Here is a 51,210-nt window from a genome sequence, read left to right on the forward strand (position 1 = left end):
GCCCGTGGGAGTCAAGGGCCGCTGACCGGCGGCGCCCCGGGATCGGGGGCCGGGCGGGGGGGGGGGGGGGCCCACACCCCCCCCACCCCCCCCCCCCGCCCGCCGGCCGACGGGGACGCCCCCCCCCGCCGGGCCCCCCCCCGCGCGCGGGGGGGGCGGCCGTCGGCCGTTGTCACCAGCGGCTGCTTGGATGACGCCATGACCACCGAGAACGCCACCCTCCCCCTGCCCGGCATCTCTGTCCTGCGCGACCTCGGGCGCTCCGCGGCCCTGCTGGAGTTCCTCGTCGCTCCCGACAACCGCTTCCCCACCCACGGCTTCCAGGCCGGCGGGCTGCCCGGATGGGACCTGATGACCTTCGACAACGGGGGAGGGGACGGCTACGCCATCGCACTGTCGCCGACCGCGGCCCTGATCCGCTGCTTCGACCACGAGTCGGCCATGAGCCCCTACGCCAACGACGGTGAGATCTGGCCGGGGGTGGCCGACCCGGTGCCCGCCGAGTTCGTGCCGCTCCTGTCCGCACCGGAGTTCGTGGGCCCGGACGAACCGGAGGTCACCGCGCTCCTCTGGCGCGGCGCGGGCGACGATTCCTGGCGTACCGGGGCCGTCGAGTTCCCGGACGAAGACCCGGACGCCGACGGCGCGGGGTGGCTGCTGGACAGGCTGTACGCCGAGGATCCCGCGCTGGAGTTCTGCCACCACTTCAACCGCGACTACCGGCGGGACCTCGACCTGGCCGCCGTGCGGCGGGTCTTCGCGGGCGGGCCGCTCACGGCGGAGGTGGTCGCCGGGATCAACACGGACCAGGACCCGGAGACCCTGTTGCGCAGGGCCTCCGAGCTCTGACCTCGTCACGGTTCACAGGAGGGGCGTCCGGCCCCGGACGCAGGTCAGCCCTTGAGGGCGGCGGCGAAGAAGTCGAGCGAGCGGTCGACCTCGCCCAGGGAGGGGCCCCGGTTCAGGTGGCCGTGCGGCATCCCCGCCGCGACGAAGGTCCGGTGGGGGACCCCTGCCTCCTCCAACTGCCTGGCGAGGAGTTCGCCGGAGGGGCGCAGGTCGTCGTACTCGGACAGCACGAAGCTGGTCGTGGGGAGGCCGGTCAGGTCCGCCGCCCCGGGCATCGCGTCGGACGGGAGCCCGCCCACGCGCCCCACGTAGTTGCGCACCATGCCCTCGATCGACTCGGGGGTGAACCGCAGGAGCGGCGGCAGGGTGTCCATGCGGGCTGCGCTGTCCGCGTCCAGCGCCGGGTTCGGGAAGTGGAGGAACGGGTAGGCGAGCAGGACGGAGTGCGGCAGGGGCCGGCCCCGGTCGCGCAGACGCAGCGCCGTGGACAGGGCCAGGGCGGAGCCCGCGCTCGCACCGCCGATGGCGACGGCGCCCTCCTCCGCCCAGCCGGTCCCGGCCAGCCACGTCCACGCGGCGTACGCGTCGTCGACGGGAACCGGGTAGCGGACGCCGTCCACGGCGAGGCGGTAGTCGACGGAGACGACCAGTGCCCGCGCGCGGACGGCCAGTTCGGCGCTGACCGTGTGCGCCTCCGGCATGTCCAGGTCGCCGTGCACGAAGCCGCCACCGTGCAGCCACATCAGGGCGCGGCCGTCGGTCTCCTGCGGGCGGTAGATCCGCACGGGGACCCCTCCGTGTGGGCCGGGGACGGTGCGGTCCTCGACCGAGACGTCCGGCAGCACCCACTCGGCGGGATCGCGCTGGTACTCGGCGAACCGGCTCAGAGCCTCCGGATCGGCCCGGAGGGCGTCCCGGTCGCCGAGGCCCGTGAGGAGGTGGAGCCTGTCGGCCAGGTAGGGGTCGAGGGTCATGCCGTCTCCGAGCTCTCGGGTCAGTGGGTCAGGGGCGTGCTCCGCGCAACCGGTGGGGGAGTGCTCGGGACGCGCGCGGGAGGAGCGTGTCCGCGGCACACACGGCCGCGCGGTGGGTCGCGGTGATCCTGTCATACCTGGTGCGTGGGTCCACGAACCACTCGGTGGTTCGTGGACCGGGCCATGCGCCCCCGGGGGAGCCGGGCGGGGACACTCGTACCCATCGGCGCCCCGGCGCTGCCGGGCCCCGTCACCGCTGTCCGAACTCCTCCGCGTGCGTGGCCGCGAGTCCCAACAGATCGTTGACCCGAACCAGTTGGTGGTCTCGGGCCAACAGGGTCTCGATGATGGCGGGCAAGGCGTCGACGGTCTGTGACCGCACCCCTCCACGTCGGGAGTGATGGTGCGCGGTCCGCCCGGGCCCAGGGTGGCCAGTGCCCTCGACAGGCCCGGGGAAGGATGGGAGGTCGGGCCCTGGCGGGGGAAGGGCGCGAACACCGCGAGGGCGGCGGCCACCGTCCACAGCTCGTGGAGCAGACCGTAGCCCGGCGCCCCCTCCAGGATGCGGCCCGTGGGCGAGTCCGCCCATCGGTCGAGTGACCCGCACAGGGTCCGCGTACTCGACGCCCGCCTGTCGTAGTTCGGCTCTGATCAGGGCCACGTGGTTCTCGTAGCGGTGTTCCCCGCTGTTCCAGCGGATTCCCGCGGCACGGGCACGGCGTCAACTCATGAACGGCACCAGTCCGGGCGCGTGCAGGAGGTCCCCGGACACGGCCTCTCCGGGACAACCGAGTCGAGCAGCCGGGCGAGCGCGGCCTCGCCCGCGTGCTTCCACGTGGGCTTGCCACCTGGAAGGCCCAGTTCTCCGGCGCGACCGATGTCGATGAGCACGAGGCAGCGCAGCAGCGCCCATCCCCGAGCCCGGCGGACCGCGGCCTCGTCGGCGCGGGCGTACGCGTCGAAGAACCGCTCGGCCGCGCCCGAGGGCAACAGGAGCCACGCCGCTGCGAGGTCGATCGCCGGATCACCGCAGGACAGGTCACCGAAGTCGATCACACCCGCCAGGGTCCCTTCGGAGACGACGACGTTCGCCGGGTGCAGGTCACTGTGGAGCCACACCGGCGGCCGGTTCCACACCGGGGCCGCGACCGCGTCGCTCCACACCTCTCGCATTCGGGAGATGTCGCGGCGGGTGGCCACGGCCCGCAGGTGCCCTTCGGCCGCCTCGGTGATGTCCGCCAGGGGGACACCGCGCCCCGGGCTGACAGGAGCGTCGTCGGGAGCCTCCTGATGGAGGGCGGTCAGGAAGCCCGCCAGGGCTTCGGCCGCGTGGGGTCCGCGGCCGACCGGGGCCCGGTCGGCCGGTTCACCGGCAACCCAGGTCGTGACGAGCCAGGTCTCGGGGAAGCTCGCGGACGGCGTCCCCAAACGCACGGGGACCGGGACGGGCAGCGGGAGGCGCGACGCCAGGCCCGGCAACCATCGGTGCTCGGTACGGAGCAGGGCGGGGGCACGCGGAGTGCGCGGCAGACGAACCGCCAGGTCCTCACCGAGGCGCCACATCCGGTTGTCCCAGCCGCCGTCCACAGGCCGCAGCTCCAGTTCTGCGAGATCCGGGTGTTGCGCGTCCAGCAGGGACCGCACCAGGGTCTCGTCGACCGTCGGGTCCTCCACGCGAAAGCCCTTCGCCTCGGTACCGAAGGCCGCCGCCGGCCACCCCTGCGCCGACGACGGACCAGTGACGCGGCCCAGCGTACCGAGGCCGCCCCGCCGTATGCGTCCGCCACCGCGTCGCACGACGTCCCCCGTGGGCCGGTTCGCCCCCGTCGGCGACGCCGACCACCTCGACGAGGTCTCCCTCGCCCCTGGCCGCCGGCTGGTGCAGGTTGCCCTCGATCCCCACCTCCAGGACGAGGCCGGGCGAGTGATCGTCCATCTGCCCCAGCACGTCCCGTCCAGGGGCCTGGCGCCGCGTAGGGATCGCGTCGCGCCCGTGGCGCTTGTGTTCCTGCGCCGACGGGGAGGACCGCGGGGCTCTCACGTGATGCCGAGCGCGGCCAGTGACACGACGGCCGATGTGGTGAGCAGCCCGAGGACGATGTGTTCGTACCGGGCGTGGCCGAAGCGGTGGAACGCCTGTGTTCCCGCGACCTGTCCCAACAGCGCTGCGCCGACGAGCGGCAACCAGAGGGGGTAGACCTCCCAGGCGCCCGTGACCAGGAGCGCTATGACACTGAGTGGCAGGCGCACCAGGGAGAGGGTGACGAGCGTGTCGCGCATGGTGTGCGGACTCAGGCCGCGGTGGACGAGGTAGTAGACGCTGGGCGGCCCTGCCAGGGACGTCGAGGTGCTCAACGCCCCTGACAGGAGCCCGGCCGGAGCCGCCCAGGCCGGCTTCAGGACGGTGCCGTCGTCACGGGAGAGGACCCTCAGGACCACTGCGGCGATCACGACGCACGCGACGAACACCTGGAGTCCGAGCACGGGTAGCGCCGTGAGCAGCCAGGCTCCCGCCAGCATCCCGGGGGCGGACCACAGCCCGAGGGCGAAGGTCTCCCGCATCGCGGGCTGTGGCAGGCTCCGTCGCATCGCCAGGATGGCGATGTCGCAGGCGGTGCCGGTGATCATGATGGTCGAGACGGCCTGGGGGCCACCGAGCGTCGCCGTGAGCAGCGGTGCGCTGAGCAGCGCGTAGCCGAACCCCGACAGGGACTGGACGGCGGCACTGAACAGGATCAGCGCGAACAGGCCCACGAACAGGGTGGTGTCATCGAGGTGGAGCAACTGCGCTCCGCTCGTATCCGCAGTCGGTCAGCAGATCCCCCGCGATGCTCTCGTACTGTGTCGTCCTCGCGTGTCCGAGTTCGTGTCGGAAGCGGCCCACGGAGCCCTGGGTGAGTTGCGCCTTTGTCTGTTCCGAGGCGGGGTGGGACCACGGGTTCCGGTGGAGGGGGTGCTCCAGTTCGTGGTGGCGGATCATGTTCGCCGACCATGGGATGTCGAGGAAGTCGCACATCCGGCGTGTGGCCGCCTCGGGGGAGCCGACCAGGTCCTCGTAGCGGACCTCAAGGTAGCGGCCGTCCGGGGCCCGGTGGCGTGCGAAGGTGATGATCTCCACCCAGTCCCGGGCCGCGATCTCGATGTTCTTGTGCCCCCAGTCGGGCACCGTGTTGAGGTGGGACGTGATGACGTCCCTGCCGTCCCGGACGATGTGGATGAAGCGCGCCCGCTGCCAGATCCTGGCGAACTCGTCCACGTCCTTGATCTTGCGCTGCAGCTTGATGCCCCACATCGTCGCTCCCTGCGCGCGGGCACGGGCCTCGCACAGGGCTCTGATCAGCTCACACCGCTGTGGGAGCGTGACAAGGTTGCCCCCGTCGTGGCCGAGCCGGTCGCGGATCGTGTCGGCCAGCTCGCCGTATCCGATTCCGAACCGTTCGCACTGCTTGACGAAGTGGGCGGAGTCGTACCAGTACGGATCCCCGCTGGAGGTGCCGGGGCCGACGGCTCGCGGGTCACGCGACCGCACCAGCTCGATCGCCTCCAGGACGTGTGTGCCGAGGTTCGGGGGTTCGACGAAGTCGAGTTCCGGGCCGACGCACAGGTCGGGGTGGGAGTTGAGGACGAGGCTGAGCAGTGTGGTGCCGGATCGGTTCTCTCCGCCGAGCAGTACCGGGTTCATCGTGCTCCCCCCTTCTTGTGGGCAGGTGTCACCTGCGCGGCGACCTTGGTGGTCCACCACATGTCCGCCACGGCGGGCGTCGCGTGGAAGTTGTCGGTGCAGAAGTCGGTGAACGGTTGCCGGAGCAAGTTGTCGCCGAGGGCGTCGGCGGGTGTCGTGAGGCCGGTCCCCGTCGTCCTCTCCGCAATCCTGCGGGCCGTCCGGACGGCGAGGCCCACGTGCTCCTCCGTCACCCCGACCCCGGGCAGGAGGGTGCCTCCGGTCCCCAGGAAGAGACCGGAACCGAGCATCGCCGGGTAGAAGTCGTCGGCGAGGTCGGTGTGGGCGAAGACCAGGTGGAGGATTCCGTCGTCCCACACCGCACACGCCGGGTACCCGGTGGTGGCGAACACGTCGTTGAGCCCGGACCCCAGGGTCGCGGTGGTGCGGTGCAGCCGTTCCGTCTCCTCGATGAGGAGGTCCATGGTCTCCAGCGCCACGACGAAGGGCGTTGTCTCACGGAGATAGGTGTTTCCGAGGTCGCTGGCCTCGTGGGCGTCGGCGACCCGTGGGCCGAGCAGCACGGCGGAGAGGGCGCTGCCGTTCGCGAGCCCCTTGCTGAGAACCGTGACGTCGGGCTTGGGGTCCAGGCGCGCCGTCAGCCCGCCCGGGCCGACGCGGAACCCCGTCATCACCTCGTCCAGGACGGCGACGGCGCCGAAGTCGTGCGTGATCGCGATCAACTGCTCCAGGTGCTCCGTCGGCATGACGTCGTGCTCGGGAGAGATGATGACGGCCGCGAGGTCGCCCGCGAACCTTCGGCAGAGTGCGAGCAGCTGGTCGGCGTCGTAGCCGAAGTGGTGGACGCGGGGATCGGACGCACGCTGTCGGGTGTCGCCCTGGTACTGCAGCTGCCAGTCGTGCCACCCGTGGTATCCGCTGGTGAGGACGGCGTCCTTGCCGGTCGCCACCCTGGACAGGCGCACCGCTGCGGTGGTCGCGCAGGAGCCGGTCCGCATGAAGGCGACCCTCTCGCTGTGCGGGAACAGGTCCAGGAGCCGTCGCGCAAGGTCGACACGGACCCTGCTCATGGTCCCCGGGAGGACGCCGCCTCCCTCGGTGAGGTGCCGGGTGACGGCTTCCACGATCCCGGGGTGTCCCATACCGAGGGGCGCGGCGCCGGTACAGGAGGTGAAGTCGACGTACGACCTGCCCTGGACGTCGACGAACGTCGCGCCCCGGCCCCGTTCCAGGAGCAACGGGTTCTTGCGGTCCGCGTCCCGTGTTCGCGTACAGGTGGTGTCGAGTGCTTCTCGTATTCCTTCCACAGGGTTCCCCTAGGTTTGCTGCGCGAGCTGCCTGCTGATGCGCAGTGCGTTGGCGATCAAGGTCATCGTCGGGTTGGCGGAGGCGGCGTACGGGAAATAGGCGGAGTCGGCGACATGGACGTTGTCGCATTGGTGCAGCCGTCCGTCGGGGTCGACCACCGAGGTTCTGGAATCCGTGCCGGCACGGCACCCGCCAGCCAGGTGCGCCATGCCCGTGGCGTTGAACTCCTCGTGGACCCGGACGCCGCGATCGATGTGTGAGAGCACGCCGGCCGCGACGGACCGAAGGGACCGCAGTCGGCGCCGGTCGACCTCGTGGGTCGTGTGTCTGATCACGACGTTGGGTCTCGTGGCGGAAGCCGGCCCCGGTGCCACGAAGTTCTCCGACATCGGTGCCTCCGATATGACGAAGTGCAGTCGAAGCGTGTCGGGCCGACCGGGGGCGGACGCGTCGTAGATGAAGCCGCCGGATCCGCCGTCGGGGAGCTGGTGGTAGAAGTCGGTGGTCGCGGTGGTGCTGAACAGGGTCGGGCTCTCACCCGTCAACGCCTGGGCCGGGGCGCGCACGTCGGCGTATCCGGTGAGCTTGAACTGGATGCCTCTCCCCACCTGGTCGTTCCCGTTGGCCAGTCCGCGTGGGTGGAGTCGGCTGGTGGAGCGCAGGAGCAGGGCGCAGCTGTTGAGCGCACCGGCCGCGATGACGAAGTGCCGCGCTCCGACGGTCGCTGGTCGGCCTTCGGCGGTGTCCATGCACTCGACTGAGCCGACCCGGCCCGTGGAGTCGATCCGGAGGGCCTCGGCGGTGACCGCGTGCGCCAGCCGCAGGCGGCGGTTCGGGCCGGATCCGAGCACGAGGGGGAGCAGTGATGCCTTCGCGCCGGTCTGGCAGTGGGTCTCGTTGCAGTGTCCGCAGTGTGTGCAGGCGGGACGCCGGGCGAAGGGACGGGAGTTGACGCCGAGGGGGGTGGGGAAGTGTCCGACTCCGAGTTCGTCGAAGGCCTCGTTGATGAGCGCGGCCCGCGCGCTGGTCCGGTGCGGGGGCAGGAACGGTGCGCACGAGGGCGGTTCGGTGGGGTCGAGGCCGGGGGCGCGTGCGACTCCGAGCCGCTGCTCGACCTCGTCGTAGTACGGCCGCAGGTCCTCGTATTCGATCGGCCAGCGCGGATCTGCCGAGGCGTGCGCGAACGCTGAGGACCTGTCGAAGTCCTGGAGCCGGTACCGGACGAGAATCCCGGCGTACCGCTCCATGCCGCCGCCGGGGCCGCGCAGGGTCCAGGGGTTCGCCGGATGGGTGCCGTGGTCGCTGACGAGTACGCTGTCGGTCGTTTCGGCGCGCAGGTCCGTGTAGGGGCGTTCGGACGCGGCGACCCCCGCTTCCAGCAGTAGTGTCTCGCCGTGCCTGGAGAGCTCGTACGCAGCCATGAGGCCTGCGGGCCCTCCACCGATGACGCAGTAGTCGTAGTCGGTCTTGCGTGAGATCTGACTGAGCTGGACGAATCGCTTCACTGGCTCGGTGCCTCCCGGGAGGGCTGGTGTTGTCATCGGCCCCACCCCGGGTCAGCCTCCCCGGTACATCACACCCGGGCCAAAGAAACGATGTCGGGCTCTATGGACTTTCCCTGTGAAATGTCGCTGGTTGTTTATCTCGTTCATGGCTGATGACATTTCTAGTCGATGCCCTAACTGTCAGTCCAATGCGACATTATGGTCATAGCGCTTCAAATGCCTCCTCGTGCTGCAAAGGTGGCGTGCGTGACAAACGACTCTTGCGCGTGGAAATCAGACGACGTTGACCTGGCAAGTGTTGCGGAGTGTAATGAATATGAATCGGAGGGTCATGATGCCGTGGGGGCCTCGGTCATATTGCTGACCTGGCGCTTCCTCGGGAAATGGTGGCCGCTGATAAAAGTCTCAGTATTTGGACTGAACGTCGGCCTTCGGTGAGATGAACGCCGTGATGCTGTTTATCGATTCGAGGCGGGTCGGCGCCAATGTCGCCCTGGTCGTGGTCGGCCGGATCACCCGCGGAAGCGGCGGGCAGGTCCTGGAGGCCACCCGTCCGGATGCCCGGACCGGCAGGCAGGTCTTCGTCCACGAGCCGTAGGACCTGGCCCGGTCCCGGTCGCCCCGGACTTTCCGTGGCTTCGGGCTCGGCCGCCGGGAGGGGGCGCCCTGCGGTCGAGGCCGCGCAGGTTCCGACCGGGATGCCCGACCTTGACATGCAAGTATCTACTTGCCTAATATGCGTGAACATGGGAGACGTCTTCAAGGCCCTGGCCGACCCCACACGGCGCACCATCCTCGACGAGCTGACCGACCGGAACGGACAGACGCTCTTCGAGCTCTGCGCCCGCCTGACGACCAGGCACCGGCTCAGCTCGTCACGGCAGGCGATCTCGCAGCACCTGGACGTTCTCGAAGCCGCAGAACTGGTCGAGACCAGACGCGAGGGCCGGTACAAGTTCCACTACATCAACACCGGGCCGCTCGAACCGATCGTCGCGCGGTGGCTCGGCAAGTCCGACGACGCAGCCGGAGGCGGCCCCGACAGCGGTGCCGCCACGGAGGAGACAAGGGGATCGGCATGAGAATCAACCTGGCGAGCGTGCTCGTCGACGACCAGGAGAAGGCGCTGCGGTTCTACACCGAGGTGTTGGGCTTCGTGAGGAAACACGACGTTCCGATGGGCGGGGACCGGTGGCTGACCGTGGTGTCCCCGCAGGACCCGGACGGCACCGAGCTGGTGCTCGAACCCAGTGGGCACCCGGCGGCGAAGCCGTTCAAGGACGCCCTGGTCGCCGACGGCATCCCGTTCACCTCCTTCGCGGTCGACGACGTCAGGATCGAGTACGAGCGGATGCGCGGTCTCGGTGTGCGCTTCACCCAGGAGCCCGTCGACATGGGTCCGGTGACCACCGCCGTTCTCGACGACACCTGCGGCAACCTCATCCAGATCGCCCACCAGGCCGGCTGACCGCTCGCCTCCCTCCCAGCCAGGCCCAGGCGTTGCCCGAAGGAGCATCCGGGGGCAGCGCCCGGGTCTGCTGCGTGCGGCGGCACGCCAGGGCGGCCCCTGTCGCCGGCGACCGAGCCGTGTCAGGAGTCCGGCGGCTCGTGCCGGTCGATGTGGTCGCGGAACCAGTCGAGCATGAAGCGGTGCGAGGCGATGCCGTAGTCGAGCGTCGCGCGCTGGTGGGTGACCAGGTCGCGACGCTCCTCGGGGAAGTCCACCGCATCGAGGTTGCTGTCGAGTCTCAGGAACGCCGCGAGGTCGGACTCGATGCGCGCCGTGACGCGGCGGAGCACCGGAACGCGTTCGTCCGGCTCCAGTAGGCCGAGGAAGTAGAGCCTGGACAGCGCCGCGGTCTCCAGGTCGGACCCGGCCGGGTCCCCGGTCATCCACGCACGGAACTCCTCGCGACCGGCGTCGGTCACGCGGTACACCTTCCGGCCGCGCCCGCCGGCCTCGACGCTGTCGACATCGATGAGCTCCCTGGCGAGCAGGGTGTCGAGCGCGCGTTTGATGCTGCCGGAGCTGGCGCTGTAGAACAACGCGACACCGGCCTCGAACCCCTTGATGAGGTCGTAGAGGCTCTGCGGGGCGATCAGGAGCAGACCGAGGATGACATGGGCCATGGGTCGAGTCTAGCCCGTTGACTCTCATAGATATGTCTACTAGACATATGAGAATCAAGGAGCCCCCGCCCTGTCCATCGACGCCGCCCTGTCCCGTGGAAGGCGTGGCGACGGGTCGCATCGAAGGACCTGAGTCGAGGAGTATCCACGTGAGGCCACCGCTCGCCACCACCCTCGCCCGCGACAACCACGTTCCCGCCGGCGTCGAAGCACGGCTGACGAGTCTGCTGGAGAACCTCGTCGCACAACGCGGCGTGCACCACGCCAACATCGCCCTCGCCGGCGGTGACGGAAAACAGCGCTGGTCCGCCGCGTCCGGCCCCGCCGTGGCCGACGATCAGCCCCTGCGGCCCAGCACCCCTTTCTTCATCGCGAGCGTCACCAAACGCTTCGTCATCACGCTGGTGCTACAGGCGCACGAGCGCGGTGAGCTCGACCTGGCCGCGCCGATCGGCACCTACCTGCCCGCGGAGACGATCGCCGGGCTCCACGTGCTCGGGGGCATCGACCGCACGACCGCGATCACGGTGCGCCACCTGGCGAGCCACACGTCCGGGCTGCCGGACCACTTCGAGAAGCGCCGCGGGGAACCCAGCCTGTACGAGCGCCTCGCCACCGGCCAGGATGTGGCCTGGACCTTCGAGGACACGGTGAGGGTCACGCGTGAACAGCAGCGCCCGCACTTCGCGCCGCAGGACCTCACAACCGCCCGGCAGAAGGCCCGCTACTCCGACACCGGCTTCCAGCTGCTCATCCGTATCGTGGAGACGGTGACCGGCCGGTCGTTCGCCGATCTGCTGACCGAACGGATCCTCGCTCCGCTCGGACTGGCGCACACCTGGCTCCCAGGGCACTGCCCGCCGGATCCGGCGACCCCGGCGCCCTCGCCGCTTCATGCGAGACGGCGCCGCGTGGACCTGCCCCGGATGATCGAGTCCTGCAACGACTTGTTCAGCACCACCGGCGATCTCCTCGCCTTCCAAGGGGCGCTGCTCGGCGGCGCACTCTTCGAGGACGTTCGCTCGTCGGAGCTGCTCACCGGGAGGCGCAACCGACTGCGCAACATCCCCGTCCTCCGGTACGGACTGGGCACCATGTCCTTCAGGGTCGGCCGGCTCGTGGCGCCGGGAGGCCGCCCTGCCACGTTCGTCGGCCACTCGGGAGCCACCGGGACCTGGCTCTTCCACTGCCCGGAGCTCGACCTGCACCTGGCCGGCACCGTCGACCAGGCCAAGGGGCAGGCCATCCCCTTCCGCTTCATGGTGCGGTGCCTGGGAGCCTGGCGAACGTAAGGGGGAGCGCCCCCTGCGAACGGGATGCCGGAACTCCGGCCAGGTCCACCTCCCCGAAAGGGTTCCCCACCGTCATATTCTAGTACTAGAATAAATCCGTGGAACTAACACCCGCCGAACTGACCGTCCTGGGTCTGATCATCGAACGTCCTCAGCACGGCTACGACCTCGAACAGGTCATAGAGCAGCGCGGTGTCCGGCAGTGGACGGACATCGGGTTCTCCTCGATCTACTACCTGCTCGCCAAGTTGGAGAAGCGGGGCCTGGCACACGTCCCCGAGGCCCCCGTCGCGGCGAAGTCCCGCCGCGTCTTCCACGCCACCGCCACCGGAAGGCAGGCCGCGGGTCGCGGCGCGCTCGCCCTCGTCCGGGAACTGCGGCCGGTGCCGCACACGCTGCTGGTGGGCATCGCCAACCTGCCGCTGTTCACCGAGCGGGAGTACGCCGAGGCGCTGCGCGCCAGGTTGGCCCAGGTGGAGGCGCGCATCGCCGCGGTCCGGGGGGCCGAGCAGGCCCAGGCCCCCTCCGCGCGGGCGGCACGCGAGGTGTTCTCGTACTCACTGAGCCTCCTGGAGGCAGAAAGGTCGTGGCTCGCCATCCGAGCCCAGGTGCCCGATGACGGACAAGACTGACTTCAAGAAGACCCTCGATGCCTACCAGGCGAAACGGGACCGGTTCCGGATCGCGGAGATACCGGACCTGCAGTACCTCATGGTCGACGGCCACGGGGACCCGAACACCTCGACCGCCTTCACCGAAGCGGTCGAAGCCCTCTACCCGGTCGCCTACAAGCTGAAGTTCGCCAGCAAGCAGGATCTCGGGCGCGACTACGTCGTCATGCCCCTGGAGGGCCTGTGGTGGGCCCAGGACATGGACGCCTTCACCGCGACGCGTGACAAGTCGCGGTGGGACTGGACGCTGATGATCATGACCCCGGACTGGATCGACCAGGACATGTTCGCCACAGCCGTCGAGCGCGCCGCGGCCAAGAGCAGGCCCGCGAGGCTCGGAGACGTCCGACTGGAGACGCTGTCCGAGGGCCGGTGCGTGCAGACGCTGCACGTGGGCCCCTTCGACCACGAGGCGGACGTGCTCACGCGGATGCATCGCGGGTTCATCCCTGACAACGGGCTGCGCATGGTCGGCAAGCACCACGAGATCTACCTGAGCGACTTCCGCAAGGTCGCACCGGAGAGGCTGCGCACCATCCTGCGGCAACCGGTCGCCACCGCGACCTCGGGAAAGTAGCACCCGCCCGCCTGGTGCGCAGGCGGGCGGAGCGGCGGCTTCCAAAGCCTTCGCCGGTGATCTCGCCATGGGCGCCTGTGAACCTGGAATGCCAGGAGCACTCCGACTGACCGGGTCCGGCCGTTCCTCCTGACAGTCTGTACACGGTGGGTTACCGTCACCCTGTCTCGTCTCTCCGAGCGACAGGACGGTGCCATGAAGGCCAAGCACCAAGGTGCACCCAAGCCCAGTAAGCCGTACGAACCGCCGCCGCCGTCCCCGGACACCCCGCCTCCGGGCGGCGGCACCCGCGAGAAACCGAAGTAATGGCCGAGCCCGCCGATCTGGTCGTCGCGCTGGCGCGATCGGGGTATCTGACCGAACCGCGGTGGCGCGACGCGTTCCTCGCCGTACCGCGTGAGGAGTTCGTCCCGCCCGTGGCGTGGGCGGTGCCCACCGACGGCACCCCGCCCCACCCGATCGACAGGCAGACCGGCCCCGCCCGCTGGCGTGCGGCGGTCTACACCGACACGGCCGTCGTCACCCAGACCGACGACGGCGAGGGCGACCCGGCCACCGGGACCGGGACCGGCACCAGTTCCGCGTCCGCGCCCGGGATGGTGGCGGCGTTCCTCGAACTGCTCGACCCCTACCCGGGCGACCGTGTCCTGGAGATCGGCACCGGGACCGGGTGGACGGCCGCGCTGCTGTCCACCGTGCTCGGCTCCGACGCCGTGACCTCGATCGAGGTGGACGACCAGGTCGCCGGACAGGCATCGGTGAACCTGGGACGGATCGGTCTCTTCCCGACCCTCATCACGGGCGACGGGGCACTCGGCTGGAAGAGGGGAGCCCCCTACGACGGGATCCACGTCACGTGCGGGGTGCGCGAAGTCCCGTTGCCGTGGGTGGAGCAGACCCGGCCGGGCGGGAGCATCGTGCTGCCGTGGGTGCCCGGGTTCAACCACGGGCACCAGGTGAAGCTCACCGCTCTCGGCGACGGCCGGGCGGTCGGCCGGTTCGCGGGCGGCAGCACGTACATGCTGATGCGGGCCCAACGACCGGCCGGCCCCGACTTCGACGGCGGCGGCTGGCGCGAGGGGGCGACGCCGCTCGACCCCCGCCGGGTGACGCACGCCGCGCCGGGCGCCCACGTCACCATCAGCGGGATGGTGCCGGACGTCCAGGCACACGGCGCCGCCGGGGCGGACGGCACCTTCCAGATGTGGGTGTGGGACGGTTCGTCGCAGGCCCGGGTCGCCTACGATCCCGGGTTCGAAAGGTCGGGTGTGGAGCAGCGGGGTCCGCGTGACCTGTGGAACGAGGTGGAGGCGGCCTACCTCGCGTGGGCGGGATGGGGGAGGCCGGGCCGAGACCGGTTCGGCCTCACCGTGACAGCGGCCGGGCACCAGGTGTGGCTCGACGCACCTGACAACCAGGTGGCCCCGACCCCTTAGGGAGTGTTTTTTTGCAGGTTTTCGGGTCGGTGAGCGGCCGTCCGGGCGATCTCTCGCAAGGCGATGTGCGACGTTCGGCCCGGTTGTGCCGCACGAGCGCAGAGGCGCAGCGAGAGGAGGCCTGGTGGACGCGAGGCCCGGCAAGGACGCAGAAAACACGATCTGAGCTCATCGCATCCGGATGGCCCGCAGAGACGGATCAGAGTGCAGGAGGCGCCGTCGGAGGCAGAGCTGCCGGTAGCCGCTGCCGGCGACCCGGACCCGGGGCGGAGCGCACTGACCAGGACCCCACGATTGCGGACACGCCGCCCCCGCGCCCTTGTCCGCGTACTGCCGCGGACCCGAGACTGGCCGCATGACCAAGACCATCGCCTACGCCCTCTACCCCGGTCTCACCTCCCTGGATCTGGTGGGACCCCTGACCGTGACCGCAGCCCTCGGGCCGGAGTTCGAGACCGTCGTCGTGGCGCGCGACCTGGAGCCCCTCGACTCCGACACGGCCCTGCGGCTGGCCGCCACATCGACCTTCGCCGACGTGACCGACCCGTACTGCGTGGTGGTGCCGGGAGGCACGATCGGTACCTTCGCCGCCTGCGCCGACGAGGAGCTCCTCGACTGGCTGCGCTCTGTTTCGGCGACCGCCGAGGTCATGGCCTCGGTGTGCACGGGCTCGCTGATCCTGGGCGCGGCGGGGCTGCTGGAAGGGCGGCCCGCCACCACCCACTGGGGGTTTCGCGACCTGCTGCCGCGGTTCGGGGCGGTCCCCTCGACGGAGCGCTGGGTGGACGACGGGGACGTCGTGACCGCCGCGGGTGTGTCGGCGGGCATCGACATGGCCCTGCACCTGGCCCGCAGGTTCGCCGGGGAGGACGCGGCCCGTGCCGCGCAGCTGGTGATCGAGTACGACCCCGAGCCGCCGCTGGGACCCATCGACTGGGAGGCCGCCGACCTCTCCTCCTACCAGCCGATCATGCGGGAGGTCGTGCGCACCGCGCTGGCGGACCACCCCGACCTGCTGGCACGCCTCACCGGCTGAGCGGTGGGATCGACGGGCCCGGAGTGACACCACGGCTCACCGGCCGAGCCGTGGTCCGGGGCGACGGGCCCGCCGTGCGGTCCGGGGCTGTGTCGGCTGGCACACGCCGCCGCCGGTGACGGCGGCGGCGGATCACCCCCGCTCTTCCATGAGGGAGATCTGCTCGCTCACGGCCCGGAAGCCCTGTTCGAGTGCGCGCAGGTCCTCCATGCGCAGGTTCATGAGGATGTCGTCGCGGAACGGTCGGGCCACCATCAGGCGCTGTACGACCGATGTGCCCAGGGGCGTGGCGCGGACACGGCGGACCCGTTGGTCGTGGGGGTCCGGTGAACGCGCGGCGACGCCCTGGGCCACGAGCCGGTCGAGCAGGCCGGACATCGACGCCATGGAGACACCGAACGACGTGGACAGGCTTCGTCCCGTCGCGCCCTCCTCCGTGGTGACCAGGATGATCAGGACCCTGAGCTGCTGGATCGTCAGATCCATCGAGAGCAGGTGCTGGAAGAGGGCGTTCAGTACGGAATCCTCCATCGCTCCGTTCAGGGTCTGGATCTCGTGCACGATGCGTTCGCGTTCGTGTTCGCCCTGTTCAGTCACCTCGTGCCGCATGTCGCCATGATAGGGCGCTTCGCGGAGGCCACCCCCCGCACCAAATACTTAGGGCGATGCTAACCTTTTTCGCGCACGGTTCATAGACACCGCCGTCGCAGCGGGTGACGAACGCCCGGGTCTCGCGCGGTGCCCCGGTGGCGGCACGGCCGCCCCTCCCGGGGACCCCGCCCCCGCCGACCCGCCGCGACACGGCGGCAACGAAGTGAGGACGGCACATGACCACAGCCTCCGGCGCGACCTCGAACATCGACGACCAGGGCGAGGAGATCGACCTCGACGCACTGCGGGCCCGCTACGCGCACGAGCGCGAGCGCCGCATCCGCCCCGACGGCGCCACCCAGTACCGCTCGACCACCGGCGAGTTCGGCTACTACGCCAAGGACCCGTACACCCCGCGGGCCGAGCGCGCCGCCCTCACCGACACCGTCGAGGTGCTCGTGATCGGCGGGGGGTTCGGAGGCCTCACCACCGGGGCGCGGCTCCGGCAGGCGGGCGTCGAGTCGATCCGGATGATGGACGAGGCAGGCGACTTCGGCGGGACCTGGTACTGGAACCGCTACCCGGGCATCCACTGCGACATCGAGTCGTACTCGTACATGCCCCTCCTGGAGGAGGTCGGCTACGTACCCAAGTGGCGCTACGCCCCCGGCGAGGAGATCCGTCAGCACGCCGTGGCGATCGCCGAGACCTTCGGCCTGTACCGCGACGCCCTGTTCCACACACGCGTCACCGCTCTGGAGTGGGACGGGGAAGCGGACGAGTGGGTGGTCGAGACCGACCGCGGCGACCGGATGCGCGCCCGGTTCGTCATCACCTCCTCCGGCACGCTGACCCAGCCCAAGCTGCCGGGTATCCCCGGCATCGACACCTTCAGAGGCCACACCTTCCACACGAGCCGCTGGGACTACGGCTACACCGGCGGCGACTCAGGCGGCGGACTCGACGGCCTCGCGGACAAGAAGGTCGCGGTCATCGGTACCGGGGCGACCGGTGTCCAGGTCATCCCGCACCTGGGGCGCGACGCGGAGCACCTGTACGTGTTCCAGCGGACACCGTCCTCGGTGGACGTCCGTGACAACTGGCCCACGGACCAGGCCTGGGCGGACTCCCTCGAACCCGGCTGGCAGCGCGAGCGCATGGAGAACTTCCTCGCGATCGTCTCCGGAGAGGAGGTCGAGACCGACCTGACCCGGGACGGATGGACGTCGACGGCGCGGCTCCAGCGCAAGATGATCTCCGGCGCGCTGGACACCAGCGTCCCCGCGGAGGAGCGCGAACGGATCGACGAACTCGTCGACGCCCAGAAGATGAACCAGATCCGGGCACGCGTGGACGAGGTCGTCGACGACCCGGAGACCGCGGAGCTGCTGAAGCCGTGGTACCGCTACATGTGCAAGCGGCCCTGCTTCAGCGACCACTACCTCCAGACGTTCAACCGTCCCGACGTCACCCTCGTCGACACCGCCGACCACGGCGGCATCACGCGCATGACCGAGGACTCGATCGTCGTCGGCGACACCGAGTACCCCGTCGACTGCGTCGTCTTCGCCACCGGGTTCGACGTCGGCATCTCCGGCGTCATGTCCGGCACGATGCCGGTCCGCGGTCGCGGCGGGCGCCCGCTGCTCGAATCGTGGAGCCGCGGGCCCAGGACGCTGCACGGCTTCTACAGCAACGGGTTCCCGAACCTGTTCCACCTGGGTGCGCTCCAGAACGCCAACTCCGTGAACTTCGCGCACATCCTGCTGGAGCAGGCCGAGCACATCGCCGCCGTCATCGGCGAAGCCCGCAAGAGCGCGGTCCCCGTGGTCGAACCCTCACAGGAGGCGGCCGACGCGTGGGGCCGAACCGTCCAGGAGACGGCGCACGACAACTCCGCGTTCCGGCAGGAGTGCACACCCGGTTACTACAACCGCGAGGGCGCCGGTATCCACGGCGGGTTCTCGTACAGCCCCGGCCCCGTGGCCTTCCACCGGGTGCTCAAGGAGTGGCGCGGCAGTCGCATGCACGACGTCCTCGGATCGAACTCGTAGCCCGACCGTCGGCGATCACGGGCGCAGACCGGAAGTCCCGCCCCGCTCGAAAGGCAGAACCGTATGGAACAGCATTGCCCCAGGCCGCCACGGATGGTGACCGCCCGCGCACTCGCGCTGCTCGTCGTGGTGGGTGCGGTGGCGGGCTGCTCGAACGCCGCCGCCTCCGGCCCGGACCAGGACACCGGCCAGACCGCCGAGCTGCTGGTCCAGGTGACCTCCGTCCACGAGGAGACGGGGATGACCCTGCTCGAAGGGCCGACCTTCGCCCCGGACGGCGGCCTGCTCGTCGTCGACGTCACCGCCCCCGCGGGCGATCCCAAGGTGCTGAGGGTGGACACCGGCTCCGGTGAGGTGGCGCCGGTGTTCACGAACGAGGACAGTGCGTACACGTCCGCGCAGTTCAGCCCCTTGGACGACCGGTTGTACCTGACGGACTTCGCCGGCGGCAGGATCGACAGCATCACCCCGGAGGGGGACGACCACACCACGTTCTTCTCCGGTGACGTCGACGGAGTGCCGATGCACCCCGACGACCTCGCGTTCGACGAGGCGGGGAACATGTACGTCAGCGACTCCACCGGCTTCTCCGACCCCGCCTGGGAGACCAGCGGCCGGATCGTCAGGGTCGACGGGGAAACAGCCGAGGCGACCGTCCTGGCGGAGGAACTGCCGGCGCCGAACGGCATCTCGTTCACCGAGGACTACGAGGGCCTCTGGGTCGGCCAGTACGCCGCGAACCGTGTCGACCACTACGCGCTCGACGAGGACGGGACCGGGGTGGCCACCTCCCACGCCGCGATCCACTTCGACGGCGGCACCAGCCGGATCGACTCCATCGCGGTCGACGCGGAGGGAAACCTGTACCAGGCCGTCCACGGTCAGCCGAGCATCTTCGTGTACAGCTCGACGGGGGAGCACCTCACCACGGTCGGTGTCCCCGACGACGCCGCCGAGGGGCTGGAGTCGGCGACGAACGTCGCCATCGCACCGGGAACGACCGACGCCTTCATGACCGTCAGCGGGGACGACGGGGGGTTCGTCTACTCGTTCGACGCGCTCGGCGAGGGGATCCGGCAGTCCAACGGCGGCTGACCCACCCCTCACGGTCCCGGGCAGGTGTCTGCTCCCTCAGGCCCCCGTCGTGTCGACCGGGTGGGTCCGCGGACCCACCCGGGGCCGGCGCGGCGGGGGCCTTGCCGTTGCACGGGGCGGGGCGGGCGCCGGGCGGGACGTCCGGTCGGTGGTGGAGGTGTCCGGAGGGGGCGTGATCCCGGGCGTCGGGGCGGGACGGCGACGTGGGCCGCTGCTGGTTCACACGCCGACGGAGGGGTCCAGGAGCACGGCCCGGCCCTCCATCCAGTTCTGTCCCGTGAGGCGGCGAAACGCCTGGACGAGGTGGTCGCCGAAGTCGAAGGACGGGTCGAGGAGCCACTGGGCCTGGAGCCCGTCCCAGGTCGCGAGGAACTGACGGGCGACCCCGACCGCGTCGAGGCCGGGGTGGGCCGTGCCCGCCCGCTGGCGGTGGCGCACCGACCGGGCGACGTGGGCGACGGCCTCCCGGTTGTGGCGGGCGAGGAACTCCTGGGCCGGGTGGTCGGGGGAGGTGGCGCGGCCCAGGAGCGCGGTGTGCAGGCGCATGATGTGCGCCCGCTCCGTCGTGGTGTCCACGAACGCGCGCAGGTCGTCCAGGCCCATACCGGGGTCGGTGCTGAAGGGCCGCAGCGCGGCCTCCTCGTCGGACAGCTCCAGGGCGGCGACCAGCAGGTGCTCCTTGGTGGGGTAGTGGTACAGGGCGGTGGCCTCGCTGGTCCCGGCCCGCCGGGCGGTCTCGGCCGTGGTGACCCCGTCGTGGCCCTTCTCGAGCACGGTGTCGAGCACCGCACGGGCGATGCTTCTGCGACGCTCGGCCGAACGGGCGTAGGGGCCGCGCGACCCGGTGGAGGTGGTGCTCATGGTGATCACTCTAGGCTTCCGTCAAAACCAAGTCAGACTCGAATTTCCTTGGGGCATCACCCTTGTGGCGGCTTTCACCGGGCCTGTATGCTGCGACACTCTCATAAAAACTCATCTCGACTCAGTTTTCAGGGATCGTCTCGCACCAACCGGCGCGTCGCCCCGGCGCCGTACCGCGTGGGATCCCACCGCCGACACGAAGGAGTTCGCGCCTTGACCGCACACCCCGGATCCGTCCCCGACCTGAGCGGGCTCACCCTCGCGGAGCAGGCCTCGCTGAGCGGCGGCGCCGACTTCTGGACCACCAAGGCCGTGGGAGAGGTCCCCTCCCTGGTGCTCACCGACGGGCCGCACGGGGTGCGCCGCCAGGCCGGGGCCACCGACCACCTCGGCCTCGCCGAGAGCCTGCCCGCCACCTGCTTCCCCCCGGCCGTCGGCCTCGCCCAGAGCTGGGACCCCGACCTGGTCGGACGGGTGGGCACCGCCCTCGGGGCCGAGGCCGGCGCGCTGGGCGTCGACGTGCTCCTGGGCCCGGGGATCAACATCAAGCGCGACCCGCGCGGCGGGCGCAACTTCGAGTACTACTCCGAGGACCCCTTCCTCACCGGTGTTCTCGGCGGCGCCTGGGTGAGCGGGCTGCAGAGCACCGGGGTGGGCGCCTCGCTCAAGCACTTCGCCGCCAACAACGCCGAGCACGACCGGATGCGCTCCAGCTCCGACATCGACCCGCGCACGCTGCGCGAGATCTACCTGCGCGCCTTCCAGAGGGTCGTGCGCACGTCCGCCCCGTGGACCGTGATGTGCTCCTACAACCGCATCAACGGCGTCTACGCCTCCGAGGACCACTGGCTGCTCACCACGGTGCTGCGCGAGGAGTGGGGGTTCGACGGCGTGGTCGTGAGCGACTGGGGTGCGGTGCGGGAGCGCTCCGCCTCGGTCCCCGCGGGGCTGGACCTGGAGATGCCCGGCGACGGCGGTGCGAGCGACACGCGGCTCGTCGCCGCCGTGGAGAGCGGTGACTGCTCCCCGGAGGACGTCCGCACGGCCGCCTCCCGTGTGGCCGCGCTGGCCGCGAAGGCGGCGAACGCCCGCCGGGACGGTGCGGCAGGCGACGCGGGAACCCATGAGGTCGCGGCGGACGATGTCGAGGCGCACCACGCACTCGCCCGCGAGGTGGCGGCGCGGTGCGTCGTCCTGCTCAAAAACGAGGAAGGCCTCCTGCCTCTGGAGCCGGGCGGGTCCGTCGCCGTCATCGGCGGCTTCGCCCAGGACCCGCGCTACCAGGGAGGCGGCAGCTCCCACGTCACACCCACGCGCGTGGACGTGCCCCTGGAGGAGATCCGCGTCCTGGCCGGGCCCGGCACGGTCACCTTCGCCCACGGGTACACCGCGGAGGAGGGTGACGGTGCGGGTCTGCGCGAGCAGGCGGTGCAGGACGCCGGGAGCGCGGACGCCGCTGTCGTCTTCCTCGGACTGGCCGAGCACCAGGAGTCCGAGGGCTTCGACCGGGAGCACATCGAACTCCCCGCCGAACAGCTCGAACTGCTCGCCGCCGTCGTGCGTGCGCAGCCCCGCACGGTCGTCGTGCTCTCCCACGGCGGCGTGCTGCGCCTGGCCCCGGTCGCCGAGCTCGCGCCCGCGATCCTCGACGGGGCCCTACTCGGCCAGGCGGGCGGCGGCGCGATCGCCGACGTGCTGTTCGGCCGGGTCAACCCGTCCGGTCGGCTGGCCGAGACGGTGCCGGTCCGGTTGCAGGACACCCCCGCGTACCTGAACTTCCCCGGCGAGAACTCGGCGGTGCTCTACGGCGAGGGCCTGTACGTGGGCTACCGCTGGTACGACGCCCGCGAGACGGACGTGGCCTTCCCCTTCGGCCACGGGCTGTCCTACACGAGCTTCGACTACTCCGACCTGCGGTTGGAGCAGGACACCGCCGGTGTCACCGCGAGTGTGACCGTGACCAACACGGGTGACCGGGCCGGGCGCGAGGTCGTCCAGTTCTACGTCTCCAAGCCCGACTCGGCCGTGTCGAGGGCTCCCCGGGAACTGAAGGGCTTCACCGGTGTGACCCTGGAGCCCGGCGGGAGCGAGCGGGTCTCCGTGCTGCTGGCGCGCGAGGACCTGGCGTACTGGGAGGTCCGGGTCGACCGCTGGGTGGTCGAGGGCGGCGGGTACACGGTGTCGGCGGGTGCTTCGAGCCGTGACCTGAGGGCGGAGGCCGCGGTCACCGTCGAGGGGGACGAACTGCGGCTGCCCGTGACGCTCGACTCGACGCTGGGCGAGGTGATGGCCGACCCGAAGGCGGTGGCCGTGCTCGCCGAGGTCCTCTCCCCGCCGGCGGCGATGGGCGACGCCTCCGCCCTGGGGACGGACATGGCGCGCATGATGGCCTCGATCCCTCTGGGACGCCTCACGGCCTTCGGCCCGGTGGGGCGGGAGGAGCTCGAAGCCCTCATCGCACGCATCAACCAGGAGTGAGGAAGGGGGCCGCCGCCTCCGGTCGCGGAACGGCGGCCCCGGCCCGGTGCCCGTGAGTGCTGCGCCCGTGCGGGGCGGTCGGGACGGTGGTGCCGGGCCGGTACCTCCGACGGACCCGGGGCCGCGGCGCGCGCCGGGACCGCCTCCCGTCATCCCTCGGGCCCGTGCTGAGGCCGACCTGTTCAGCGGTCGCCGTCCCTGCCCGGCGTCCCGGTGCCGCCGACCTCCGCGGAGTGGAGGTGGAGCCGGCCTATGTGCCCGGCCTGGATGACGGTGCCCCGGTTGTGGCCGTGGAACTCGTTCCGGCTGCTTGTCGGTTCCGGAGCGGGCCCCTCGGAGCCTGCTGCGTTGCGGTGGGGTCTCCCCGACCCCAGACCGGGCCATCGCCGTGCGGCCCCGTGGCTCAGGACTCTCACGAGCAGATCAGCGGTTCCCAGGGCGACCCTGCAGGCGAACAGGCCCGCGGCGATGACCAGGAGGAACTGGAGGAGCGTGGCCGGGCTGAGCTGCAGCGCGAGTTTTCGGGCAGGCTCCGCCAGATGTAACGGCTCCGGAAAGACGGGGCCAGAGCGCTCAGAGCCAGTGCCTCGATCTTCGCGTGTACCTTCCCGCTCGTTGGAAGAGGGACCACGGCGACGCTACAGGACGTGGACGACGGCGCGCGAGGGTACGCCGTGTCCGGCTCCGGCCATGTTGGGGGCCGCCCGGTCGAAGGCGTGGGTTTTTGGCCCCGGGCACCGCGCAGGGAGCGGTGGACCGTGCTCGCCAGGTCCCTCCGGGCGACGGCACCGGCGAGACCCCGGTGGGGCCTCGCCGAGGACCGGCAGGTCGAACATGCGCTGTTCGGGGGCGGCCCCGCGCCGGACGACGCGGAGGTCGGCCCCGTCAGAGGCCCACCATCGACATCCCGGCGGCGTTGTACCGGTCGCCCTGGACACCCACCCGCGCCGCGAGTGTGTCCAGGTCGGCGACCTCGTCGGCGGAGAGCGCCACCCGTGCGGCACCGGCGTTCTCCGCGATCCGGCCGCGACGGCGCGTGCCGGGGATCGGAACGATCCACGGCTGCTGGGCGAGCAGCCAGGCGAGCGAGATCTGGCCCGGCGTGGCCCCCTTCGCCTCGGCGAGGGCGCGGACGTGCCCCACCAGTGCCTCGTTGGCGTCGATGTTGTCGGCGGCGAACCGCGGGATGGTGGACCGGATGTCGCCCGAGGCGAACTCGGTCGAGGAGCCCACGGTGCCGGTCAGAAAGCCCTTGCCGAGTGGACTGAACGGGACGAACCCGATGCCGAGCTCACCGCAGGTCGGCAGTACCTCCGGCTCGGGATCGCGGGTCCACAGCGAGTACTCGCTCTGCACCGCGGTGACGGGGTGGACCGCGTGGGCCCGCCGGATCGTCCCGGCACCCGCCTCGGAGAGCCCGAAGTGGCGCACCTTCCCGGCCTCGACCAGTTCACCGACGGCTCCCGCGACATCCTCGACCGGCACGTCGGGATCGACCCGGTGCTGGTAGAAGAGGTCGATCACGTCGATGCCCAGACGCTGCAGCGACGCGTCCGCGACCCGCCTGATCTGCTCGGGCCGGGAGTCGGTCCCGGCCATCTTCCCGTCCTGGATGTTCCAGCCGAACTTGGTGGCGATCACGACCTCGTCGCGCAGGGGCGCCAGCGCCTCGCCGACGAGCTCCTCGTTGACGTGGGGCCCGTAGACCTCGGCGGTGTCGAAGAAGGTGACGCCCTCCTCCTCCACGGCGTACCGGATCACGCCGAGCATCTCGTCGCGGTTCCCGGGGTTGGGGCCGTAACTCTGCGACATGCCCATACAGCCGAGGCCGACAGCGGAGACCTCTAGGCCCTGTCCGAGTGTGCGTGTGTGCATGGTGCCTCCTCAGGCTTCGGGGATCTCCGCCCCGAAGTTCTCGCGGGTGATGGCGGCGGGTTCGGGCCCGCCGCGGACGCCGGTGTCCAGGGCGTCGATCGCGGCGAGTTCCTCGGTGGTGAGTTCGAAGCCGAACACGTCGAAGTTCTCCGTGATCCGGGACGGCGTCACCGACTTCGGGATCGCCTGGCGGCCCTGCTGGAGGTGCCAGCGCAGCATCACCTGTGCGGGTGTCCTGCCGTGCGCGGACGCGATCCCGCGGATCACCGGGTCCTCCAGGGTGGAGCCCTCGGACCCGTCACGGTAGAACGTGATGCCCCCGATCGGGGACCAGGCCTGGTTGAGGATGCCGTTCGCACTGTCGTACTGCAGCACCTCGGGCTGTCGGAAGTACGGGTGGACCTCGATCTGGTTGACCGCCGGCACGATCTCGGTCCGGGCGAACAACCGGTCGAGGTGGCCGGGCATGAAGTTGGAGACGCCGATCGCCCGTACCCTGCCGTCGGCGAGGAGCTTCTCCAGCGCCTTGTAGGCCTGGGTGGTCAGCTCGAACTCGCCGGGCAGCGCCTGGTGCAGGATCAGCAGGTCGATCTGCTCGACGCCGAGCTTCCCGGCGGACTTGTCGAACGCGTGCAGGGTCTCGTCGTAGCCGTAGTCCGTGATCCAGACCTTGGTCTCCAGGAACACCTCGTCGCGGGCCAGACCGGACCGGCGGACAGCCTCACCGACCTCCCGCTCGTTCCCGTAGGCCGCGGCGGTGTCGATGTGCCGGTACCCGGTGGACAGCGCGGCCCCGACCGCGGTGATCGTCTGCTCCGGCGGGGTCTGGAAGACGCCGAACCCGAGGGCCGGCATCTGCACGCCGTTGTTCAGGGTGACGTTCGGAATGCTCATGCCCTCACGCTAGGTCACGATCGGCTCGCAGGGGAGGACCTGACGGGCCGGGTACCAGCAGTGCCCCCCACGGAGCCGGATCCCGGCGGCCGGTCAGGGAGGACCCTGCGTCACGGAGCGTAGCTTCGGTCGGGGTACCGGCAGTACCTCCCACATCGCGCCCGGGGCGTCTACCGTGGAGACATGGGAACGATGGACCTGCGCAGCGAGATCCGTGAATTCCTGAGTTCGCGGCGGGCGCGCATCACTCCGGACCAGGCGGGCCTCCCGGCCTACGGCGGCAACCGCCGCGTCAAGGGGCTGCGCCGTGAAGAGGTCGCGATGCTCGCGGGCGTCTCGGTGGACTACTACGTACGCATGGAACGCGGCAGCCTGGCCGGCGCGTCCGAGAGCGTGCTCGACGCACTGACCTCGGCCCTGAAACTGGACGAGGCCGAGCGCGACCACCTCTTCGCCCTCGCCAGGGAGTCGGGGGCCCGCAGCAGCCGCCGCGTGCGCAGCGCCCCGACGACCGTCCGCCCCGTCCTGCAGCAGGTCCTCGACGCGATCACCGACGCCCCGGCCTGGATCCGCAACGGCCGCCACGACGTCCTGGCGATGAACCAGCTCGCCCGCGCCCTCTACGCTCCGGTGCTCGCCGACCCGCGACGTCCGGCGAACACCACCCGGTTCGTCTACCTCCAGCCCGAGGCGGCCGGGGAGTTCTTCGTCGACTACGACCAGATCGCCCAGGACGCGGCCGCGATGCTGCGCCTGGAGGCGGGCAGGGACCCGCACGACAAGTCGCTCATCGCGCTGGTCGGCGAGCTCTCCACCCGGAGCGAACTGTTCCGCCAGAGGTGGGCCTCCCAGGACGTGCGTTTCCACCGTTCCGGGCGCAAGCGGTTGAGCCACCCCGTCGTGGGCCGACTCGACCTGGACTTCGAGGCGATGCAGCTCCCCTCCGAACCCGGCCTGCACCTGAACGTCTACACCGCGCCCACCGACTCCCCGACGGCAGACGGCCTCAAGCTGCTGGCCTCCTGGGCCGCCGGCCAGGAACGGCTTCCCACCGAGGAGCCCCCGGTCAACCGCTGACGCCGGCCTCCCCCCACCGCAGGCGGAGGACCTGGGCCGCGGTCTTCGCCCGCGTCGCCGCGGCCCTGGGCGGCCGGACCGAGGAGGACGGTCCCACCCGGAACGCGGAAGCAGGTGCGGGACTCCGTGCGGCAACCGGTGTCCCCGCGTGAGCGCGGTGTCGGTGCGGGGCGGGGAGAACGCGGAACCTGCTACGTTCCCTTGCGCGTTCTCCTTGGAAAACACACATAGAGGGAGTGGTTGCTTATCCACCGCACCGGACCTCGCGTCGCCGCGTCGGCGCTCCTCCTGGTCCCCGTTATCGCCCTGGGAACCACCGGCTGCCTCGGTAAGGAGGGAGCCGCCGTCGAGGAGGCACGGATCACCGGGGAGGTCCCGCAGGAGATCCTGCGCAGGTCCGGATTCTCCTCGGCCGTGGACGGCTTCGCCAGGGACCTGGACGCGGCCTCCGGAGCGGACGACGCGGGCGCGATCGTCGAGCGCCACGCGGACGCGCTCTGGCGGAAGGCGGTGGAGCGGGTCCAGGGAACCGGCGCCGTCGAGGGGGACCTGAGCGCCGGGGACGACCGCCCCCTCTACTGGGCGCGGCTCGGCATGACCTCGGCCCTCAACCGCTGGGAACCGGGCTTTGAGCTGGAGGACGCCGATCGCGCCGCACTCGTGGCCGACATGGAACGCCGCTCCCGAGGCCAGAACGACGCGGACCCCCCCGAGGCGCCCGGGGAGTCCGAGGCGTCCCACGTCGTCGTGACCGGGTTCGACCCGTTCGGCCTCGACAGCGACATCCGCCAGGCCAACCCATCCGGCGCGGCCGCCCTCGCCCTGGACGGAGCGGTGATCGAGGCCGGTGACGGCGTCGTGGTCGTCAAGGCCATGCTCTTCCCGGTGCGCTGGCGGGACTTCACCGACGGCATGGTCGAGGAGGCACTCCTGCCCCACTACACCGGTGACCGGCCGGCGGACGCTGTCATCACCGTCAGCCAGGGCCGGGACGGCCGGTTCGACCTGGAGGCCCACAACGGCGCCTGGCGCGGTGGCGCCGCGGACAACGAGTCGGCCGGCACGGAGGAGATGGTCCCCGTCCCCGACGGCGTCCCCACCGTCACCCCGCAGTCCCAGTGGTCGGACTCCTCCCTGGACCACGCGTCCATCGTCGAGGAGACCGACGGGACACCGTTCCCCGTGGTCGACAACACCACGGTGACCGAGATCCCCGAGGGTGAGACCGACCCGGTGGTGCGTCCGGACGGGCCCACGCCCGGCTCCGAGGCACGGTCCGGCGGCGGAGGCGACTACCTCTCCAACGAGATCGCCTACCGCAACACCCTGCTGCGCGACGCCACGGGCAGGGACATCCCCGCCGGCCACGTGCACACGCCGATCCTGCACTTCGGGTCCGGCGACAGTGTCACCGACGCCGAGTTCGAGGAGAACCGCGCGGCGATCGTCGGCCAGGTCGAGGACATCGTCGCGGCCGCCGTCCGGTCGTGACGTCTGCGGTCGGCACACCCGGGGAGTGACCACATCCCGGGCTTCCCCGGCCGGGCGGGTAGCTCATACTCCACCGTGATCGAGTTCGTCAGCACCGGGCGGGCAGAAGAAGACGAGGTGTCGAGACCTACGCCTGCCCCGGCTGACCTTCACACGCTCCGCACCATCCCCTTGAGGGCCGGAGGCTCAACGCTCCGGCTCTCCGGTGTTGGCAGACCCTCCCGGCAGGAAGCGCCCCTCCCCTGAGTGCGCCCTCGGCCGGGCACCTCAGGTCCCGCACTGCTCCGTGCCCTTGAGGGCAAACGCGTCGAGCAGGGCAGGAAACTCACTTCTCTGCAGGAGACCGCCTCGGTTCCTGGGCGGGGCGCCTCGGCAGCCAGTCCATCGCTGCCGCCCCCGCAGCGACCACCACGCCCACGGTGATCAGCGCCCATGCCCACGGCAGATGCGCCGACCGTACCGCCGAGCAGCCCACGGAGCCCATCAGGGCGTGATATTTCGTGCCGAGCGCGAACGAAGAACCGCACTCGCTTCCGGCGGGCTCCACCGGGACCGTGCCCAGCACGAACCCACCCGGCGCCAAGGCAGCACCGATCAGCACGAGCACACGCGTCACCTGAGACACCACAGACCTCCACGGGGGTACAGCGTCGGAGCGGGAGGCGCGAGGGCACACCAGTGTGCCACGTCAACCACAGATCACCCCGAGCACTGCCCCCTTGCCCGCGCACCCCCGGGAGGTGGGTACGCGTCGACCAGCGCAGGGCCACGACGGGCGAATGCGCGGCGGAAGAGGGGTCATACCGGACCGCGCGACCATTGTGAAGAAGATGTGTGCGTGTTCTGGGAGCGTTGACCGGACGAGTGCGCGGAGTGCAGGATGCTCATGCCTTTCGTTTCGGCTCGCGGAGTTCTTGCCCCTCAGAAGAGGAGATTGCCTTGTCTGCCATTGCTGCTTCGAGGTGGCCGGGGTTCGTCGCGGTGTCGACGGGCGCGTGGTTCCTTACCCCGCTGGCCTTTTTGTGGGGTGAGTCCGTGACGTGCGGCACCGGTCCGGGTGTGCCCGGGCGTCGCGTCTGAATTCCTGGCCGGGTGTGCCGGGCTTCCTGGAGTGCGACAATGCCGACCGGCTCCATCTTGCGTGTAAGGTGACCGGCGAATGAAATAGAAATGGTCGACGAATCGCGGAACAAAATATGTTATCGAAGTTCCGGTTCCATTGTTTCGGTACGTCGCCTCGCGGTCCGCCCCGACGCGCGGGCTCCATCCTCCACCCTCCACTCTCCACCCTCCGATCACAGACCCTCCGATCATCCTGAGGAGACACATGATGTCCGCTGACCGAACGAGCACCAGTCCCCGACGGACGACAGCCGTGACACTCACCGCCCTGCTCGCCACGGGGTTCACCGTCGGGCTGCCCTCGACCGCCGCCGCCGACACAGAACCCGCACCCATCTGCACCTCGGACACCTATCCGGAGGTCGCGCAGGAACTCGACCGGCGGATCCGGAAGGAGGTCGGGCTGCGTGACGGAACCATCGCCGTGGGTGTCTCCGCCTTCGAGGGGGACCTCGTCTGCGAGCTCGGGGCGGGCACCCGGTTCGACGCCGCCAGCGTCGGCAAGGTCGTCGTCCTGGGCACACTCCTGCGCACGGCCATGGACGAGGGCCGCGAGCTCACCTCCCGGGAGAAGGAGCTCGCGACCGACATGATCACGGTGTCGGGGAACGACTCCGCGGTCGAGCTCCGCAACCAGCTGGGCCCCGAGCGCATCCAGCACTTCCTCGACCTCGCCGGGATGGACGACACGCAGCTCCACCCCGAGGGCTACGTCGGCCTGATGAAGATCAACGTCCGGGACCAGCTGACCCTGCTCGACGTGCTCGGCACCGACAACGACGTGCTCGGCCCCGACGAGCGCGCGTACGCCCGCGGCCTCATGGGCGACGTGATCGAGGATCACCGCTGGGGTGTTCCCACGGGTGCGCCCGCGGGCGCCGAGGTCTACCTGAAGAACGGCTGGCTGCCCTACGACAACACCGACACCTGGCGGGTGAACAGCATCGGCGGTTTCCAGGACACCCCGATCGGCGACTACGACGTCGTCGTCCTCACTGACGGCAACGACGGCATGCGGTACGGGGTGGACACCATCGGGTCCGTCGCGGCCGGGGTGCACTCCGTCCTGTCCGGTGAGAGCGTAGGCACCCAGTCGCAGCCGCCCCGGACCCCGGAGGCCGTCTCCGACGGCTCCGACCGGGCCTGACCCCACGGCCCCCACCACCGGAACACGGGGTAGGGGCCGTGCCCCGGCCCGTCACGCCCAGGCTGCCCTCCGTCCACCGGCCGGAGCAAAGGTTTCCCACTATGTGGGAGTTGAGATCACATTTCGATCTCCCGGGGCGCGACCCCCGCCCCTCGGACGGACGTAGGGTGAGCCCCATGTCCACCGGTCCCACGGAACGCGCCGGCCCCCTTCAGCCGGTCGACAGGGCGCTCGACGTCCTCCTCAGCTTCGACGAGTACCGGACGAGCTGGGGGGTCCTGGAACTCGCCGACGAGTTCGGCCTGACCAGGTCGGCGGCCCAGCGGCTCCTCGCCTCGCTCGCGGGCAGGGGGTTCCCGCGCGCCGACCCCGACACCCGCCGCTACGGAATGGGCCCCGCCATGTGGCGCATGGCGGGGCTGTGGGAGCGGTCCGGCGGACTCTCCGCCCTGGCCGAGCCCCTGCTCGCCGACCTGGCCCGCACCTCCCTGTTCTGCGTCCCCGACGGCGCGCACGTGCGCTGCATCGCCGCCGTCAGCGGCTCCGAAGGGCCCCGCCGGTCCCACCCCTTCCTCGCCGAGCTCTACCCCGCCCACGCCGGGGCCACCTCCCGCGCCTGCTTCGCCTTCCTCGACCCCGCCGAGCGCGGGGCCCTGCTGTCGGGCCGCCCCTCCGCCCGCTTCTTCGACCTCACGCCGTTCGACGAACGCGAGGTCGAGACGCTCTTCGACACGACCGTCGGGCAGGGGTACGCGCTCTCCCAGGGCGAGTACGACGCCGCGTCCCGCGCGCCGGCCGTCCCCGTGTTCGGCGGCAAGCGCCCGGTGGGCCCGGTGACCCTGGTGGAGAACAAGCACTCCGACCACGACGACGACCTCCTCGACCACCTGACGCCGCCGCGCTCCGCGGGCGGCGAGCTCACCGGGCCGCTGTCCAACCGCCGCCCGGCACCGCCCACGCGCAGGTGGAGGCGGGGGCACGGCTCCCGCCCCTCCCCGCACCCGACCACTGACTGAAGGGGGACCATGCCCGAGCTGCTGCTCCTGTCCAACTCCACCAACCACGGCCGGGGCTACCTCGACCACGCGTGGCAGGACGTGGAGGCCTTCCTGGACGGCCGGGACACGATCGCGTTCGTGCCGTTCGCCGGGGGAGACCACCACGCCTACACCGCGCGGGTCGCCGAGGCCTTCGCCGCGCGCGGGATCGGGGTGAGGGGGGTCCCGGCCGACGCCGGGGCCGCACGCGTCCTGGACGGGGCGCAGGCGGTCTTCGTGGGCGGGGGCAACACGTTCCGCCTGGTGGCCACCCTCCAACGCACCGGCCTACTGGACGAGCTGCGTGACCGTGTCCTGACCGGCCTGCCCTACATGGGGGCGAGCGCGGGCACCAACATCACCGCGCCCACGCTGCGCACCACCAACGACATGCCCATCGTGGAGCCGGAGTCCTTCACCGCGCTGGGGTTCGTGCCGTTCCAGATCAACCCCCACTACCTGGACTCCGACCCGCGCTCGACGCACAACGGGGAGACCCGCCAGACCAGGCTGACGGAGTTCCTGGAGGCCAACGACGTCGATGTGCTCGGCCTGCGCGAGGGCGTCCACCTGCGGGTGGAGGGCGCGGGGTCGGACGTGGTCCGCGCGACCGTCGGCGGCACCGCTGTGCGGCCGGACGCACCCGGCCCGGCGATCGTCTTCCGCCGCGGCACGCCGCCCTTCGAGGTGTCGGGCGAGGTGACCGACCTGTTCGCCCGCACGCCCCGCTTCGACCGCCCGGCCTGACGCACACGGCACCGGGGGTCCGCGCGCAGGAGGAGCGTCCCGGACCCGGGCGCGTCCCCTTCGCCCTGGGCGAGGACACCCCGTTGCGGATGATCGCGCTGGCCGACATCGGCAGGATCGCCGCGGAGGCGTTCGCCGCACCGGACGAGTCCATCGGCCGCACGATCGACATCGCCGGCGAGGAACTGACCGTGAGGGCGATGGCCGACGTGTTCGCGAAGGTCGACGGCGTCCCGGCCCGTTTCGAGCGGCAGGCGATCGAAGAGGTGCGAGCGGGGAGCCGGGAGTGCGCGGCGATGTTCACCTGGCCCGACGGCAAGGGGTACCAGGCCGATGTCGCCGCGCTCCGCGCGCGGCACCCCGGGCTCTCGACCCTGGAGGCGTGGCGGAGCCAGGGGGTCTGACGGCCTGACCGCCGGGGCCCGGGCCCACCGCCCCTGGGAGGTGACGGCCGAGGACCGGAGCCACGGCAGGGCTGGGGCGTTCGTGCCCGGCGGGGGAGCATCCGCCGGAGTGCGTCGGGCGTTCCGGCCCTCCGCCTTCGCCGGTCCGACCGGTACACCGGGGTTGGTGGGAATACCGAGGAAGGCGCCGGCCGCGGGTGTGCGGGTGGTCCGGCTCCAGATGACGTGCTCGGCGCGGGTGGGCGCGTCGGTGACCTCGATGGTGGTCACCCCGGTCAACTGGGGCACGTAGGTGGAAGGGAGCAGAGCGATACCGAGCCCCTCCACGAACAGACGGGCCAGTCCGCGGAGGTCACCTCGAAGGTGACGTCACGGCTGAGACCGGCGGCCGAGAAGGCCTGGTCGGACTGGACGCGTCCTGCCGTCCCGGCGGGCAGGTCCACGAACACCTCCGAGGAGAGGCGGCGCAGGTCCACCGCCGACTCCCCGGCGAGCGGATGGTCCGGCGCGACCACGGCGACGTGGCGGTCGCGGGCGAGTTCGCGGGCGTGGACACCCTGGGGCCGCGCCGTGGTCGGCAACCCCAGGAAGGCCACTTCGAGAGCTCCTTCCCTGACCTGTTCGACCAGGTCGTCGCTCGCGCCCACGGGCAGGCCGATGCGCACGTGGGGGTACCGTCGGCGGAAATCGCGCAGGGCTCCCGGGACGTCGACCGCGGCGACGGTCGGGATGAGCCCACCGAGAGCCGTCCGCGCACCTCGCCGACGGCAGCGGCGTCGGCGGCGTCCAGGCACTCGCGTGCGGCGGGCAGGAACGCCGCCCCGGCCGGGGACAGCCGCACACGGCGGCTGGTGCGCTCGAAGAGCTTCGCGCCCAGCTCCCGCTCCAGGCGCGCGATCTGGTGGCTGAGGGCGGACTGGGCGACCAGACAGCGTTCTGCGGCCCTGGTGAAGCTGTTCGTCTCGGCAATGGCGACCACATAGCGCATCTGCTGGAGTTCCATGCGGTCACCTTATCGACATGTGCGCGAATATCAGATGGCCGGAAGAGATGGGAATATGCTTCTCCGGTAACAGGATGAGCGAAAACGGGAGGCGTGCCGGTGAACCCCCGCCCGGGGTGCGAATTTTCGCACTCGGGCCGGGGGCGGGGATTTCCCGACGGAATGGGAAAGGGGAGGGAAAGGCCTCCGGGTGGCCCGTCGAGGGCCACCGGGGGAGAAGCGGTAGGCGCGGGGCGGGGGACAGGGCGACCACACGGGGAACGACTGTCGTGACGCGGCCCCGGCCTACCGGTTGACGCTCCGGCGCGCCGGTCGGCGCCGGTGCGGGACAACGGCGACGAGAAGGCCGATACCGACGAGGGCGGTACCGAGCAGGCACGCTCCCGTCCAGTGGGCGTTGTTCCAGGCGAGGGGGGCGAGGGCTCCGCCGAGGGCGCCACCGGCGAAGAACAGGGTCATGAAGACGGCGTTGACCCGGCTGCGCGCCTCCGGCCGCATGTCGTAGCAGGTGGTCTGCGACGCGTTGAGCATGGCCGTCTGGCCCGCGTTGATCAGGATCACGCCGATGACCAGCCAGAAGATCTGCCCGTTCTGGGCCGGCAGCATCACGATCCACCCCGCGGCGGCCGAGAACAGCCCGGTGAGGAGGACGGCGCGAGTACCCGCGGTCGACGAAGTACCCGGCCAGCGGCATGCAGAGGGGGCCGATCACGCCGATGAGGCCGACGAGCCCGATGGCTGCGGGCCCGGCGGTCCGGCGCGCTGATCTCGGCGGCGAACGGGACGAGGACCTGCGCACCGACCGAGGTGACGGCCGCGAGACCGGTGGCCGTCAGCAGCAGCGACCCGTTGGGCGAGGCGCCGGCCACGGCCAGGAGCACGCCGGTGGCTGCCAGCAGGACCGCCGCAAGACCCCGACGCGAGTACCGGTCGCCGAGGGGCACCAGGAGGCCGAGCCCGAGTGCGTAGCCCACCCGGGCCATGGCGATGGTGAGACCGGCGGTGGTGGTGCTCATGGCCAGCTCGGAGCGCAGGAGCCCGAGCAGCGGCCGGGCGAAGTAGTTGCCCGCCACCGACAGGCCCGCTGCCACGGCCATGATCTGCAGGACGAGCGACGGGTGCGTTGAGCGGGTGGGGACGCTTCTCCCGCCGGGGATCCGGTAGTGGCCATGCCTTCATGATCGACAGGGCGCGACCGTGGGTCCAACACATTCTCTTCATGGTTTGCATCGTGGATTCAGATGCTTGCGCGGTCGCCTCAGAACTGCGGATGAAATGAGCGGAAAATTGATTGACCAGATGTGCCGCTGCCTGTCGAGAGGTCGAAATCCGGCGCCGGGAAGTCACGTTTCCATTGATTCACCCCGTCCTTTTCTGTTGATTCCGGTGTGATGTGACAGCGCGTCCGCGGAGAGGAAGAAGAGTGGACGAAGGACTGTTTTCGGGAGCGCGTGTCGGGGCCCGACATCATCCTCCGGCTCCCGGGTCTCTCCGGAGCCTGACCGCAGGGCCCGGGAAAATCGTTCCTTCCCAGGTAGCAGCATGTGCCGGGCCGGGTACCAACCCTCTATGGCACCCTTGAACGCGTTGGCACTCGTGTGCAGTCTCAAACCGTCGCCCGCTCCTTCGAGCAGTGAGCTGATGGCGCGGCAGGTTCTCGACGCCCTGGTCGAACGGGGCGTCACCGGTGACATGATCCGCGTGGTCGACCACGAGGTTCGTCCCGGTGTTAAAACCGACATGGGAGGCGACGACGCCTGGCCGGGCATGCGGCAGCGTGTCCTCGACGCGGACATCCTCGTGGTCTCGACACCGACCTGGGTCGGCCACATGTCCAGCGTCGCCCAGAGAGTCCTGGAGCGCCTCGACGCCGAACTGGGCGAGACCGATGACCAGGGGCGGCCGCTCATGTTCGGCAAGGTCGCCGTGGTGGCGGTCGTCGGCAACGAGGACGGCGCCCACAAGATCGTCGCGGACCTGTTCCAGGCGCTCGGAGACACCGGATTCACCATTCCGGCCCAGGGCAGCACCTACTGGAACAACGAGGCGATGAACCCCAAGGACTACAACGACCTGGCGCGCACACCGGAAGCGGTCGCCTCCACGACGGCCACCCTGGCCCGCAACGCGGCCCATCTGGCGCTGGCGCTGCGTGAGCATCCCTACCCCGCGTCCTGATCCGACCGCGGTACAAGGTCAGGGCCCCGGGCCCTGCGCCCCTCGCTCCCCGCAGGAGGGCGGAAGAAGCGGCTGCTGCCAGCCAGAGGCCGGATCTGGCAGCAGCCGCGCGGCGGCCCCGGGACCGACCTGGGCCGGTCCCCGTCGTGGTGACGCCGCTGTCCACGCTAACGAGGCCGAGGACGATCCCCGGGACCTGCGGGGGTGTGTCTCCCGACCGTGGCGCAGTGTTTCCCGTGCCACCCTGCGCCCCGCGCACCGTGTCCTTTCCGGTTCGGGCCTGTCAGGCCGTCGTCTCCAACCCCAGGTCCTCGCGCAACTGTTCCAGGGTTGACCGCAGCAGGCGGGAGATGTGCATCTGCGAGTACTCCAACCGCTCTGCGATCTCGGCCTGGGTGTGGTCGTAGAAGTACCGCAGCATCAGGATGTCGCGCTCTCGCGCGGGCAGGCGGGCCAGGGCCGGCCTCAGCGCCTCCCGGTCCACCACCAGGTCCAGGCGGTGGTCCTCACAGCCGATGCGCGCCTCCAGCGCAGGACACTCCTCCCCATCGGAGTCGGGGTTGTCCGGAGCGTCCAGGGACAGGGCGCGGTAGAGCCCGGAGGCCTGGCGGGCCTCGTCCACCTGGGCCGGGGTCATCCCCAACCTCTGACCGAGTTCGCCTCCGGTGGGCGTGCGGCCCATCTCCTGGGTCATCTCCTGCTGGGTCCGGTGCAGCCGGATCCGGTTCTCCTGTGCCGAGCGGGGCACCCGCACGGCCCAGGTGTGGTCGCGGAAGTAGCGCTTGATCTCACCGGTCACGGTCGGCATCAGGTAACCCAGGAAGGGCATGCCCCGCCCGGGGTCGAAGCCGCGGATCGCCTTGCACAACCCCACCATCGCCGTCTGGTTCAGGTCCTCCACCGGCTCCCCGCGCCCCGCGTAGCGGCGCGCGATCCGTTGCGTCAGCGGCGCGTAGAAGGAGACCACGCGCTCATGGAGTTGCTCGGCCCGGGGGTCGCCCCTGTCGAGGGCCTTGAACTGTCTCAGGAGGTCTTCGCCCGGGTCCTGTTCACCCGGTCCGGGGCGGCGTGGTGCCGGGACCAGGGGGCCGCGGCTGGACGGAGCATGGAGGGGGAGCGTGTCTGTATCGGTGGTGGACAAGTGGAGACCTCCTGAAAGGTCGACCTGTGTGCATGTCACTGCCGTGACGGCAGGGCACCGCTCCTCTCAGGTGCGTGCTTGTGTCGTCTTTCCCTGGTGAAGGAGACTGAAAGTCACAGAGGGAACTTTTAATTTTGAGATGACATAAAAAAGACATTCGAGGCAGGGTGGTGCGCTGGCGGCCGACGTGCACGAGGCCGCCCCCAATCCGCCCGGGTACGTCGACGGCCTCCCGCTCCCGGCCCTTCGTGCTCCAGGGGAGGCCGGGAAGGCCGGTCAAGGGTCGGGCAACCCTCGGTGGCGGAGGGGTGACAACCCGTCAACGGGGTAGACGAGCGAGCATGAGACTTGGTGAACGCATCCGCGAGGTCGAACGCGAGGACCGTCTGGACCCGACGGTCTCCCGTCTGAAGAGGATCGCCGAACGCCTCCCGTCGGGGGTGGTTCGCGACATGCTGCACGGCGTACAGCTCGGCCACCCCCTCCACCCGATCTCGGTGCATCTGCCGATCGGCACCTGGGCGGCCGCGGTCCTGCTCGACATGCTGCCCGGGGACCACCGCCGCAGCGCTCACGCGCTGGTCAACATCGGACTGGTCGCCAGCCTGCCCGCCGCGGTCAGCGGGCTGGCCGACTGGTCGGAGCAGCACGAGCGCCAGCAGCGTGTGGGTGTGGTGCACGCGGCGGTCAACGGGGCGGGCGCGCTGCTGTTCGGCGCCTCCTCCCTGGCCCGCGCGCGCGGACGCGAGGGGTGGGGGCGGGCTCTGGCTCTGGGCGGGGCCGGCGCCATCGGCCTCGGTGGTCTGCTCGGCGGTCACATCACCTACTACCGCGCGGGCGGCGCCAACAGCGCCGACTACCTCGTGGACCTGGTGTCGGGGGACTGGCACGACCTCGGCCCGCTGGACGGGTTCCCGCAGGAGGGAGTGGGGCAGGGCGACATGGGCGGTGTCCCGGTCGTGGTGGCGCGCACGGGGCACTCGGTGTCCGCGCTGCTGGGCACCTGCCCCCACATGGGCGCCCCCCTGGCGGAGGGCGAGGTGGTGGACGGGTGCGTGCGCTGCCCGTGGCACGGGAGCGAGTTCCGCCTGGGCAGCGGCACGGTGGTCCACGGACCCGCGACCGCTTCGCTGGAGACCCTGCAGACATCCGTCGTGGACGGCCGTCTGATGGTGCGCCTGCGTACTCCCGAGGGATAGGCCGCGGACGCCGGTCGCCCCACGGCCCGGCGGCCCGCACGAGAATCTGATGGCGACGGCTGTCGCCGAGACCGGTCCTGGCCTCCGCGGAGCCCCGGCGGAGGCGGGCGAAGGTGTCGTCAGCCGTCCAACCGGCCAGCCAGGTCGCGCAGTTCGGCGCGTTCGGCCCCGTCGGCCCTCTCCACGTGGTCGGCGAGGTCGATCAGCACCTCCACGTCGTCGGGATCCCCCTGTGCACCCGTCGAAGCAGTGAGCTGCACGCGGGTCTGGGCGTCCAGGCCCATGTAGAGTTCCGGCGCGTAGGGTTCACTCCTGACCACCGTGTAGTCGCCGTGCTCGATCACCTGGCACGGCTCGACGGCGTCGCTGCAGCTCTCCTCAAGCCCCGTGGGGGAGGCGCCCTCCGAACGGTAGGCGCGGAGCATGAGCCACGACAGCTGGCCCTGGTCCCCGTGCGCGTACTCCACGGTCATCTCCCCCGAAGCGGGAAACAGGCTGACACCGACCAGTTCCCATGCGGAGTGGCGCAGGACCGGGACGGCGGCGTACCGGTCGAAGTCGGCGTGCGCTTGGGCCCTGATCGGGAGTACGTGAACGGCTACGCCGACGATGAGCGCGAGGGGGACGCAGGCGACCGCGAGACCTCCTGCCAACCATCGGTTGCGGAAAACGACCGAGATCGTACAGGTCAGCAGGCCGAAGACGATCGCGAAAGCCGCGAGAACGAGGAGCGGGGCGAACGAGCCGAGGTCCCACGCCCCCAGTGAGTGCGCCAGCCAGACGTAGCCGACGGGGACGGCGAGGACGAGCGAGGAGAGGAACAGCGACCAGGGGATGCCGCGGACACCGCCCAGATGGTGGAGCAACGCCGCGCCCACCGTCCACAGGGCTGCCAGGGCGCCGAGGCCCGCCAGGAGCAGGGCCCTGATGACGTTGGGGTAGAAGTCAACGTGATCGTCCCAGTTGAGCAGGGAGGTCGCACTGCCGATCAGCGCCGTGGCCGCCGGCAGGGCCGCGATCACGAGCCATCCGATGAACATGACGGCCAGCGCACGACGCGGCGGTGTTGTCGGATCGGGGCGGTACATGCGCTTCGAAGAAGCCGTGTCGGACGTGGAGGAAGGCTTCCGGGAGGATTTCAATGGCGAATTTTCCAGTGGGGGCGTTGACGATGAGGGCCGCATTGCGTGACGGATCGGGGGTCGCGAGCGCGGGACAGCTGTAGGGCTCGTCTGAGAAACCAGCGGCGTTCGTGGCCGAGTGCTTACAAAAGCGCACAATGCAGATGATGCCGGGCCGAGCTGGAAAGTTCGACGCCCTCAGCGGTGCGTGCCACCGACCCCGGTGGTCAGTACGTCCAGGGAGCGGCAACGCGTTCCGGATCATTCCGGGACGTGGTAGACGTGCGCCTCGTTCAGCTTCCCGGAGCCGAAGCGAACGGCCACGTCGAGCGCCTTCTTCACCTGTTCCATGCGCCCGGCGATCTGGAAGCAGGTCGCCTCGTCGAGGAAGACCGAACCGGGGACCAGCCGCAGCGCTGCGACCGGCTCGCCCCCGGGACCCGTGCCGTAGGCCGGGAGGTGGCCGAGGACGACCCTGGCGTACGGATTGCCCTCATAGCCGGCGAGCAGCCTGAACAGGGTGTGCGTGTAGCGGTTGGCGGCTTCGACCGCGGAGGGTCCGGCCTCGCGGAGAAGCGTGAAGGCCGGCGTGCCGTCGGGCGGAACCGGCCAGTACACCGAGGCGACCCCGTCGGAGAACGGGGTGAGCAGCTCGAAGCCGCGGCTCGGCAGCAGGTCCATGAAGGCCCGGTTGGCCATGAGGAGGTTCGCCAGGTAGACGCGGAAGCCGTCCACCCCCACGCTCTGCACGGCCACCCACGCGGCCAGGACGGGCGCCGCGCTGCGCGAGTGCTCGATGGTGTGCAGCAGCACGTTCTCACCGTGCGGCCGGTGCTCGGCCTCGCCTGTACCGCCCTCCACCCACCGGTGCAGCTCGGCGGCGTCACGGGTGAGGAAGAGGCTGGAGGAGTAGGGCGCCAGCCCGGTCTTGTGGAAGTCGATGGTCATCGAGTCGGCCTCCCGCACCTGCGAGACCAGTCCGGCCGTGGCCCGGATCTGATCGCCCAGCTCCGGGCCGAGGCCGAGGGGGTCGCCCGCGAAGTCGTAGTCGGTGAAGAAGAGCCATGGCCAGGTGACCACCGTGTCGAAGTGCACCAGGGGTCGGTAGGGCAGCGCGTGCGCAGCGCGGACGCGGTCGAGCGCGGCGGTGACGGGTCGCACCGGGTCGATGGCGTTGTGCAAGATGTTGCCGCCCGAGAGCACGACGCACGCGACGGGGCGGCCCTCGGCCAGCAGCGCGTCGACCACCTCGGCGATCGCGTCGGGTGCGACTCTCCCCCCGGGCTCGGCGGGCACGCGCACGCAGGCACCGGTGCCCAGGCCGAGCAGCGCGCAGACGGATTCGAGGCTGTCGTGGTTGTGGGCGGTGGTGACGACCACCGGTGTGCCGCCCGGGGGCAGCCCGTCGCGGTACGAGTCCGGACTGCACCGGTTCAACCCCATCCGGACGGCGTAGAGCAGCCCGGCCTTGCCTCCGAAGGAGAACACGCCGCCCGCTGTGTCCTGCCAGCCCGCTCTCCGGGCGAACTGCCGGACGAGCTGCCGCTCGACCTCGATCACCCCCGCGCTGCTGAAATCCCAGAGCGCGTTGGGGCTGTAGAGGCCGGCGACCGCGGTGATCGCCGCGGTGTCGAGCAGCGGTTGCGGGGTCATGTTGAACAGGGTGGCCGGGGAGTGCCAGCGCAGCTGCCCGCGCAGGGCGCGGGCCGCCGTGCTGAGCACCCGGTCCGCGTCCTGGGGGTGGTCGGGCAGGTTCTCGTACTCGGCCAACCACGCGTAGTCCCCCGGGGGTCCGCCCAGCCAGGGATCGTCGGGGTCGGTGTCCCGCGGCAGCCCGTCGAAGGCCACCCGGATCCGGCGGGCCAGTTCCTCCCCGCCCTCCCCGCAGGGGGAGGGCATCCTGCTTCGCAGTTCCTCACGGACGGACTCGAACACTCGGTGGGACACGCCTCCCCCTTTCTGCGCGACGTGCGGGATCCGGCCGCTCCGGCGGCCTGCGGGGTCACCGCTCCGGGTAGGGGTACTCCTTTCCGTGGTCCCACGGGAACAGGTGGAGGTTCCAGGTGTTGAGCATGTTCACGTACAGGGCCAGGGTGCTGATCAGGGCGAAGTACTGCTCCCGGTTCTCCAGCCGGCCGAGTGCCTCGGCGCTCTCCCTGGTGAAGCGCTCCAGGGTGTGCAGCCCGGTGTAGCCCAGGAACTCCGAGGGCGTGCGGATGAAGCCGGGTGTGATCTCCCGGAGGGTGTCCAGCGGGAGTTCGGTGGTCCGGACCAGCCGGAGGAGCCCGTTGAGCGCGCCGTATCCCAGCGGCCGCACCTCGCCGTTGAGGAAGACCAGGGTGGAGAAGTACTGGCCCCTGCTCCCGGCCCGGCTGCTGATCCGGCCCGCGTGGATGTCGACGACCTCCTCGGGAGGAACCGTCCAGGACCGCTGGGTGGCGTCGTGGATCTCGTCGATGAGGCGTTCCACGTCGGGGAGGCCGGTCCGGGGCGGTCGGGGAAGCGCGTAGTCGCCCACCCGGTCGCCCTTGCGGCGGACCCGTACCTCGACCGCCTCCTTGGTCCTGTAGGCCGCGTCCCAGCAGTGCCGGCCGGCACTGCGCAGGGCGTCGACGTCGTCGGGCACGACGCGGCCGATCGGAGCCGCGGGCAGGTACTCGGTGAGCGGCCCGTACTTGATGCCGATGTGCTGCAGCTGGGAGAGGAAGACGGTGCCGTCCGGCGCTTCGGTGCGGTCCTCCATCTTGTACTCGGGCGCCCTGTACACCGGCTCCGGACTGGGCAGGAGGTGGTACAGGTGGTCGCCGGAGACCAGGGCGTGGTTCTGCAGGCTGTTGTACGGGACCAGCCGGTTCCAGACCATGTCCGCCAGGTCCGGGTTGTCGTCGGTGAGGTCGGCGGTGACGGTGATCTGCGGCTGGACCCATTCGATTTCGAGTTGGCGCACGGTGGTACTCCTCTGTGGTCGTGTGGACGGCGGACGTCTCAGCTGCGGAGGGCCCCGGCCGCCCCGGCCGCCTGACCCCGGATCGCTGCCTTGTCGGGTTTTCCTCGGGGGGTGAGCGGCATGCTCGACAGGAGGTCGACACGTGTCGGCTGGTGGACGGAACCGAGGGTCTCGCGCACGGCGGCCGTGAGCTCGGCGGTGAATTCCGCCGTCCGCCCCGCGGGGACCGGGACGGAGGGGACGACCGCGGCGTAGACGCTCTCCCCGGTGTCGGGGTCGGGCAGCCCCACGACCACCGCCTGGGCCACCCCCGGGTGGGCGGTGAGCACCTGCTCCACCTGCTGGGGGTAGACGTTGTAGGCGTCCACGATGATGATGTCCTTGACGCGGTCGACGAGGTAGAGGTATCCCTCGTCGTCGGTACGGCCCAGGTCCCCGGTGTGGAACCAGCCCGCGCGCAGTACCTGGGAGGTCAGGTCGGGGCGGCGCCAGTAACCGGCCATGATCGTGGGGGAGCGCAGGCACACCTCCCCGATCGAACCCGCCGGTAGTTCGCGCCCCTCGGCGTTGCGGATGGCGATCTCGACGCCGGGCAGCGGGCGGCCCACCGAGTTCAGCAGATACCGCTCGGTCCGAACGTGGTCTGTCCGGTCGAGGAAGCTGATGAATCCCGCTTCCTGCATTCCGTAGTTGTGCATCAGGACGGGACCGAGCGCGGCCACCGCGTCCGCGATCCTGGACGGTGAGGAGGGGGCCCCTCCGTAGGCGACCAGTCGCAGATCCGGGAGTTCGGCGTCCTGCAGGCCGGGGTCGTGGACGAGCGCGTGGACCATGGAGGGTGATCCGAAGAAGTGGGTGATGCGTTCGCGGCCGAGGATCGCTGCGACCTCGCCGGCGTGGAAGTCGTCCACCAGTACGGCGGTGCCTCCGCCGGCCAGGGTCCACTGCACGATCTCCCCGCCCAGATCCGAGAGGGGGATCGCGACCAGGAAGCGCCAGGGGCCGGGACCGTACATGTGGCGTGCGTTGTCGAGGAACCCGGACGCCGAGGCGAAGGTGTGCGCGATGCCCTTCGGCTCTCCCGTGCTTCCGCTGCTGAAGGTCACCATGGAAATGTCGCCGTCCCGGTCGGAGCACTCCAGGGGGGCGTCCGGCTTCTCCTCCGCCAGATCCAGTACGTTCTCGCCGAAGTCGCAATCGCCGATGGACAGGGCGTGGGAAATGCCGGCGCGGGAGCACAATGACGCGGCCTCGTCGCGCTGGTCCGGATCGAAGACGAAAAGTTCCGGTTGTCCCTCCAACAGGAATTTCAGTTTCTCCCCGGTGGAGAAGAAGGGCCTGAGGCCGACGTAGCAGGCGCCGAGCGACTGCACCGCGAGGCGGGCGATGACCGACTCGGCGCTGTTCCCGTGCAGGTAGGCGACGGTTTTCCCGGGTTCGATCCCCTGGTCCGCCAGTGCCCTGGCGAGTGCGGAGGCGCGCTGGAGCAGCTGTTCGCCGGTGATCCTGCGAGAACCGGCGACCACGACGTCCCCGGTCCTGGCGGACTCCACACCACGCACGATTCGAGTGACATAACCCATTGATGACATGGCGGGCCCATCGTTCTTTTCGTGTCCCCCGAAAGACAGGGACGACAGGATTCCCGGGAAAGGAAGAATGCGGCCGGGAACCTCTCCGGGTGCCGAAAATAACACCGTGGTCGAAGCTTTTCCGCACACGACACCCTCGAACCGGCGGCCTCCACCCGGAAGGAGCGCACCACGTCGGCCCTGTCGCTCACCCGATGCCTCGACCCGGCCGCGTGGTGCGGCGGCCCCTTCCGGGTGGCGGCGCCCACCTTCGCGGTGGACCCGCCCGGGAGCGGGCGCGTTCCCGCGGGCTTCCCACAGCGGATCCGTACCGACCGCCCCACCCCCGGGGTCCTCCCTCTCGGCCCCCGGGTCTGCTCGGGGTCGACCACCGGTCACCGAAACACCTTCGCGTTGGAAAACCTTCGGCAAGGGAGGTCCAGGAATGCACATTGGCGGCCTTCTCGTGCGTACCGGCGCGAGTGTCGGGTACTCGCGTCCCCAGCGCATGACCATCCGATCCGAGGAGGTTGTGGTGATGCACCCGCACGAGGGGTCCGACGGGCCCGACAGCGGCGGTGGCCAGAAGGCGGACACGGCCCGCGCGGCGGCGGGCGAGGTCGCGTCCACTGCCAAGGAGCAGGCACGTTCCCTCGCCGGTGAGGCCCGCTCGGAGACGGAGCGCGTCGTGTACGACGTGCAGGGCCGCCTGCGGGACGAGGCCGAGAGCCAGGCCAAGAAGGCTTCGGGGAACCTGCGCCAGTGGTCGCAGGACCTGGAGTCCATGGCCAAGCACGGAGATTCCGAGTCGCCCGTGGGTGAGGTGGTACGCCAGGTCGCCGAAGGCGGCCACGGGGCCGCGGACTTCCTGGACGAGAGGGGTGTCGACGGCCTGCTGGACGAGGCCCGCGACTTCGCCCGGCGCAGGCCGGCGGCGTTCCTCGTGGGAGCCGCCGTGGCAGGGTTCGCCCTCGGGCGCGTCCTCAAGGTGTCCTCCTCCGTCTCCGACCAGGGGGGTTCCGGAGGCGATGGCTCGGAACAGGGCCGGCCTTCAGCCGAGAGCCGTGAGGAGGCCTCCCTGCCCAGACAGGCCAGGCCCTCCGCGGGCGAGACGGTCCCACCGGACGCGGCCTCCGCGAGGCTCGGCCGGGAGCGCGAAGGCGGAGGAGGTTGACATGGCGACGGTACCCAGGCCCTCACCGAGCACACAGGACCAGTCCCCGAAGGAGCAGGTCCAGGACGACAGGTCCCTGGCCGAACTCTTCGGGGAGGTGACCACCGACATCCAGACGCTGTTCCGCCAGGAGCTCGCCCTGGCCAAGGCCGAACTCCGCGAAGAGGCCGCCAAGGCGGGCAAGGCCGCGGGCCTCCTCAGCGGGGCCGGCTTCGCGGGCTACATGACGGTGGTGCTGCTCAGCTTCGCAGCGGTGTTCGGCCTCGCCGAGCTCATCGGGCTCGGCTGGGCGGCACTGGTGATGGCGGTGCTGTGGGCGATCGCGGGGGCGGTCATGTACTTCATGGGACGCAGCCGGATGCGCGAGGTCTCGCCCACGCCCGAGCGCACCATCGAGACGTTGAAGGAGGATGCCCGATGGGTGAAACATCCGACCGGATAAGGCAGGACATCGAGCTCACGCGCGCGGAGCTGACCCAGGACACGGACAAGCTGGTGAGCCGCGCCAACCCGCGGACCGAGATCGACCGTCGCACCCGCCAGGTGCGCCACAGGGCCCAGGAGATGAAGGACCGGGTCATGGGGTCGATGCCCTCGGGATCCGACGGTGACTCCACGGGGAGTGCGATCCGGCAGAACGCCGGCCAGCTGGCCGACACGGTCAGGTCGGCACCCCAGCAGGCCGCCCAGCAGACTCGGGGCAATCCGCTCGCCGCGGGGCTGATCGCCTTCGGTGCCGGGCTGCTGGCCGCCTCCCTCCTCTCCGAGAGCAAGGCGGAGCAGAGGGCGGCCCAACAGGTCCAGAACCGCGCGGGCGGCATGATCGAGCCGGTCGAGCAGGCGGTCTCGGAGTCCGTGGACCGGGTGAAGGAGCAGGCCACCGAGTCGGCCCGCGACGCCGGGGAGCAGCTGAAGGAGAGTGCCTCGGAGAAGGCGCAGTCCACCGGCGAGCAGGCCCAGAAGGAGGCGAAGGGCGCCTCGGAGGAGATGCGCGGTTCCTAGGGCGCGCCGAGCGCTCCGACGGCCGGCCGTGCCCGTACCGTCTCCCCGCCCGGTCCTGCCGTGGCCGGCGAGACGGTGGGGCACGGCCGAATCATTGCCCCGGCGGCACTGCCGGAGCGAGCGGGAAGGGACGTGACCGATGACCCGGCAGAGCAACCAGGACCCGGGCGACGGGCGCTCTCCGACAGGAGAGGCCACGGCGCCGACCCGCATGTCGAAGTCCTCCTGGTGGGGATCCCTGCGCAGGACGTTCCGGGAGTTCAGCGCGGACAACGTGACCGACCTGGCCGCCGGCCTGACCTACTACGCGATCCTGTCGCTCTTTCCCGCGCTGCTGGTGCTGGTGTCACTGCTCGGCCTGGCGGGGCCGGACGGCACACGGACGCTGACCGACAACGCCTCCGCGATCCTGCCCCAGGACGTCGCAGGGCTCGTGACCACCGCCGTGGAGAACCTCCAGGGGAGCCAGGGCGTCGCCGGTCTCGTCGGCATCATCAGTCTGGCCGTCGCCCTGTGGTCGGCGTCGGGGTACATCGCCGCCTTCATGCGGGCGTCCAACATCATCTACGACGTCCCGGAGGGGCGCCCCATCTGGAAGAAGCTGCCCGTCCGTGTCGGCATCACCCTGGTGATGCTGGTCCTGATGACCCTCACCGTGCTCGCCGTCGCGGTCTCGGGCGGTCTCGCCGAGCACATCGGGGAGCTGCTCGGCCTGGGAACCACCGCGGTGGCGGTGTGGGAGATCGCGAAGTGGCCGGTGCTGCTGGTCATCGTGATCTTCATGATCGCCCTGCTGTACTGGGCTTCGCCCAACGCCAAGCGCGGCTTCCGGTGGGTCAGCGCGGGGAGCGTGCTCGCGGTGCTGATCTGGATGGCCGCCTCGCTGGCGTTCGCCTTCTACGTCGCCACCTTCGCCTCGTACAACAAGACCTACGGAAGCATGGCGGCCGTGGTGATCTTCCTCGTGTGGCTCTGGATCAGCAACATCGCGATCCTGCTCGGCGAGGAGTTCAACGCCGAGCTCGAACGCGGGCGCGCCGAGCAGGCGGGCCTGTCGTCGGGGGAGGAGCCCTACGTGGAGATGCGCGACCGGCCCGAGCCCAAGGGCGGCAAGCGCTCCGGGGGCCCCGGCTGAGTTCAGGCCGGCGGGCCCGCAGGGGGTGAGCGAGGACCGCAGCCCGGTACGGAGGTTCTCACCCGAATCTCACCCGGCATCGCGACCGCGTGCCCACCAGGCGTTTCCGTCCGGGTTCTCAGGGTTCTCTCAGGAAGTTCTCGGACTTCTCGTACTCCCATCGGCTTGTGTTCTCCCTGTCGTCACCATCAGATGAAGGGAGACACAGTGACATCGCAACGAGCACCGTCCACCGGGGACGAAACGGGGAACGGGGGCAGCGACGCCGGGCACCGGCTCAGGGTGCCCGGCAAACTGCACGCCTTCAACCGCTACGAGCTCAAGTACCTGCTTCCGGTATCCCAGGTCGCGGAGGTGCGCGCCGAACTGACCGCGCGCATGAACGCCGACCGCAACGCCGGGGCCAACGGCTACGGCGTGTGGAGCCTCTACTACGACACCCAGCGGCTGCGCTTCTACTACGAGAAGATCGAAGGGCTCAAGTTCCGCCGTAAGCTGCGCATCCGCCGCTACGGCGAGATCGGCCCGGACGCCGACGACGCCCCCGTCTCGGTCGAGATCAAGCAGCGGGTGAACCGGGTGACGCAGAAGCGCCGCGTCCTGCTGCCCTACGGCCTGGCGCGGGACCTGTGCGACCACCGGATCCGGGTGGAGCACCCCCGAGCCGACCAGGCGTTCGTCGACGAGGTCCTCGACCTCGTCCACCGCCTGGACCTGCGCCCCACCGCGATGACGGGCTACCGGCGCGAACCGTACGTGGGAACCGACGCGGACCTGGGGCTGCGCGTGACCCTGGACCACCGTGTCCGCGGACGCGACCGCGACTTCGACCTGCGCGCGGAGGCGGAGAACCGTTACATCATCAGCCCGGACCACGTGGTGATGGAGGTCAAGGCCAACGAGCGCGCCCCCTACTGGGTGACCGACATGGCGGCCCGGTTCGGCCTGCAGGTACAGCGGATCTCCAAGTACTGCCAGAGCGTGGAGGCCTTCGGCAGGGCACCGCGCTCGGTCTTCCACGTACCGGTGGAGGACGTGGTCGAAGACTCCCGCCCCATCGCCGCGCCCCGCGAGCCCGCGCTCCCGGGCACCCGCCCCTGACAACACCCTCCCGAGACCGACAAGGCACGGACCCGCACCATGAACCTCGACTTCGACCTCACCGACCTGTCCGGAACCTTCAGCGTGATGGACGTGGTCCTCTCACTGTCCCTGGCCTTCGTGACCAGCCTGGTGGTCGCCTGGACCTACAGGGCAACGCACCGCAACATCTCCTACAGCCAGAGCTACGTCCACACACTGGTCATCCTGGGCATGCTCATCGCCCTGATCATGCTGATCGTGGGCTCCAACATCGCCCGCGCCTTCGCACTCGTCGGGGCGCTGTCCGTGGTGCGCTTCCGCAACGCGATCAAGGAGACCCGCGACGTCGGGTTCATCTTCCTGGTCATGGGCGTGGGCATGGCCTGCGGAACGCGCTTCTACACGCTCGCGGTCCTGGCCACCCTGGTCATCTGCGCGGTCATCCTGCTCATGCACCGCTTCAACTGGTTCGCGCTCAACGTGCAGCGCCAGGTCGTCAAGGTCCAGGTGCCGGCGGACGGCGACGACTACGGGCCGATGATCGACGACGTGCTCATCCGCTTCACCGACGAGTACGAGCTGATCAGCACCGAGTCGGTGCGCGGCGGGTCGCTCCTGGAGATGGCCTACACGGCGCGCCTGAAGAAGGGCGTCAGGCCCGGTGACGTCATCGAGCGGCTGCGCGAGCTCAACGCGGGCCAGAAGGCGACCGTCCTGACCGGCTACGACCAGACGGACATGTGACATGCGCGCCCCGAACGACGAAGAGGACGACGCCACCCCGGCCGCCGAGGCGCGCCCGAGGAGGTCGACCCGCCTGCGGCACCGGATCCCCGTGCGCCTGCGCCACTACTGGAAGACCGCCGCCGTGGTGTGCGTGGGGCTGCTGGCCGTGCTCCTGGTCCTCGGTGAGGCGAGGGTGCGGCCCTACATCACCTCGGAACTGGTCTCCGACGACGCCGTCACCGAGAACATCGAGGGCACCGGGGACCTGTTCGACGGGGGGGAGCACACCATCGAGGTGAGCTTCGACGAGTCCGAGTACGCCGACATGATGCGCACCTTCCGCGAGGAGGGGGAGAAGCAGTTCGTCCGGGCGGACATCACGATCGACGGCACCGTCGTCAACGACGTCGGCCTGCGGCTCAAGGGCAACTCGACCCTGATGAGCCTGCGCGGTGACGAGGAATCGGGCGGCGCGATGCCGGGCGGGGGCGAAGGCGGGATGCCCCCGGGGGCGCAGGGAACCGAGGAGGAGACCCCGACCGGGGAAGCGGACGGTGCCGAGCAGGAGCAGGAGGCGTCCGAGGAGGGAGGGACCGCGGAGGGGCGCGGCGGCCCCGGCACGATCACCCTGTCCGAGGACGAGCCGGAGAGCCTTCCGTGGCTGATCAGCTTCGAGGAGTTCTCCTCGGGGCGCGCCTACCAGGGCCACACCGAGATCACTCTGCGGCCGGCGACCACGGCCTCCGACACCGCCCTCAATGAGGCCCTGGCGCTGGAACTGACGGCTGCCGACGGGCAGACCACGCAGGACTACACGTTCACCTCGTTCGCGGTCAACGGCGGGGAGCCGGCACCGCGCCTGCTGCTGGACTCGCCCGACGCGGCCTGGGCCACCGAGTTCGGCGAGGGGGTGCTCTTCAAGGGGCGGGCGGGGGGATCCTTCGACTACCTGGGAGGGGACCCCACCGACTACGAGGAGGCCTTCAACCAGATCAACGGTGAGGGGAGCTATGACCTGCAACCGGTGATGGATCTGCTGGAGTTCGTGGAGGAGTCCGACGACGAGGAGTTCGCCCGTGAGCTGGACGAGTACGTGGACACCGAGTCCTTCGCCCGCTACCTGGCGCTGCAGAACCTCATGTCCAACAGCGACGGCATGGACGGCCCGGGCAACAACTACTACCTCTGGTACGACACGGAGGAGGAGCGGTTCACCGTCCTGTCGTGGGACCTGAACCTGTCCTTCGGTGGCATGGGGGGCATGCCCGAGGGGGTGGAGATGCCTGAGGGGATGGAAGCTCCCGAGGGGGTGGAGATGCCTGAGGGGATGGAAGCTCCCGAGGGGGTGGAGATGCCTGAGGGGATGGAAGCTCCCGAGGGGATGGAACCCGGCCAGGGCGGGGAGATGCCCGAGGGCATGGGGGACAGGGGCGCGATGACGGGTGGCAGCGGGGCGCTCAAGGAACGCTTCCTGGAGAACGAGGACTTCACCGCCCTGTACGAGCAGGCCTACGCCGACCTGTACGAGAACCTGGTGGAGGACGGCACCGCGTCCGAGCTGATGGAGTCCGCCGTGTCCCGGGCCGAGGCGGCGGGGGACGACGGGGCGGCCGCGGCCGGTGAGGACCTCGCCGAACAGATCGTCTCCATCGCCGACGCCCCGCAGGAGGGCATGGGCATGCCCGGAGGGGGAGGGCGCGAACAGGCGGGGGAGTGATCCGTTCCCGCCGAGGGCCCGGTGCGGACGCGCGGCGTCCGCACCGGGCCCTGTCACCCCAGGGGCAGGACCACGGTGAAGACGCTGCCCCGGCCAGGGGACGACTCGGCGGTGAGATAGCCGTCATGGGCGGCGACGAACGCGGCGCTGATCGCCAGGCCCAGACCGGAACCGGCACCCGCCCTGGCCCGGTCCCCCCGGTAGAAGCGGTCGAAGAGGTGGGGCAGCTCCTTCGGGGGGATCCCCGGCCCCTCGTCGCTCACGGTCAGGACCGCGACCTCGGAGACACCCGGCGGAAGGGCTCCCGCGTGAGCGGGGCCGCGCGGGGGCGGATGCTCCGTCCGGGTCACCCGCACCCGCACGGGAGTGCCCCGGGGTGTGTGGGCGAGCGCGTTGCCGACCAGGTTCTCCAGCACCTGCCGGATCCTGTCGCCGTCCCCCACCGCGTGCACGGCCGGGGACGCCACCAGTTCGAGGGGGGTGCCCGGGGTCCGGGCCCGGGCCGCGAGGACCACCTCCTGCGCGATCCCCCTCAACTCCACGTCGGAGCGCTCCAGTACCGGGGTCTCGTCGAAGCGGGAGAGGATCAGCAGGTCGTGGACCATGTTCCCCATCCGCTCGGCCTCGCCCTCGATACGCGACATCCACCGGTCCGCCCCGGCCGCCTCGCTGTCCATCCCGCGGTCCCGACCCTGTCGGTACAGCTCGGCGAACCCCCGGATGGAGGACAGGGGCGTGCGCAGTTCGTGGGAGGCGTCGGCCACGAAGCGCCGGGTCGTCTCGGCGGCCCGGTCCCTCTCCCGGAGCGCCTGGGAGAGCCGGGTCAGCATGGTGTTGAGGGCGGTACCCACACGCCCGGTCTCGGTGGTCGCCTCCTGGG

General features: G+C 70.6%; 51 protein-coding genes and 1 pseudogene. 29 read left to right on the forward strand and 23 right to left on the reverse strand.

What is annotated here, in order from left to right:
* Window positions 1-198: 198 nt before the first annotated feature.
* Window positions 199-849: a hypothetical protein gene (locus ACFWTE_RS11150; protein WP_378779183.1), complete on the forward strand. Its 651-nt coding sequence runs from the start codon at window positions 199-201 to the stop codon at window positions 847-849.
* Window positions 850-893: 44 nt separating this feature from the next.
* Here the strand turns inward: ACFWTE_RS11150 and ACFWTE_RS11155 are convergent, their stop codons facing one another.
* From ACFWTE_RS11155 to ACFWTE_RS11185, 7 genes are all read right to left on the reverse strand, one after another.
* A complete protein-coding gene (locus ACFWTE_RS11155; protein ID WP_378779184.1) occupies window positions 894-1,823 on the reverse strand; it encodes an alpha/beta hydrolase fold domain-containing protein in 930 nt (309 codons plus the stop codon).
* Between the two features lie 250 nt (window positions 1,824-2,073).
* Window positions 2,074-2,205, reverse strand: coding sequence for a hypothetical protein (locus ACFWTE_RS11160; RefSeq protein WP_378779185.1), 132 nt, complete (start codon window positions 2,203-2,205; stop codon window positions 2,074-2,076).
* A 344-nt stretch (window positions 2,206-2,549) separates the two neighbouring features.
* Window positions 2,550-3,497, reverse strand: coding sequence for an aminoglycoside phosphotransferase family protein (locus tag ACFWTE_RS11165; protein WP_378779186.1), 948 nt, complete (start codon window positions 3,495-3,497; stop codon window positions 2,550-2,552).
* A 363-nt stretch (window positions 3,498-3,860) separates the two neighbouring features.
* Window positions 3,861-4,607 carry a TSUP family transporter gene (locus tag ACFWTE_RS11170; protein ID WP_378779187.1) on the reverse strand — a complete coding sequence of 249 codons (747 nt, stop codon included), beginning with the start codon at window positions 4,605-4,607 and terminating at the stop codon, window positions 3,861-3,863.
* Complete coding sequence (locus ACFWTE_RS11175) at window positions 4,591-5,505, reverse strand: sulfotransferase family protein (RefSeq protein WP_378779188.1); 915 nt, start codon at window positions 5,503-5,505, stop codon at window positions 4,591-4,593. Before ACFWTE_RS11175 ends, ACFWTE_RS11170 begins: the two co-directional genes overlap by 17 nt.
* Entirely contained in the window at window positions 5,502-6,812 is a 1,311-nt protein-coding gene (locus ACFWTE_RS11180; RefSeq protein ID WP_378779189.1) for an aminotransferase class III-fold pyridoxal phosphate-dependent enzyme, read from the reverse strand. Before ACFWTE_RS11180 ends, ACFWTE_RS11175 begins: the two co-directional genes overlap by 4 nt.
* A 9-nt stretch (window positions 6,813-6,821) precedes the next feature.
* Entirely contained in the window at window positions 6,822-8,318 is a 1,497-nt protein-coding gene (locus ACFWTE_RS11185) for a GMC oxidoreductase (RefSeq protein WP_378779190.1), read from the reverse strand.
* 451 nt (window positions 8,319-8,769) lie between these two features.
* On the opposite strand from ACFWTE_RS11185, the gene ACFWTE_RS11190 reads away from it, so the two are divergent.
* From ACFWTE_RS11190 to ACFWTE_RS11200, 3 genes are all read left to right on the forward strand, one after another.
* Window positions 8,770-8,916 (forward strand): hypothetical protein, encoded by a 147-nt coding sequence (locus ACFWTE_RS11190; RefSeq protein ID WP_378779191.1) that lies wholly within the window; start codon window positions 8,770-8,772, stop codon window positions 8,914-8,916.
* Window positions 8,917-9,064: 148 nt separating this feature from the next.
* Window positions 9,065-9,400 carry an ArsR/SmtB family transcription factor gene (locus ACFWTE_RS11195; RefSeq protein ID WP_378779192.1) on the forward strand — a complete coding sequence of 112 codons (336 nt, stop codon included), beginning with the start codon at window positions 9,065-9,067 and terminating at the stop codon, window positions 9,398-9,400.
* Window positions 9,397-9,786 (forward strand): VOC family protein, encoded by a 390-nt coding sequence (locus ACFWTE_RS11200; protein WP_378779193.1) that lies wholly within the window; start codon window positions 9,397-9,399, stop codon window positions 9,784-9,786. Before ACFWTE_RS11195 ends, ACFWTE_RS11200 begins: the two co-directional genes overlap by 4 nt.
* A gap of 122 nt (window positions 9,787-9,908) precedes the next feature.
* Here ACFWTE_RS11200 and ACFWTE_RS11205 read toward each other — a convergent pair whose 3' ends face one another.
* On the reverse strand, window positions 9,909-10,448 hold the full coding sequence (locus tag ACFWTE_RS11205) for a PadR family transcriptional regulator (protein ID WP_378779194.1): 540 nt from the start codon (window positions 10,446-10,448) through the stop codon (window positions 9,909-9,911).
* Between the two features lie 149 nt (window positions 10,449-10,597).
* Between ACFWTE_RS11205 and ACFWTE_RS11210 the strand changes: the two genes are divergently transcribed.
* The 5 genes from ACFWTE_RS11210 (at window position 10,598) to ACFWTE_RS11230 (ending at window position 15,460) form a co-directional block, all read left to right on the forward strand.
* Window positions 10,598-11,740, forward strand: coding sequence for a serine hydrolase domain-containing protein (locus tag ACFWTE_RS11210; protein WP_378779195.1), 1,143 nt, complete (start codon window positions 10,598-10,600; stop codon window positions 11,738-11,740).
* Between the two features lie 98 nt (window positions 11,741-11,838).
* Window positions 11,839-12,372, forward strand: coding sequence for a PadR family transcriptional regulator (locus ACFWTE_RS11215; RefSeq protein ID WP_378779196.1), 534 nt, complete (start codon window positions 11,839-11,841; stop codon window positions 12,370-12,372).
* On the forward strand, window positions 12,356-12,988 hold the full coding sequence (locus tag ACFWTE_RS11220) for a GyrI-like domain-containing protein (RefSeq protein WP_378779197.1): 633 nt from the start codon (window positions 12,356-12,358) through the stop codon (window positions 12,986-12,988). The genes ACFWTE_RS11215 and ACFWTE_RS11220 overlap by 17 nt, the downstream gene beginning before the upstream one ends.
* 305 nt (window positions 12,989-13,293) lie before the next feature.
* Window positions 13,294-14,424, forward strand: a complete 1,131-nt coding sequence (locus ACFWTE_RS11225) for a protein-L-isoaspartate(D-aspartate) O-methyltransferase (protein ID WP_378779198.1) — start codon at window positions 13,294-13,296, stop codon at window positions 14,422-14,424.
* A gap of 355 nt (window positions 14,425-14,779) precedes the next feature.
* Complete coding sequence (locus ACFWTE_RS11230; RefSeq protein WP_378779199.1) at window positions 14,780-15,460, forward strand: DJ-1/PfpI family protein; 681 nt, start codon at window positions 14,780-14,782, stop codon at window positions 15,458-15,460.
* Window positions 15,461-15,592: 132 nt separating this feature from the next.
* Here ACFWTE_RS11230 and ACFWTE_RS11235 read toward each other — a convergent pair whose 3' ends face one another.
* Complete coding sequence (locus ACFWTE_RS11235) at window positions 15,593-16,069, reverse strand: MarR family winged helix-turn-helix transcriptional regulator (RefSeq protein WP_378779200.1); 477 nt, start codon at window positions 16,067-16,069, stop codon at window positions 15,593-15,595.
* 218 nt (window positions 16,070-16,287) lie between these two features.
* Here ACFWTE_RS11235 and ACFWTE_RS11240 point away from each other — a divergent pair, with 218 nt between their 5' ends.
* Both ACFWTE_RS11240 and ACFWTE_RS11245 read left to right on the forward strand, forming a co-directional pair.
* Window positions 16,288-18,105 carry a flavin-containing monooxygenase gene (locus ACFWTE_RS11240; RefSeq protein ID WP_378779201.1) on the forward strand — a complete coding sequence of 606 codons (1,818 nt, stop codon included), beginning with the start codon at window positions 16,288-16,290 and terminating at the stop codon, window positions 18,103-18,105.
* A gap of 93 nt (window positions 18,106-18,198) precedes the next feature.
* The gene (locus tag ACFWTE_RS11245; RefSeq protein WP_378779202.1) at window positions 18,199-19,200 is read left to right on the forward strand and encodes an SMP-30/gluconolactonase/LRE family protein; all 1,002 of its coding nucleotides are present in this window, start codon (window positions 18,199-18,201) and stop codon (window positions 19,198-19,200) included.
* Window positions 19,201-19,419: 219 nt separating this feature from the next.
* On the opposite strand, the gene ACFWTE_RS11250 is transcribed toward ACFWTE_RS11245, so the two are convergent.
* Window positions 19,420-20,061, reverse strand: coding sequence for a TetR/AcrR family transcriptional regulator (locus ACFWTE_RS11250; protein WP_378779203.1), 642 nt, complete (start codon window positions 20,059-20,061; stop codon window positions 19,420-19,422).
* A gap of 213 nt (window positions 20,062-20,274) precedes the next feature.
* Between ACFWTE_RS11250 and ACFWTE_RS11255 the strand changes: the two genes are divergently transcribed.
* Window positions 20,275-22,539, forward strand: coding sequence for a glycoside hydrolase family 3 C-terminal domain-containing protein (locus ACFWTE_RS11255; protein ID WP_378779204.1), 2,265 nt, complete (start codon window positions 20,275-20,277; stop codon window positions 22,537-22,539).
* Between the two features lie 885 nt (window positions 22,540-23,424).
* Here ACFWTE_RS11255 and ACFWTE_RS11260 read toward each other — a convergent pair.
* Both ACFWTE_RS11260 and ACFWTE_RS11265 read right to left on the reverse strand, forming a co-directional pair.
* Complete coding sequence (locus tag ACFWTE_RS11260; protein WP_378779205.1) at window positions 23,425-24,414, reverse strand: aldo/keto reductase; 990 nt, start codon at window positions 24,412-24,414, stop codon at window positions 23,425-23,427.
* Window positions 24,415-24,423: 9 nt separating this feature from the next.
* Window positions 24,424-25,308 carry an aldo/keto reductase gene (locus ACFWTE_RS11265; protein WP_378779206.1) on the reverse strand — a complete coding sequence of 295 codons (885 nt, stop codon included), beginning with the start codon at window positions 25,306-25,308 and terminating at the stop codon, window positions 24,424-24,426.
* 183 nt (window positions 25,309-25,491) lie between these two features.
* Between ACFWTE_RS11265 and ACFWTE_RS11270 the strand changes: the two genes are divergently transcribed.
* Together ACFWTE_RS11270 and ACFWTE_RS11275 are read left to right on the forward strand one after the other, a co-directional pair.
* Window positions 25,492-26,385 (forward strand): helix-turn-helix transcriptional regulator, encoded by an 894-nt coding sequence (locus ACFWTE_RS11270; protein WP_378779207.1) that lies wholly within the window; start codon window positions 25,492-25,494, stop codon window positions 26,383-26,385.
* 240 nt (window positions 26,386-26,625) lie between these two features.
* Window positions 26,626-27,876 carry a pyroglutamyl peptidase gene (locus ACFWTE_RS11275; protein WP_378779208.1) on the forward strand — a complete coding sequence of 417 codons (1,251 nt, stop codon included), beginning with the start codon at window positions 26,626-26,628 and terminating at the stop codon, window positions 27,874-27,876.
* Between the two features lie 325 nt (window positions 27,877-28,201).
* Here ACFWTE_RS11275 and ACFWTE_RS11280 read toward each other — a convergent pair whose 3' ends face one another.
* Complete coding sequence (locus ACFWTE_RS11280) at window positions 28,202-28,483, reverse strand: hypothetical protein (RefSeq protein ID WP_378779209.1); 282 nt, start codon at window positions 28,481-28,483, stop codon at window positions 28,202-28,204.
* Between the two features lie 768 nt (window positions 28,484-29,251).
* Between ACFWTE_RS11280 and ACFWTE_RS11285 the strand changes: the two genes are divergently transcribed.
* The 5 genes from ACFWTE_RS11285 to ACFWTE_RS11305 all read left to right on the forward strand — a co-directional run bounded on the left by ACFWTE_RS11285 (window position 29,252) and on the right by ACFWTE_RS11305 (window position 32,625).
* Window positions 29,252-30,145: a serine hydrolase gene (locus tag ACFWTE_RS11285; protein WP_378779210.1), complete on the forward strand. Its 894-nt coding sequence runs from the start codon at window positions 29,252-29,254 to the stop codon at window positions 30,143-30,145.
* Between the two features lie 176 nt (window positions 30,146-30,321).
* Window positions 30,322-31,161 carry an IclR family transcriptional regulator gene (locus ACFWTE_RS11290; protein ID WP_378779211.1) on the forward strand — a complete coding sequence of 280 codons (840 nt, stop codon included), beginning with the start codon at window positions 30,322-30,324 and terminating at the stop codon, window positions 31,159-31,161.
* 9 nt (window positions 31,162-31,170) lie between these two features.
* The gene (gene pepE, locus ACFWTE_RS11295) at window positions 31,171-31,929 is read left to right on the forward strand and encodes a dipeptidase PepE (protein ID WP_378779212.1); all 759 of its coding nucleotides are present in this window, start codon (window positions 31,171-31,173) and stop codon (window positions 31,927-31,929) included.
* 83 nt (window positions 31,930-32,012) lie between these two features.
* A complete protein-coding gene (locus ACFWTE_RS11300) occupies window positions 32,013-32,333 on the forward strand; it encodes a hypothetical protein (protein ID WP_378779213.1) in 321 nt (106 codons plus the stop codon).
* A gap of 166 nt (window positions 32,334-32,499) precedes the next feature.
* Window positions 32,500-32,625 carry a hypothetical protein gene (locus ACFWTE_RS11305; RefSeq protein ID WP_378779214.1) on the forward strand — a complete coding sequence of 42 codons (126 nt, stop codon included), beginning with the start codon at window positions 32,500-32,502 and terminating at the stop codon, window positions 32,623-32,625.
* Here ACFWTE_RS11305 and ACFWTE_RS11310 read toward each other — a convergent pair.
* The 4 genes and pseudogenes from ACFWTE_RS11310 to ACFWTE_RS11325 form a co-directional block, all read right to left on the reverse strand.
* A complete protein-coding gene (locus ACFWTE_RS11310; protein WP_378779215.1) occupies window positions 32,609-33,127 on the reverse strand; it encodes a LysR substrate-binding domain-containing protein in 519 nt (172 codons plus the stop codon). The two genes, ACFWTE_RS11305 and ACFWTE_RS11310, sit on opposite strands and share 17 nt — an antisense overlap.
* Window positions 33,128-33,213: 86 nt before the next feature.
* Window positions 33,214-33,336: pseudogene (locus tag ACFWTE_RS11315) on the reverse strand (LysR family transcriptional regulator); the annotation flags it as partial.
* Between the two features lie 285 nt (window positions 33,337-33,621).
* A complete protein-coding gene (locus tag ACFWTE_RS11320) occupies window positions 33,622-33,942 on the reverse strand; it encodes an MFS transporter (RefSeq protein ID WP_378779216.1) in 321 nt (106 codons plus the stop codon).
* Entirely contained in the window at window positions 33,942-34,433 is a 492-nt protein-coding gene (locus tag ACFWTE_RS11325) for a hypothetical protein (protein ID WP_378779217.1), read from the reverse strand. The genes ACFWTE_RS11320 and ACFWTE_RS11325 overlap by 1 nt, the downstream gene beginning before the upstream one ends.
* Window positions 34,434-34,905: 472 nt before the next feature.
* Here ACFWTE_RS11325 and ACFWTE_RS11330 point away from each other — a divergent pair, with 472 nt between their 5' ends.
* A complete protein-coding gene (locus ACFWTE_RS11330) occupies window positions 34,906-35,514 on the forward strand; it encodes a flavodoxin family protein (protein ID WP_378779218.1) in 609 nt (202 codons plus the stop codon).
* A gap of 283 nt (window positions 35,515-35,797) precedes the next feature.
* Here the strand turns inward: ACFWTE_RS11330 and ACFWTE_RS11335 are convergent, their stop codons facing one another.
* Entirely contained in the window at window positions 35,798-36,655 is an 858-nt protein-coding gene (locus ACFWTE_RS11335; protein ID WP_378779219.1) for a SigB/SigF/SigG family RNA polymerase sigma factor, read from the reverse strand.
* Window positions 36,656-36,996: 341 nt separating this feature from the next.
* On the opposite strand from ACFWTE_RS11335, the gene ACFWTE_RS11340 reads away from it, so the two are divergent.
* Entirely contained in the window at window positions 36,997-37,854 is an 858-nt protein-coding gene (locus ACFWTE_RS11340) for a Rieske 2Fe-2S domain-containing protein (protein WP_378779220.1), read from the forward strand.
* A gap of 119 nt (window positions 37,855-37,973) precedes the next feature.
* Here the strand turns inward: ACFWTE_RS11340 and ACFWTE_RS11345 are convergent, their stop codons facing one another.
* On the reverse strand, window positions 37,974-38,894 hold the full coding sequence (locus ACFWTE_RS11345) for a hypothetical protein (RefSeq protein WP_378779221.1): 921 nt from the start codon (window positions 38,892-38,894) through the stop codon (window positions 37,974-37,976).
* Between ACFWTE_RS11345 and ACFWTE_RS11350 the strand changes: the two genes are divergently transcribed.
* A complete protein-coding gene (locus ACFWTE_RS11350; protein WP_378779222.1) occupies window positions 38,887-39,045 on the forward strand; it encodes a hypothetical protein in 159 nt (52 codons plus the stop codon). The two genes, ACFWTE_RS11345 and ACFWTE_RS11350, sit on opposite strands and share 8 nt — an antisense overlap.
* A 191-nt stretch (window positions 39,046-39,236) precedes the next feature.
* Here the strand turns inward: ACFWTE_RS11350 and ACFWTE_RS11355 are convergent, their stop codons facing one another.
* Genes ACFWTE_RS11355 through ACFWTE_RS11365 form a run of 3 tightly spaced genes read right to left on the reverse strand, consistent with a single transcriptional unit; the run spans window position 39,237 to window position 43,475 of the window.
* Window positions 39,237-40,922: a pyridoxal phosphate-dependent decarboxylase family protein gene (locus tag ACFWTE_RS11355; protein ID WP_378779223.1), complete on the reverse strand. Its 1,686-nt coding sequence runs from the start codon at window positions 40,920-40,922 to the stop codon at window positions 39,237-39,239.
* Window positions 40,923-40,977: 55 nt separating this feature from the next.
* Complete coding sequence (locus ACFWTE_RS11360; RefSeq protein ID WP_378779224.1) at window positions 40,978-41,922, reverse strand: hypothetical protein; 945 nt, start codon at window positions 41,920-41,922, stop codon at window positions 40,978-40,980.
* Window positions 41,923-41,960: 38 nt separating this feature from the next.
* On the reverse strand, window positions 41,961-43,475 hold the full coding sequence (locus tag ACFWTE_RS11365) for an AMP-binding protein (RefSeq protein WP_378779225.1): 1,515 nt from the start codon (window positions 43,473-43,475) through the stop codon (window positions 41,961-41,963).
* A gap of 526 nt (window positions 43,476-44,001) precedes the next feature.
* Between ACFWTE_RS11365 and ACFWTE_RS11370 the strand changes: the two genes are divergently transcribed.
* The 7 genes from ACFWTE_RS11370 (at window position 44,002) to ACFWTE_RS11400 (ending at window position 50,330) form a co-directional block, all read left to right on the forward strand.
* Entirely contained in the window at window positions 44,002-44,667 is a 666-nt protein-coding gene (locus tag ACFWTE_RS11370) for a hypothetical protein (RefSeq protein WP_378779226.1), read from the forward strand.
* 1 nt (window position 44,668) lies between these two features.
* A complete protein-coding gene (locus ACFWTE_RS11375; RefSeq protein WP_378779227.1) occupies window positions 44,669-45,109 on the forward strand; it encodes a phage holin family protein in 441 nt (146 codons plus the stop codon).
* On the forward strand, window positions 45,085-45,669 hold the full coding sequence (locus ACFWTE_RS11380) for a DUF3618 domain-containing protein (protein WP_378779228.1): 585 nt from the start codon (window positions 45,085-45,087) through the stop codon (window positions 45,667-45,669). Before ACFWTE_RS11375 ends, ACFWTE_RS11380 begins: the two co-directional genes overlap by 25 nt.
* Window positions 45,670-45,808: 139 nt before the next feature.
* Entirely contained in the window at window positions 45,809-46,804 is a 996-nt protein-coding gene (locus ACFWTE_RS11385) for a YihY/virulence factor BrkB family protein (protein ID WP_378779229.1), read from the forward strand.
* 207 nt (window positions 46,805-47,011) lie between these two features.
* Window positions 47,012-47,905: a polyphosphate polymerase domain-containing protein gene (locus tag ACFWTE_RS11390; protein ID WP_378779230.1), complete on the forward strand. Its 894-nt coding sequence runs from the start codon at window positions 47,012-47,014 to the stop codon at window positions 47,903-47,905.
* 39 nt (window positions 47,906-47,944) lie between these two features.
* Window positions 47,945-48,631 carry a DUF4956 domain-containing protein gene (locus ACFWTE_RS11395; protein ID WP_378779231.1) on the forward strand — a complete coding sequence of 229 codons (687 nt, stop codon included), beginning with the start codon at window positions 47,945-47,947 and terminating at the stop codon, window positions 48,629-48,631.
* Window position 48,632: 1 nt separating this feature from the next.
* A complete protein-coding gene (locus tag ACFWTE_RS11400; protein ID WP_378779232.1) occupies window positions 48,633-50,330 on the forward strand; it encodes a CotH kinase family protein in 1,698 nt (565 codons plus the stop codon).
* Between the two features lie 53 nt (window positions 50,331-50,383).
* Here the strand turns inward: ACFWTE_RS11400 and ACFWTE_RS11405 are convergent.
* Window positions 50,384-51,210: sensor histidine kinase (locus ACFWTE_RS11405; protein ID WP_378779233.1), on the reverse strand; the 827-nt coding region annotated here is incomplete at its 5' end.

Origin of the sequence: Nocardiopsis sp. NPDC058631, assembly GCF_042716955.1 — a bacterium.
Classification (GTDB): domain Bacteria; phylum Actinomycetota; class Actinomycetes; order Streptosporangiales; family Streptosporangiaceae; genus Nocardiopsis.

Coding starts and splice junctions, on each gene's coding strand:
- ACFWTE_RS11150 (WP_378779183.1), top strand. CDS start 199: ATGACCACCGAGAACGCCACCCTCCCCCTGCCCGGCATCTCTGTCCTG.
- ACFWTE_RS11155 (WP_378779184.1), bottom strand. CDS start 1,823: ATGACCCTCGACCCCTACCTGGCCGACAGGCTCCACCTCCTCACGGGC.
- ACFWTE_RS11175 (WP_378779188.1), bottom strand. CDS start 5,505: ATGAACCCGGTACTGCTCGGCGGAGAGAACCGATCCGGCACCACACTG.
- ACFWTE_RS11190 (WP_378779191.1), top strand. CDS start 8,770: ATGCTGTTTATCGATTCGAGGCGGGTCGGCGCCAATGTCGCCCTGGTC.
- ACFWTE_RS11195 (WP_378779192.1), top strand. CDS start 9,065: ATGGGAGACGTCTTCAAGGCCCTGGCCGACCCCACACGGCGCACCATC.
- ACFWTE_RS11200 (WP_378779193.1), top strand. CDS start 9,397: ATGAGAATCAACCTGGCGAGCGTGCTCGTCGACGACCAGGAGAAGGCG.
- ACFWTE_RS11205 (WP_378779194.1), bottom strand. CDS start 10,448: ATGGCCCATGTCATCCTCGGTCTGCTCCTGATCGCCCCGCAGAGCCTC.
- ACFWTE_RS11220 (WP_378779197.1), top strand. CDS start 12,356: ATGACGGACAAGACTGACTTCAAGAAGACCCTCGATGCCTACCAGGCG.
- ACFWTE_RS11225 (WP_378779198.1), top strand. CDS start 13,294: ATGGCCGAGCCCGCCGATCTGGTCGTCGCGCTGGCGCGATCGGGGTAT.
- ACFWTE_RS11230 (WP_378779199.1), top strand. CDS start 14,780: ATGACCAAGACCATCGCCTACGCCCTCTACCCCGGTCTCACCTCCCTG.
- ACFWTE_RS11235 (WP_378779200.1), bottom strand. CDS start 16,069: ATGCGGCACGAGGTGACTGAACAGGGCGAACACGAACGCGAACGCATC.
- ACFWTE_RS11240 (WP_378779201.1), top strand. CDS start 16,288: ATGACCACAGCCTCCGGCGCGACCTCGAACATCGACGACCAGGGCGAG.
- ACFWTE_RS11245 (WP_378779202.1), top strand. CDS start 18,199: ATGGTGACCGCCCGCGCACTCGCGCTGCTCGTCGTGGTGGGTGCGGTG.
- ACFWTE_RS11250 (WP_378779203.1), bottom strand. CDS start 20,061: ATGAGCACCACCTCCACCGGGTCGCGCGGCCCCTACGCCCGTTCGGCC.
- ACFWTE_RS11260 (WP_378779205.1), bottom strand. CDS start 24,414: ATGCACACACGCACACTCGGACAGGGCCTAGAGGTCTCCGCTGTCGGC.
- ACFWTE_RS11265 (WP_378779206.1), bottom strand. CDS start 25,308: ATGAGCATTCCGAACGTCACCCTGAACAACGGCGTGCAGATGCCGGCC.
- ACFWTE_RS11270 (WP_378779207.1), top strand. CDS start 25,492: ATGGGAACGATGGACCTGCGCAGCGAGATCCGTGAATTCCTGAGTTCG.
- ACFWTE_RS11290 (WP_378779211.1), top strand. CDS start 30,322: ATGTCCACCGGTCCCACGGAACGCGCCGGCCCCCTTCAGCCGGTCGAC.
- pepE (WP_378779212.1), top strand. CDS start 31,171: ATGCCCGAGCTGCTGCTCCTGTCCAACTCCACCAACCACGGCCGGGGC.
- ACFWTE_RS11320 (WP_378779216.1), bottom strand. CDS start 33,942: ATGCTGCCGGCCCAGAACGGGCAGATCTTCTGGCTGGTCATCGGCGTG.
- ACFWTE_RS11325 (WP_378779217.1), bottom strand. CDS start 34,433: ATGGCCGTGGCAGCGGGCCTGTCGGTGGCGGGCAACTACTTCGCCCGG.
- ACFWTE_RS11330 (WP_378779218.1), top strand. CDS start 34,906: ATGGCACCCTTGAACGCGTTGGCACTCGTGTGCAGTCTCAAACCGTCG.
- ACFWTE_RS11340 (WP_378779220.1), top strand. CDS start 36,997: ATGAGACTTGGTGAACGCATCCGCGAGGTCGAACGCGAGGACCGTCTG.
- ACFWTE_RS11350 (WP_378779222.1), top strand. CDS start 38,887: ATGAACATGACGGCCAGCGCACGACGCGGCGGTGTTGTCGGATCGGGG.
- ACFWTE_RS11345 (WP_378779221.1), bottom strand. CDS start 38,894: ATGTTCATCGGATGGCTCGTGATCGCGGCCCTGCCGGCGGCCACGGCG.
- ACFWTE_RS11370 (WP_378779226.1), top strand. CDS start 44,002: ATGACCATCCGATCCGAGGAGGTTGTGGTGATGCACCCGCACGAGGGG.
- ACFWTE_RS11375 (WP_378779227.1), top strand. CDS start 44,669: ATGGCGACGGTACCCAGGCCCTCACCGAGCACACAGGACCAGTCCCCG.
- ACFWTE_RS11380 (WP_378779228.1), top strand. CDS start 45,085: ATGGGTGAAACATCCGACCGGATAAGGCAGGACATCGAGCTCACGCGC.
- ACFWTE_RS11385 (WP_378779229.1), top strand. CDS start 45,809: ATGACCCGGCAGAGCAACCAGGACCCGGGCGACGGGCGCTCTCCGACA.
- ACFWTE_RS11395 (WP_378779231.1), top strand. CDS start 47,945: ATGAACCTCGACTTCGACCTCACCGACCTGTCCGGAACCTTCAGCGTG.
- ACFWTE_RS11400 (WP_378779232.1), top strand. CDS start 48,633: ATGCGCGCCCCGAACGACGAAGAGGACGACGCCACCCCGGCCGCCGAG.